At 70.5% G+C, this 56,756-nt stretch carries 50 protein-coding genes and 1 pseudogene (1 of these 51 running past the window's edge); 29 read left to right on the forward strand and 22 right to left on the reverse strand.

Translation table 11 applies throughout. The annotated features are described in order from the left end of the window. Together ABTZ99_RS08110 and ABTZ99_RS08115 are read right to left on the reverse strand one after the other, a co-directional pair. On the reverse strand, positions 1-695 hold a 695-nt coding region (locus tag ABTZ99_RS08110; protein WP_499609385.1), incomplete at its 3' end, for a glycoside hydrolase family 27 protein. A 619-nt stretch (positions 696-1,314) separates the two neighbouring features. After that, entirely contained in the window at positions 1,315-1,494 is a 180-nt protein-coding gene (locus ABTZ99_RS08115; protein WP_499609388.1) for a hypothetical protein, read from the reverse strand. A 307-nt stretch (positions 1,495-1,801) separates the two neighbouring features. Here ABTZ99_RS08115 and ABTZ99_RS08120 point away from each other — a divergent pair, with 307 nt between their 5' ends. The 5 genes from ABTZ99_RS08120 (at position 1,802) to ABTZ99_RS08140 (ending at position 8,761) form a co-directional block, all read left to right on the forward strand. Beyond that, positions 1,802-2,473, forward strand: coding sequence for a MerR family transcriptional regulator (locus ABTZ99_RS08120; protein WP_498783151.1), 672 nt, complete (start codon positions 1,802-1,804; stop codon positions 2,471-2,473). Next, positions 2,470-4,866: a VIT domain-containing protein gene (locus ABTZ99_RS08125; RefSeq protein WP_499609391.1), complete on the forward strand. Its 2,397-nt coding sequence runs from the start codon at positions 2,470-2,472 to the stop codon at positions 4,864-4,866. The genes ABTZ99_RS08120 and ABTZ99_RS08125 overlap by 4 nt, the downstream gene beginning before the upstream one ends. Before the next feature lie 342 nt (positions 4,867-5,208). Next, positions 5,209-5,355 carry a hypothetical protein gene (locus ABTZ99_RS08130; RefSeq protein WP_499609394.1) on the forward strand — a complete coding sequence of 49 codons (147 nt, stop codon included), beginning with the start codon at positions 5,209-5,211 and terminating at the stop codon, positions 5,353-5,355. A gap of 5 nt (positions 5,356-5,360) precedes the next feature. Next, on the forward strand, positions 5,361-7,148 hold the full coding sequence (locus ABTZ99_RS08135; RefSeq protein ID WP_499609396.1) for a condensation domain-containing protein: 1,788 nt from the start codon (positions 5,361-5,363) through the stop codon (positions 7,146-7,148). Between the two features lie 602 nt (positions 7,149-7,750). Then, positions 7,751-8,761 (forward strand): NAD(P)/FAD-dependent oxidoreductase, encoded by a 1,011-nt coding sequence (locus ABTZ99_RS08140; RefSeq protein ID WP_499609398.1) that lies wholly within the window; start codon positions 7,751-7,753, stop codon positions 8,759-8,761. 321 nt (positions 8,762-9,082) lie between these two features. Here the strand turns inward: ABTZ99_RS08140 and ABTZ99_RS08145 are convergent, their stop codons facing one another. Continuing rightward, on the reverse strand, positions 9,083-9,292 hold the full coding sequence (locus ABTZ99_RS08145; RefSeq protein ID WP_499609401.1) for a 4-oxalocrotonate tautomerase family protein: 210 nt from the start codon (positions 9,290-9,292) through the stop codon (positions 9,083-9,085). A gap of 32 nt (positions 9,293-9,324) precedes the next feature. After that, positions 9,325-10,074: an SDR family oxidoreductase gene (locus ABTZ99_RS08150; protein WP_499609404.1), complete on the reverse strand. Its 750-nt coding sequence runs from the start codon at positions 10,072-10,074 to the stop codon at positions 9,325-9,327. Between the two features lie 95 nt (positions 10,075-10,169). On the opposite strand from ABTZ99_RS08150, the gene ABTZ99_RS08155 reads away from it, so the two are divergent. The 3 genes from ABTZ99_RS08155 to ABTZ99_RS08165 all read left to right on the forward strand — a co-directional run bounded on the left by ABTZ99_RS08155 (position 10,170) and on the right by ABTZ99_RS08165 (position 14,369). Then, a complete protein-coding gene (locus ABTZ99_RS08155; RefSeq protein ID WP_499609701.1) occupies positions 10,170-11,018 on the forward strand; it encodes a helix-turn-helix transcriptional regulator in 849 nt (282 codons plus the stop codon). A 574-nt stretch (positions 11,019-11,592) separates the two neighbouring features. Continuing rightward, the gene (locus tag ABTZ99_RS08160) at positions 11,593-13,140 is read left to right on the forward strand and encodes an MFS transporter (protein ID WP_499609407.1); all 1,548 of its coding nucleotides are present in this window, start codon (positions 11,593-11,595) and stop codon (positions 13,138-13,140) included. Then, entirely contained in the window at positions 13,137-14,369 is a 1,233-nt protein-coding gene (locus ABTZ99_RS08165; protein ID WP_499609410.1) for an FAD-dependent monooxygenase, read from the forward strand. Before ABTZ99_RS08160 ends, ABTZ99_RS08165 begins: the two co-directional genes overlap by 4 nt. Before the next feature lie 171 nt (positions 14,370-14,540). On the opposite strand, the gene ABTZ99_RS08170 is transcribed toward ABTZ99_RS08165, so the two are convergent. Then, positions 14,541-15,362 (reverse strand): helix-turn-helix transcriptional regulator, encoded by an 822-nt coding sequence (locus ABTZ99_RS08170; protein WP_499609413.1) that lies wholly within the window; start codon positions 15,360-15,362, stop codon positions 14,541-14,543. A 128-nt stretch (positions 15,363-15,490) separates the two neighbouring features. On the opposite strand from ABTZ99_RS08170, the gene ABTZ99_RS08175 reads away from it, so the two are divergent. Together ABTZ99_RS08175 and ABTZ99_RS08180 are read left to right on the forward strand one after the other, a co-directional pair. Beyond that, positions 15,491-15,934: a nuclear transport factor 2 family protein gene (locus ABTZ99_RS08175; RefSeq protein WP_499609415.1), complete on the forward strand. Its 444-nt coding sequence runs from the start codon at positions 15,491-15,493 to the stop codon at positions 15,932-15,934. Continuing rightward, entirely contained in the window at positions 15,931-16,779 is an 849-nt protein-coding gene (locus tag ABTZ99_RS08180) for an NAD(P)H-binding protein (RefSeq protein ID WP_498783128.1), read from the forward strand. The genes ABTZ99_RS08175 and ABTZ99_RS08180 overlap by 4 nt, the downstream gene beginning before the upstream one ends. 144 nt (positions 16,780-16,923) lie before the next feature. Here the strand turns inward: ABTZ99_RS08180 and ABTZ99_RS08185 are convergent, their stop codons facing one another. From ABTZ99_RS08185 to ABTZ99_RS08195, 3 genes are read right to left on the reverse strand one after another with little or no spacing between them, the layout of a single operon-like run. Then, positions 16,924-18,102, reverse strand: a complete 1,179-nt coding sequence (locus tag ABTZ99_RS08185; protein WP_499609418.1) for an FAD-dependent monooxygenase — start codon at positions 18,100-18,102, stop codon at positions 16,924-16,926. Between the two features lie 5 nt (positions 18,103-18,107). Then, on the reverse strand, positions 18,108-19,319 hold the full coding sequence (locus tag ABTZ99_RS08190) for an FAD-dependent monooxygenase (protein WP_499609420.1): 1,212 nt from the start codon (positions 19,317-19,319) through the stop codon (positions 18,108-18,110). A 35-nt stretch (positions 19,320-19,354) separates the two neighbouring features. Next, complete coding sequence (locus ABTZ99_RS08195; RefSeq protein WP_499609423.1) at positions 19,355-20,314, reverse strand: zinc-binding dehydrogenase; 960 nt, start codon at positions 20,312-20,314, stop codon at positions 19,355-19,357. A 66-nt stretch (positions 20,315-20,380) separates the two neighbouring features. On the opposite strand from ABTZ99_RS08195, the gene ABTZ99_RS08200 reads away from it, so the two are divergent. After that, entirely contained in the window at positions 20,381-21,019 is a 639-nt protein-coding gene (locus tag ABTZ99_RS08200; RefSeq protein WP_498783120.1) for a TetR/AcrR family transcriptional regulator C-terminal domain-containing protein, read from the forward strand. 1 nt (position 21,020) lies between these two features. Here the strand turns inward: ABTZ99_RS08200 and ABTZ99_RS08205 are convergent, their stop codons facing one another. Both ABTZ99_RS08205 and ABTZ99_RS08210 read right to left on the reverse strand, forming a co-directional pair. Further along, positions 21,021-22,370, reverse strand: a complete 1,350-nt coding sequence (locus ABTZ99_RS08205; RefSeq protein ID WP_498783118.1) for an MFS transporter — start codon at positions 22,368-22,370, stop codon at positions 21,021-21,023. 482 nt (positions 22,371-22,852) lie between these two features. Continuing rightward, complete coding sequence (locus ABTZ99_RS08210; RefSeq protein WP_498783116.1) at positions 22,853-23,527, reverse strand: TetR/AcrR family transcriptional regulator; 675 nt, start codon at positions 23,525-23,527, stop codon at positions 22,853-22,855. A 114-nt stretch (positions 23,528-23,641) separates the two neighbouring features. On the opposite strand from ABTZ99_RS08210, the gene ABTZ99_RS08215 reads away from it, so the two are divergent. Beyond that, the gene (locus ABTZ99_RS08215) at positions 23,642-24,376 is read left to right on the forward strand and encodes an SDR family oxidoreductase (RefSeq protein ID WP_498783114.1); all 735 of its coding nucleotides are present in this window, start codon (positions 23,642-23,644) and stop codon (positions 24,374-24,376) included. 314 nt (positions 24,377-24,690) lie between these two features. On the opposite strand, the gene ABTZ99_RS08220 is transcribed toward ABTZ99_RS08215, so the two are convergent. Then, the gene (locus ABTZ99_RS08220) at positions 24,691-26,943 is read right to left on the reverse strand and encodes an ABC transporter permease (protein ID WP_499609428.1); all 2,253 of its coding nucleotides are present in this window, start codon (positions 26,941-26,943) and stop codon (positions 24,691-24,693) included. Continuing rightward, complete coding sequence (locus tag ABTZ99_RS08225; protein ID WP_499609430.1) at positions 26,943-27,740, reverse strand: ABC transporter ATP-binding protein; 798 nt, start codon at positions 27,738-27,740, stop codon at positions 26,943-26,945. The genes ABTZ99_RS08220 and ABTZ99_RS08225 overlap by 1 nt, the downstream gene beginning before the upstream one ends. Positions 27,741-27,944: 204 nt before the next feature. On the opposite strand from ABTZ99_RS08225, the gene ABTZ99_RS08230 reads away from it, so the two are divergent. Together ABTZ99_RS08230 and ABTZ99_RS08235 are read left to right on the forward strand one after the other, a co-directional pair. Next, complete coding sequence (locus ABTZ99_RS08230; protein WP_499609432.1) at positions 27,945-29,150, forward strand: sensor histidine kinase; 1,206 nt, start codon at positions 27,945-27,947, stop codon at positions 29,148-29,150. Next, positions 29,147-29,887 carry a response regulator transcription factor gene (locus tag ABTZ99_RS08235; RefSeq protein WP_499609434.1) on the forward strand — a complete coding sequence of 247 codons (741 nt, stop codon included), beginning with the start codon at positions 29,147-29,149 and terminating at the stop codon, positions 29,885-29,887. Before ABTZ99_RS08230 ends, ABTZ99_RS08235 begins: the two co-directional genes overlap by 4 nt. Positions 29,888-30,414: 527 nt before the next feature. Here the strand turns inward: ABTZ99_RS08235 and ABTZ99_RS08240 are convergent. Further along, the gene (locus ABTZ99_RS08240) at positions 30,415-30,975 is read right to left on the reverse strand and encodes a hypothetical protein (RefSeq protein ID WP_498783104.1); all 561 of its coding nucleotides are present in this window, start codon (positions 30,973-30,975) and stop codon (positions 30,415-30,417) included. Positions 30,976-31,997: 1,022 nt separating this feature from the next. On the opposite strand from ABTZ99_RS08240, the gene ABTZ99_RS08245 reads away from it, so the two are divergent. Then, a complete protein-coding gene (locus ABTZ99_RS08245; protein ID WP_499609438.1) occupies positions 31,998-32,732 on the forward strand; it encodes an SDR family NAD(P)-dependent oxidoreductase in 735 nt (244 codons plus the stop codon). 21 nt (positions 32,733-32,753) lie between these two features. Here the strand turns inward: ABTZ99_RS08245 and ABTZ99_RS08250 are convergent, their stop codons facing one another. Beyond that, positions 32,754-33,668 carry an IS982 family transposase gene (locus ABTZ99_RS08250; RefSeq protein WP_499609441.1) on the reverse strand — a complete coding sequence of 305 codons (915 nt, stop codon included), beginning with the start codon at positions 33,666-33,668 and terminating at the stop codon, positions 32,754-32,756. An 83-nt stretch (positions 33,669-33,751) separates the two neighbouring features. Between ABTZ99_RS08250 and ABTZ99_RS08255 the strand changes: the two are divergent. Beyond that, positions 33,752-33,861 (forward strand): annotated as a pseudogene (locus tag ABTZ99_RS08255) (transposase); the annotation flags it as partial. 128 nt (positions 33,862-33,989) lie between these two features. Here the strand turns inward: ABTZ99_RS08255 and ABTZ99_RS08260 are convergent. Continuing rightward, entirely contained in the window at positions 33,990-34,406 is a 417-nt protein-coding gene (locus ABTZ99_RS08260) for a DUF6892 domain-containing protein (protein WP_499609443.1), read from the reverse strand. Positions 34,407-34,681: 275 nt separating this feature from the next. Between ABTZ99_RS08260 and ABTZ99_RS08265 the strand changes: the two genes are divergently transcribed. The 3 genes from ABTZ99_RS08265 (at position 34,682) to ABTZ99_RS08275 (ending at position 37,446) form a co-directional block, all read left to right on the forward strand. After that, entirely contained in the window at positions 34,682-35,344 is a 663-nt protein-coding gene (locus ABTZ99_RS08265) for a hypothetical protein (RefSeq protein ID WP_499609446.1), read from the forward strand. A gap of 304 nt (positions 35,345-35,648) precedes the next feature. Beyond that, positions 35,649-36,197, forward strand: a complete 549-nt coding sequence (locus tag ABTZ99_RS08270) for a hypothetical protein (RefSeq protein WP_498783095.1) — start codon at positions 35,649-35,651, stop codon at positions 36,195-36,197. 13 nt (positions 36,198-36,210) lie between these two features. Then, positions 36,211-37,446, forward strand: a complete 1,236-nt coding sequence (locus ABTZ99_RS08275; protein ID WP_499609450.1) for a sensor histidine kinase — start codon at positions 36,211-36,213, stop codon at positions 37,444-37,446. Between the two features lie 78 nt (positions 37,447-37,524). Here the strand turns inward: ABTZ99_RS08275 and ABTZ99_RS08280 are convergent, their stop codons facing one another. Then, a complete protein-coding gene (locus ABTZ99_RS08280; RefSeq protein ID WP_499609453.1) occupies positions 37,525-38,229 on the reverse strand; it encodes a hypothetical protein in 705 nt (234 codons plus the stop codon). A gap of 495 nt (positions 38,230-38,724) precedes the next feature. Between ABTZ99_RS08280 and ABTZ99_RS08285 the strand changes: the two genes are divergently transcribed. Beyond that, positions 38,725-39,069: a hypothetical protein gene (locus ABTZ99_RS08285; RefSeq protein WP_499609456.1), complete on the forward strand. Its 345-nt coding sequence runs from the start codon at positions 38,725-38,727 to the stop codon at positions 39,067-39,069. Between the two features lie 490 nt (positions 39,070-39,559). Here ABTZ99_RS08285 and ABTZ99_RS08290 read toward each other — a convergent pair whose 3' ends face one another. Continuing rightward, complete coding sequence (locus ABTZ99_RS08290; RefSeq protein WP_499609458.1) at positions 39,560-39,901, reverse strand: HIT family protein; 342 nt, start codon at positions 39,899-39,901, stop codon at positions 39,560-39,562. A gap of 732 nt (positions 39,902-40,633) precedes the next feature. Between ABTZ99_RS08290 and ABTZ99_RS08295 the strand changes: the two genes are divergently transcribed. The 4 genes from ABTZ99_RS08295 to ABTZ99_RS08310 all read left to right on the forward strand — a co-directional run bounded on the left by ABTZ99_RS08295 (position 40,634) and on the right by ABTZ99_RS08310 (position 44,428). After that, complete coding sequence (locus ABTZ99_RS08295; protein ID WP_498783091.1) at positions 40,634-40,924, forward strand: DUF4342 domain-containing protein; 291 nt, start codon at positions 40,634-40,636, stop codon at positions 40,922-40,924. A gap of 1,052 nt (positions 40,925-41,976) precedes the next feature. Beyond that, on the forward strand, positions 41,977-43,104 hold the full coding sequence (locus tag ABTZ99_RS08300) for an ABC transporter permease (RefSeq protein ID WP_499609461.1): 1,128 nt from the start codon (positions 41,977-41,979) through the stop codon (positions 43,102-43,104). Further along, a complete protein-coding gene (locus ABTZ99_RS08305; protein WP_499609464.1) occupies positions 43,101-43,781 on the forward strand; it encodes an ABC transporter ATP-binding protein in 681 nt (226 codons plus the stop codon). The genes ABTZ99_RS08300 and ABTZ99_RS08305 overlap by 4 nt, the downstream gene beginning before the upstream one ends. Before the next feature lie 29 nt (positions 43,782-43,810). Then, entirely contained in the window at positions 43,811-44,428 is a 618-nt protein-coding gene (locus tag ABTZ99_RS08310; RefSeq protein WP_499609466.1) for a TetR/AcrR family transcriptional regulator, read from the forward strand. A 137-nt stretch (positions 44,429-44,565) separates the two neighbouring features. Here the strand turns inward: ABTZ99_RS08310 and ABTZ99_RS08315 are convergent, their stop codons facing one another. After that, the gene (locus tag ABTZ99_RS08315; protein WP_499609468.1) at positions 44,566-47,760 is read right to left on the reverse strand and encodes a S8 family peptidase; all 3,195 of its coding nucleotides are present in this window, start codon (positions 47,758-47,760) and stop codon (positions 44,566-44,568) included. Between the two features lie 243 nt (positions 47,761-48,003). Further along, positions 48,004-49,203 (reverse strand): MFS transporter, encoded by a 1,200-nt coding sequence (locus ABTZ99_RS08320; RefSeq protein ID WP_499609703.1) that lies wholly within the window; start codon positions 49,201-49,203, stop codon positions 48,004-48,006. 82 nt (positions 49,204-49,285) lie between these two features. Here ABTZ99_RS08320 and ABTZ99_RS08325 point away from each other — a divergent pair, with 82 nt between their 5' ends. Together ABTZ99_RS08325 and ABTZ99_RS08330 are read left to right on the forward strand one after the other, a co-directional pair. Next, positions 49,286-49,744: a winged helix-turn-helix transcriptional regulator gene (locus ABTZ99_RS08325; protein WP_498783081.1), complete on the forward strand. Its 459-nt coding sequence runs from the start codon at positions 49,286-49,288 to the stop codon at positions 49,742-49,744. 212 nt (positions 49,745-49,956) lie between these two features. Then, complete coding sequence (locus ABTZ99_RS08330; RefSeq protein WP_499609471.1) at positions 49,957-51,225, forward strand: lysyl oxidase family protein; 1,269 nt, start codon at positions 49,957-49,959, stop codon at positions 51,223-51,225. 99 nt (positions 51,226-51,324) lie between these two features. On the opposite strand, the gene ABTZ99_RS08335 is transcribed toward ABTZ99_RS08330, so the two are convergent. Further along, positions 51,325-51,681, reverse strand: a complete 357-nt coding sequence (locus ABTZ99_RS08335; RefSeq protein ID WP_498783078.1) for a MerR family transcriptional regulator — start codon at positions 51,679-51,681, stop codon at positions 51,325-51,327. A 340-nt stretch (positions 51,682-52,021) separates the two neighbouring features. Between ABTZ99_RS08335 and ABTZ99_RS08340 the strand changes: the two genes are divergently transcribed. From ABTZ99_RS08340 to ABTZ99_RS08350, 3 genes are all read left to right on the forward strand, one after another. Next, entirely contained in the window at positions 52,022-52,342 is a 321-nt protein-coding gene (locus ABTZ99_RS08340; protein ID WP_498783076.1) for a DMT family transporter, read from the forward strand. Beyond that, a complete protein-coding gene (locus tag ABTZ99_RS08345; protein WP_499609474.1) occupies positions 52,342-52,794 on the forward strand; it encodes a DMT family transporter in 453 nt (150 codons plus the stop codon). The genes ABTZ99_RS08340 and ABTZ99_RS08345 overlap by 1 nt, the downstream gene beginning before the upstream one ends. Before the next feature lie 220 nt (positions 52,795-53,014). After that, on the forward strand, positions 53,015-54,832 hold the full coding sequence (locus tag ABTZ99_RS08350) for a hypothetical protein (RefSeq protein ID WP_499609477.1): 1,818 nt from the start codon (positions 53,015-53,017) through the stop codon (positions 54,830-54,832). A gap of 47 nt (positions 54,833-54,879) precedes the next feature. On the opposite strand, the gene ABTZ99_RS08355 is transcribed toward ABTZ99_RS08350, so the two are convergent. Together ABTZ99_RS08355 and ABTZ99_RS08360 are read right to left on the reverse strand one after the other, a co-directional pair. Then, a complete protein-coding gene (locus ABTZ99_RS08355; protein ID WP_499609479.1) occupies positions 54,880-56,712 on the reverse strand; it encodes a RiPP maturation radical SAM C-methyltransferase in 1,833 nt (610 codons plus the stop codon). After that, a protein-coding gene (locus ABTZ99_RS08360; RefSeq protein ID WP_498783068.1) for a hypothetical protein crosses the window boundary here: on the reverse strand, positions 56,709-56,756 show its 3' portion. Its footprint extends 285 nt past the window's final position; 48 of the gene's 333 nt are visible here — the last part of the coding sequence; its start codon lies off the right edge, out of view; its stop codon occupies positions 56,709-56,711. Before ABTZ99_RS08360 ends, ABTZ99_RS08355 begins: the two co-directional genes overlap by 4 nt.

Consider the following 56,756-nt stretch of genomic DNA (forward strand, 5'->3'; position numbering starts at 1 on the left):
TGGATGCCCATCGGGTAGCCGTTGGTCTGCCCGGTGTCCCACTTGTTGGTGATGTCCTCGGTGGTGCGCCACATGTTCGCCACGTCGCCCCAGTTGCGCCGGGGCCCGGTCTTGTCGTGGATGCTGTTGGAGTTGATGCTGTAGACGATCGGGCGGCCGGTGGCGCGCAGCGCGTCGCGCATCTTCGCGAACGTGCGCACCTGGTCGTCGATCGTGCCGCTGGGCGAGCACCAGTCGTACTTGAGGAAGTCCACGCCCCACGCGGCGAACTGGCGGGCGTCCTGCTCCTCGTGGCCCAGCGCCCCGGTCGAACCGGGGTAGGAGTTGAAGTACTGGGCGCACGTCTCGGCCAGCGGCGCCTGGTAGATGCCGAACTTCAACCCTCGGGCGTGGATGTAGTCGCCGAGCGCCTTCATGCCGCTGGGGAACCGGCCCGGGTCGCCCTGGAGGTTGCCCGACGAGTCCCGGTTGGGGTTCATCCAGCAGTCGTCCACCACCACGTACTCGTAGCCCGCGTCACGCATGCCGGAGCTGACCATCGCATCGGTCATCTGCCGGATCAACGTCTCGCTGATGTTGCAGCCGAACGTGTTCCACGAGTTCCACCCCATCGGCGGCGTCCGTGCCACGCCGTTCTCCAGCGCCTGCGCGGACGACGTGTGCAGTACCGCCGTCAACGCGGACAGCAGCAGCACGCCTGCCGCTAACAGCGTTGCCGCCCTGCGAGAACGGGGAAGTCGTGTTGCGGTCACCTTGATCTCACTCCTCGGTGCGTACGACGTTCCGGCTGCCATCCGTGCTGCCGCACGGCCGGGCACTGTGCTGCCCGTTGCTCCGGAATTCCGGGTTCGACAATCCGCCGGCGGGCTTGACGTGGCGGCTTCCGTCAGCGGCGCAGGCTTCGACGGAGACAGTGTGGCACTCATTGTTCACGCTCACAAGACGGTCTCTGCGGAGGAGGTGTACGGCAATGCGGGTGATTCGCCGTTCGGATGGAGGTCTCATGAAGGTCGGCGACAGCGCTGTCAGGTGAACCTTGGTTAGCGCTAACATTTAGCAACGACGCTGGTGTCAGCCGGACGTGGAGCGCCCGTCGACCGGCAACGGTCGGTGCATCCACCGCCTGGATGTCACCGGGGGCTGGCCGTGCGGTTGCCGAGCAGGCGGAAGGCGGGGATGCACCCGGTTCCCCGGCACGCGCGCGTTCTGGGCAGCGGCGATGGTCGAAGAATCTCCGCCAAGGGCCCCGACTGTAAAGATCAGTGCGCGGATCAAGATTGATTCCTTGGAGCTTTTGCGCGGCCGACGGCCGGATTACGAGCACCAGCCCATCCGCTCGTCGCCACCGCTGCTCCGGTCCAGCCCGCGTACTTGAGTGCAGTACGGCGCGTACCCGCGGACCACGGCGTAGTACTTGTAGCCGCCCGACTTGTGCAGCAGGTGGACACCGCCGTAGGCCTTGCCGTTCCAAGTGGCCGGTCGGGAGTCGATCACCCGGTACCCGGTGCCGCACACCTCTTCGGGCGTGTACGGGTTGGCCGGGATGCCGTTCGAGTCGTCTATCGCCGTCGTCGCCCAAGGCCGACACCTCCATGCGCACCGCGCTGGAGATGGCGTTGTGGACCCGCGGGCACACAGGCCACCCGATCACGGCGGGGTTGATCCACCACTCGGACGCGGGTCTCTCGCCGAGAGAAGCAGGAGCCCGGCACTCGCCGACAACAGGGACGTCGTCGCGGCCAACCGAACGGGGAGGTGAAGCTGACACTGTCATATTGACAGTGTCAGTTATAGTCGTGTCGTGAGCGACGAGGAGCTGTGGACGATCGGGCAGCTGCCGGACCGGGTCGCCGCGCTGCTCGCCGACGATTACGGCGGCCAGCGGAGCGGCCGGGTGCGGGAGTTGCCGAACGGGCGCGCCATCCGGTGGTACACGACCATCGGGTTGGTGGATCGGCCGGTGGCGTACCGGGGACGCGCCGCGCTGTACGGGCGGCGGCACCTGCTCCAGGTGGTCGCGGTCAAGAAGTTGCAGGCGGCGGGGCACACGCTGGCGGAGATCCAGGCGGTGGTGGTGGGCGCGGACGACGGCAGGCTCGCCGAGCTGGCCGGGGTGACGCGGCAGGTCGAGCCGACTGGACGAGCCGAACCTGCGGGACGGTCGGACGACGGTGCCGCGGCGTCCCGCAGCGGGGCCTTCTGGCGCGACCGGCCCGCGTCGTCGCCACCCGCGCCACCCGCAGTGATGCCGCCGGCCGCTCCTGCACCGGTGGCCTCCGCGCCCCCGGCCGCCGGCGTCACCCGGGTCGTGCCCGGTCTGCGCCTGGGACCCGGCGTCACCCTCGTGCTCCACGCTGCCGACCGCGTCCCCGACGCGGCCGAACTCGCCGCCATCGAAACCGCCGCGGCACCCCTGCTCGACCTGCTCGCCCGCACGGGTCTGGCCCCGACCACTGGAGAGGACAACGGATGAGCACCCGCATCGCAGTCGTGGGAGACGTCGGGGCCACCCGGCCCACCGAGGACGACGGCCTGGGCTGCCTGCGCACCGAGCGTGGCAACCTCCCGCTGGAAGCCGTCGACGTCCACGCGACCATCACCGGGCTGGCCTCGCGCACCACCATCACGCAGACCTTCCACAACCCGCACCCCGACCCCCTCGAAGCGACCTACGTCTTCCCGCTGCCCGCCCGTGCCGCGGTGACCGCGCTGCGCGTGGAGGCCGACGGCCGCGTGGTGGAGGGCATGCTCAAGGAACGCGCGGCCGCGCGGGCCGACTACGACCAGGCCGTCTCCGACGGCAAGCGCGCCGCCATCGCCGAGGAGGAGCGGCCGGGCGTGTTCACCACGCGCGTCGGCAACATCGTGCCCGGCGAGCGGATCACCGTGCGCCTCACGATCGTGGGCGTGCTCGCCTACGAGGACGACACCGCCGAGTACCGCCTGCCGCTGGTCGTCGCACCCCGCTACGTCCCCGGCACCCCGCTGCCCGGCGACCAGGTCGGCGACGGCGTGGCCCACGACACCGACGCGGTGCCCGACGCCTCCCGCATCAGCCCTCCGGTGCTGCTGCCCGGTTTCCCGAACCCGGTCCGCCTGTCCCTGGTGGTGGACGTCGACCTGGCCGGTCTGCCACCCGCCGAACCCTCGGCCAGCCTGCACGCCACCGTCACCGAGGAGACCGCCGGCGGGTTCCGCGTGCGGGTCGAGCCGGGCGCGCGCGTGGACCGCGACTTCCTGCTGCGCCTGCGCTTCGCCGACGCCGACGTCGTCCGCACCTCGCTGGCCGTGCGCCCGGACGAGGACGGCGAGGGCGGCACGTTCGCGCTGACCGTGCTGCCCCCTGCGGCCGGCGGACGGCTGCCGAGCCGGGACGTGGTGCTGGTGCTGGACCGGTCGGGCTCGATGCACGGCTGGAAGGTGGTCGCGGCGCGCCGGGCCGCGAGCCGCGTGGTCGACTCGCTGCGCGCGGACGACCGGTTCGCCGTGCTGGCGTTCGACGACCGGCTGGACAGCCCGGACGAGCTGCCCGCCGGCCTGGTCGCGGCCACCGACCGCAACCGCTACCGCGCGGTGGAGTTCCTGGCCGGCCTGGAGGCCCGGGGCGGCACCGAGATGCTGAACCCCCTCCAGCGCGCGGCCGGGCTGCTCGGCGCGGAGGGCGATCGGGAACGCGTGCTGGTGCTGGTGACCGACGGCCAGGTGGGCGACGAGGACCGGTTGCTGCGCGAGGTCGCCACGAGCCTGGCGGGCGTGCGGGTGCACACCGTCGGCATCGACCGCGCGGTCAACGCGGCGTTCCTGCAACGACTCGCGGGCTCGACCGGCCGGTGCGAGCTGGTCGAGTCGGAGGACCGGCTGGACGAGGCCATGCGTGCCATCCACCACCGCATCGGCGCGCCCGTGCTGACCGGCCTGGCGGTGCGGGCCGACGGCCTGGCCGTGGAGGAGGGGTCGCTGGCCCCCGCGCCGCTGCCCGACCTGTTCCCCGGCGTCCCGGTCGTGGTCACCGGCAGGTACGCGGGCGAGCCGTCGGGCGCGGTGGAGGTCACCGGCTCGGGTGGGTGGCGGCAGCGGGTGGTGGCGGTGGCGAGCGACAACGCCGGGCTGGCCGCGCTGTGGGCCAGGGCTCGGGTGCGCGACCTGGAGGACCGCTACGTCGTGGGCGCGGGCGACCTCGACGCCCTGGAGCGGCAGGTCGTGAGGACATCGCTGGAGCACGGCGTGCTGTCCCGGTTCACCGCGTTCGTCGCGGTGGACGAACGGGTCGTCAACGAGGGCGGTCGGGTGCGGCGGGTGACGCAGCCGGTCGAACTGCCCGACGGCTGGTCGTCCGTCCCCGCGTTCGCCCGCGGAGGTGGCTACGGCGCGGCTCCGGCCGGGATGCCGGTGGCCGGGGCGCCGATGGCGGCCATGCCGTTCGTCCCCGCCGCGGCCCCGGCGGCACCCCGCGCGCGGAAGACGCGGGCCCGTGCCGGTCTCGAAGCGGCCGTGGCGAGCAGCGCGGACCTGGCAGCACCCAAGCCCGTCGCACCCGCGCCGCCCGTCCCCGCGCCGGCGGAGTTCGCCGCGGAGGCGTTGACCGGGCTGCGCGAAGCGCGAGAACCGGCTGCTGCCCTGCTCGAGCGCCTGCACCAGGCCATCGGCCGCCACCTCGCGTCGTGGCGGGCCGCGGGCGCGCCCGCCGAGGCGCTGCGGACGCTGTCGGACCTGGCCGCGGAACTCGCCGTGCCCACCACCGATCCCACCGAGGTCGACCGCCGCCTGCGGCACGCGATCGCGACGCTGGAGACCCTGGCCGAACCCCCGTCAGGCCAATCCCGGCCGGCCGAGCCCCACCGGCGCAAGCCGTTCTGGAAGCGGTGACCTCCCGTTCCCGGGGCGGAGCCCGCCTCCCCGCCCCGGGAACGGTCCGCCGCAGACGACGCTGCCTGTTGTCGCGGCGCGGAACCGACCCGTCATCGCGGTCAGGCACTTGAGGGCAACGGCCCCGAAGTCGCGCCGTAGGTCGGGGACACCGGCCGATCACCCGAACCGGCGAGCGCCCCTCGTCCAAGTGCGGCAGTACAGCTACCGGGCCTTCACCGACGCCTGTCAGAACGCCAAGGTGACCGTACCCATGGGCGCGGTCGGAGTTGCTCCCGTCCGGCGCGCTCCTTCGCCACGCCCTATGGACTGCGGCCCATGGCGGCACGGAGGATGGGGCGCATGCCACCGCCGACGCCCGACCTCGTGGTGCACGACGAAGCGTCGTGGCACCACCTCGCCGTCCACTGGGGTGATCACGTCCTCCCGTCCTCCCAGGTCGGATCGGTCACGCGCCTCGCCGCCGCCTTCCGCGACCGGGTGGGGTGAGCACCGTGACCGTCGTGGCGGACCCGGGGCAGCACCGCCGGCAGCGGGTGCGGCTGACACCGCAGCGCACGATCCAGGTACCCGTCACCGGCTCGCGGGAGGCCGAGGGGCCGCTCACCCTCGGTCAGCTCAACATCGCGCAGTGGCTGAGCCAGGTCTCCGACCACTTCTACTCGGTGCTCTGCGTCGAGCTCCCGGTGCCGGCCGTCGCCTCGGTGGACGACGTGGTCGAGACCATCGCCGTGCTGGGCGCGCGGCACGAGGCCCTGCGCACCTCCTACGACCTCGGCGAGGAGAAGCGGCAGCTGGTCGCGGCGTCCGGCACGCTCCCGCTCGAGGTCTGGGTGCTCGGTCAGGGCCGGTGGGGTCCGCGCGACCGCACGTCGGTGGCGGGGACGCTCCTCCGCCTGCTGCGCGACAACCCCGACCCGGATCGGCCGGCGATGCGGGTCGTGGTCGCGGTCTCTCCCGACGAGGACAGCAGGGTCATCGCGTGCGCGGGCGCGTTCTCGCACATGGCGGTCGACCACGGCGCGATCGAGGTCCTGCGGCGCGAGTTCGCCGAACTGGTCGGCGACACCTCCCGCCGGCACGTCGGCACACCCCGCCACCAGCCACTGGACCAGGCGCGACTGGAGGCGACCCCCGCCGAGCGGCGCCGGGCGCGGGCGGCGCAGGTCTACCTCCAGCGCCAGACCTCGAAGATCCCCCGCCTGCTCTACCACATGCCCGACACCAGCCCCGGCGGCGATCCGCTGGCCGTGGAGCTGTCCTCACCGGCCGCCGCCACGGCGGTGCGCCGGGTGGCGGCCCGCACCCGCGCCAGCCGGCAGAGCGTCGTGCTGGCCGCGATCTGCGCTGTGCTGGCCCACCGCACCGGCGACGAGGAGATCGTGCTGCCCCTGATGTCGGGCAACCGCTTCGACCGCCACCTGCTCGACTACGTCGGCTCGCTGGCCCAGGGCACGATCGCCTCCGTCGGCGTCGCCGGGCGCGACTTCGACGCGCTGGTCGCGCACACGTGGACCGCGGTCCTGGAGGCCAGCAGGCACGCCCGGTACGACGCGGCCGAACGAGCCCGGCTGGACGAGCGGATAGCCCACGAACGCGGCCTGCTGTTCCGCTACGAACCGCTGTTCAACAACCTCGCCCCCGAGCCCGGTCCCGGTACCTCGCCCGGCGCCTTGCCCGGCACCGACGAACTCCGGGCCGCACTCGCCCACACCGAGCTGCGCTGGCGTCCGGTGCAGCGCAACGCGAAACCGGTCCGCTTCAACCTCAACCAACTCGACGAGCGGCTGGTGCTCGACCTGTGGGTCGAGGACGACGGCGTGGTCCCGCGTCAGGAAGCGGAGTCACTGCTGCTGGCGTTCGAGCGCGTCCTGGTGGCCGCAGCACACGAAGACCTGACCACCGCGCGGATGCACGACCTCATCGGGTTGCCGACGGCCGAGCGCTCGGCGAACTGGCTGCTGCTCGACTCGTGCCGGGTCGACCTGCGCCAGGTCCAGTCCCTCTTGGACGACGCCCTGGCCCCGGCCGTCACCCGGGTCTTCGCCGAAGCCAACGGTCACCCCTTGGTGGCCTACGTGACCATCACGGACCAAGTCAGCACCCCTGAACAGGCCCACGCCCGCTGCATGGCCGCACTTCCCGACCACCCGGCGGTCCTCACCCCACGCCACTACGTCCTGTGCCCCACCGCCCCGACCGACCCGGCGGACCTCGCCTCCTGGCCCGCCCCCCGCCACACCGGCACGGGACGCGCACCCGCACCGCCGGTCGAGCTCTGAACGCTGGGCTCGGGTGGCCGCAGGCGATCGCGGCGGTCGACTGCCCGGGTCCGCCGGTCCCGCTCGTTGTCACCTGCGGGTCGGCCGTGTGCCGGGAGCTGGAGGCGGCTGCGATCGGGCTGACGCGCGCCATCGGAGCCCATCTGCTGCCGCTTGACCGAGACGACGTCCTTCGGACGCGACCGGGTCACCGGACCTCGCGTGGTGGCCCCTGGACCGCTCCGTGCCGCAATCGCACCTGCCTGCCGGGTGGCCGGCGGCGCCGACATGGCCCTGTGGGGTGTCAAGAGTTCTACGCCTCGATGAAGCCCGACGCACGGGACCGCTGGGTCGACAACCGGTTCGTCCCGTCGGAGTTGGCGCCACGGGTCCTGGCCCGGCCGGCCGGGTTGAAGGCGACGTGACGATTCCGCGGCACCGCTTCACCTCGCCTCGGCATGTCGCATCAACCGAATGTGTACGGAGGTTCCGGTGGCCCGCCAGAGCCTGGCCCGGGTGACCACACTCACATCCGCATGCGAAGGTTTTCGGGTCATGGCTACCGGGCACTACCGCGGGCACGCGGTCCGCGCAGGTTCCACAGCCCTTGCCCGTGCAGAGCGGTGCTCGCGTTGCTGGAGGATGCGGTGCGCGCGAACGGCGTCGACATCATCCCCGCCACCGTGCACGAGTTGGACGCGGCCGGCGGTCGTGTACGCGGTGTGCGCCTCGCCGGCGGGGAGTCGATCGCCGCACCTAACGTGGTGCCGGCCGCAGGCAGCCTCACCCAGGAGTTCATCGAGCGACTGCCCGCAGGCTCCGTCCCGCCGCTGCTGCACAGCACCGGACTCGCGGTGCAGACCCGCCGCCGGGCCTTCCCCGGCTTCGCCCACGTGGTGCGCACCCCCAACGCGGTCGGTGGGTGCGGGATACACCTGGTCCCGTTGGCCGAGCGCGGCCACGAGTACATCGGGGCGACGAACATCCTCCACTTCCACCCTGCCGCCGGCCCTGGTGTGGGAGTCACCTTCAGCTTGTTGAAGGACGCCTGCGAGCAGTTCGATCACCGGCTTGGCACTTCCCAGATCACGCGGTGGTCAACCGGGCGGCGTCCCATCGCCCTCGACGGGTTTCCCCTGATCGGCACGGTCGCCTCGCACGCGGGGTTGGTGCTTGCCACCGGCACTTACCGCGATGGCTTCCACAGCTCGCCGGTGATCGCCCGCCACGTCACCGACGTGCTCCTGCGCGGAGCCGCCGGGGACCCGCATTTCGGCTGTTTCGCCGTGGAACGCCTCCCGATTCAGCGAACGACCGTCGAGGAGTCCGTCGAGGTGTTCATCAGGCATGAAGTCGACGCCTCGGTCGACGCCGGCCTCCGCGTGCCGTACTTCCTCGACCCCGGAATCATGGCCCGCCGCCACCGGGAGGCCGCCGAACAGATCTACGACCGACTGACCGATCCGGTCGCCCTGATCCCCGAAGTGCTCGACGCCCTCACCTACCGCCCCGACGACGGCCTGTGCCAGCTCGACCACTACCTGCAGGCCGCGCGCCGGCACCACGGCACCGCACCGTCGGCGGACGGACATGCCGAGCTGCCGATGCCCGTCTCGCTGGGCGGCAACCGGTGAACCTCGCGCGGGTACGGGCAGGTGGTCGGACGCGGCCGGCGTGGGTTTCGAGCCCGCTTCGCCCACGACCTTCGAGTGGTCGGCGCCGCAGGCGTTTCACTCGCTCCTCGGCGTGCCACAAGGCGGTTGCCCAGCCGGCGCTCACCTCGCCGCGCTCGACGGCGGTCCGCACCTCCACCACGGAGCCGAACACCTGGACCGGAGGTCGGGTTGCGCACGCAGTTGCGGATCTCTGGTGTCCGTCGAACGGGGGCGAGCCGTCGGCGGACGGCCCGGCGTCCGGTGGGACGTCAGGCCGTCCGCCGACGTACGCGGGGCGTGTCAGGCGTTGCTGTTGAGCATCGCGGCGGTCAGGACGTGGCCCCCGACGCCCCAGCCGCCGTCCTCGACCTCGTCGACGAGCACGACCGTGGTCGGCCGGGCGCGTTCTCCGTAGATCTCGACGTACAGCTCGGTGGTTCGCTCGACGAGCTTCTTCTTGTCCTCGGCGCTGATGGTGCCCGCGGGGACCTTGAAGTTGGCGAATGGCACAGGTGTTCTCCTCGTTGTTGTTCAGTGCGGTGTCAGACCAGGCCGCCGTTGGCGCGCAGGACCTGGCCGTTGACCCAGCGGCCCTCGGGGCCGGTCAGGAAGGCGACGACGCCCGCGATGTCCTCCGGGGTGCCCAGTCGCTCCAGTGGTGGCGCCTTGGCCAGCGCCGCCACCTGTTCCTCGGTTTTGCCGTCCAGGAACATTTCGGTGGCCGTCGGGCCGGGCGCGACCGTGTTGACGGTGATCCCGCGTCCGCGCAGCTCGCGGGCGAGGATCAGGGTGATCGCCTCGACCGCGGCCTTGCTCGCGACGTACGCGCCGTAGCCGGGGAACTGCGTGCCCACCACGGAGGTCGAGAAGCTGACGAAGGCGCCGCCCGTGCGCAGCCGTTGAGCGGCTTGCCGCGCGACGACGAAGGCGCCGCGGATGTTGACGCGGTGCAACCGGTCCAGCACGTCCAGATCAAGCTCGGCGATGGGGGACAGGGCGAGGCGGCCCGCGGAGTTGACCACGACGTCAACGCCCCCGTACTCGCTCTCGGTGCGGTCGAACAGCTCCTCCACCGCGGTCTCGTCGGCCACGTCGGCGCGGACCGCGGTCGCGTTCCCGCCCGCGGCGGTGATCGCGTGCACGGTCTCCGCCGCGGCGTTGTCCTCCCCGGCGTAGTTGACGACGACGGCCAGTCCGTCCGCGGCGAGCCTGCGGGCGACCGCCCGACCGATGCCGCGCGAACCCCCGGTGACGATGGCGACTCGTCCGACAGTGGGGTCGGTGTTTGTCATGCCTCCACCGTGCAGGACCGTGCGGACCGGTGACAGGGGACGCCGTCCCCTGTGTCCGTGGCCCGCTCCACTGCAGACTGGAGGACGTGAACTCGATGAAGTACGCCGAGCTGGGCGCGTTCCTCCGCTCGCGGCGTGAGCGCATCCGCCCCGAGGAGGTCGGACTGGTCTCCGGGCCGCGGCGGCGCGTGCCGGGACTGCGCCGAGAGGAGGTCGCCCACCTTGCCGGGGCGTCGGTGGACTACTACAACGAGCTGGAACGCGGAGCCGGGTCGCAGCCGTCGGAACAGATGCTGGCGGCGCTGGCGCGTGCGTTGCGCCTGACCGCCGACGAGCGCGACCACCTCTACCACCTGGCCAACCGGCCGGTGCCGCCTGGCGGCGCGGGCTCGCACGTGCACCCCGGAATGCTCGACCTGCTCACCCGGTTGACCTCCACCCCCGCGCAGGTGATCACCGACCTGCACGTGACGCTCGTGCAGAACCCGCTCGCCATCGCGCTGCTCGGGGACCAGTCCCACTTCCGGGGCGAGGAAGCCAGTTTCGTCTACCGCTGGTTCACCGACCCCGAGGCGCGGCGGCTCTACCCCGAGGAGGACCACCCGGCCCAATCCAAGGCGTTCGCCGCCGACCTGCGGGCCGCCGCCGCTCGCCGCGACGCCAAGGACACCGGGGCGAGCGCGCTCGTCGCCGGACTCCTCGACCGCTCCGCCGAGTTCGCCGGGCTGTGGGCCGAGCACGACGTGGCGTTCCGCCGCGACGACCGCAAGCGCATCGCCCATCCCGCGCTCGGCCTGGTCGAGGTCAACTGCCTCACCCTGTTCAGCGAGGACGGTCGTCAGCGCCTGCTGTGGTTCACCCCCGCGCTGGGCACCGACAGCGTCGACAAGTTGGAGTTGCTCGCCGTCATCGGCACCCAGGAGTTCACGCCGCACCCCGACTAGTTGTACTGCCCTGCGTGGTGCGAAAGGTCCGACACTGAGTCGGATTATCTTGGAATGAGGGGCGGCCTCCGGGTCCGGTGTGGATAGGGACATCTGCGCCGGCAGGCCACGGCGGCTGTTCGTCCACGGCAACTCCTCGTCAGCTCGCACGTCTGGCGAACTGGCGCATGGATCTGGCCGCCGTGCGGTTGCGCGACAGTCATGACTCCCTCGTCCAGGCGGGACTCCCCGTTCCGGTCACCAGAGCGGTCTGGTGGGCGATGACGACGAGTTGCGCGCGGTCGCGTGCCTCCAGGTTGGTCATGGCGCGCTGTACGTGGGCGCGAACGGTGAAGGGTTCATCGGCCGTGAGCGGCCGTCGGTGTACATCACTCGACCGTTCAGCTTGAGGATGCGAAGAACCGCGTCTCGCCACGAACCGGAATCACGGCCGACGCTGTCGGCGTCAGGGGACAACCCCACGTCCAGGGACGGCCGCCCGTACGCGTGTAGTGCGTCCGCACCAGGAGCGGGCCGGGCTGGTCCGTGCGCACCAGGCGAAGACGATCCGGGCGAACGATGTGCGGGACCGCGGTTGGCGACAGGGTTGGTGGCGGAATCGTCCGGCGGCGGGCCGGACGGCGAAGCGGCGGGAAGAAACGTTGCACGACAGCGGAAACAGGACCGACGCGGTTCGGCTGACGGCCGTCCGCAAGGTCACTTTCCCGTCACGGAAAGGATTCCCATGACCACCACCCTGGCTGCTCCGGTGCGGGCCGGGAGGGCCGCGGTCGGGGCTCTCGGCATGCTGGCCCTCGCCAGTGGCGCCCTGGAGTCGGTGGTGCAGCCGACGGTGCCGCTCTTGCAACGCGAACTGGGCATGGGGCCCACCGGAGGGGCACTGCTCAGCATCCTGCTCCCGATCACCGGCGCACTCGTCACACCGTTGGCGGGCAGGTTCGGCGACCGCTACGGCGGAAAACGTGTCCTGGTCCGGCTGATGATCGTGGTGTGCGTCGGCGGCGTGGTGTCCGCACTCGCGCCGAGTCTGCCCGTGCTGCTGGCCGGCCAGGTCCTGCAGGGCGCGATGGTCGGCGCGCTGCCCCTGTCGTTCATCGTCGTGCGCAAGCACCTGTCCGCAGGAGAGTCGAAGGCGGCCATCGGCGTGGTCAGTGGCCTGTTCGTGGGAGGCGGGATGGTGGGCATGCTGCTGGCCGGGCCCGTGGCGGAACAGCTGTCCCGGCACTGGATGTTCGCGCTGCCGACGATCGCCGTCATCGTGGCCACCCTTCTCGTGAACCGGTTGGTGCCGGCGGATTCGGCAGACGGGTCGGGCGACGCCGGGGTCGACTGGCCCGGGCTGGTCCTGTTGAGCGGGGTGCTGATCACGCTCATGCTCACGATCGACTTCGCGCTCGACCTCGCTTCGCAGCCGCTCGCGCTTTGCGGCCTCGTCGTGCTGCTGGTCGCACTGGTGGCCGGCTGGATCGCCGTCGAGCGTCGCGCGGCCTCGCCGCTGATCGATCTGCGCTTGCTGGCCCGGCCCATGATGTGGAAGTCGGGCGTGGCGACGTTCATGATCTGCGTCGGCACCTCGATGGCGATCTTCCTCGTCACGCAGCTGTGGAGCGCGCCCGGTGACGGGTATGGCTTCGGGGCCGGTGCCACCGAGATCGGCTTGTTCCTGTTGCCCGGCACCGTGGTCGCGACGTTGGCCGGACCGGTGGGCGGGAGCTGGGAGCGGCGTTCCGGCTCACGTGCCGTGGCCACCGCCGGGGTCGTCATCATGACCCTGGCCCTGGTCGGCATGGCGGTCGTGCACACCGAGGCGTGGCACCTCGTGGTCGGCAAGGCACTGGTCGCCCTGGCCAACGGCCTGGTCGTCACCGCGATGACGACGGGCATCGCGACCTCCGTCGCGCCGAACGAGACCGGCGTCGCCACCAGCCTGATCCTGGTGACCCGCGTGCTCGGGATGGCCTCGGGCGGGATGTTCGGTGGCGTGCTCCTCGCCGCCGGGACCCCGTCGGGGTCGGACGTGGCGGCCGAATCGTCGTACATGACCGGATTCGTCATCGCCGGCGCCGTCACGGCGCTGGCCCTGCTCGTCACCCGCACCATGCACAAGGGAGTCAAGGCATGATCTTCACCACTCACCTGAACGACGTTCGCAGCACCCCGAAGGGCAGGGTGCTGGTTTCCGGTGCCGGCATCGCCGGTCCCACGCTCGCGTACTGGCTGACCCGCTACGGATACGCGGTCACGGTGGTGGAGCGGGCGGCTGCGGTTCGCAGCGGTGGTTATCCCGTCGACGTCCGCGGCACCGCGCTGGAGGTCGTCCGGAGGATGGGGATTCTCCCACGATTGCGCGACGCGCACATCGAACTGCGCCGGCTGACCTTCCTCGACGGGAACGGCGGTGAGGTGGCCTCGGTCCACCCGCACGCGGTCACCGGAGGTGCGAGGGGAAGGGACCTGGAGGTGCGGCGCGGGGACCTGACCGACGCGCTTTACCTGGCGGTCCGCGACGACGTGGAGTTCCTGTTCAACGACTCGGTCGACACCCTCGTCCAGTCCGGCGACGGGGTCGACGTCACTTTCCGCGGCGGCGGCCAACGCACGTTCGACCTGGTGTTGGGTGCGGACGGTGCGCATTCCCGGACCCGGGAACTCGTGTTCGGCCCCGAAGAGCGGTTCCGCCGGTACCTCGGCTACTGCTTCGCCGTGTTCCGCATGCGCAACACCTTCGGGCTCTCCCACGAGACCGTCATGTGGAACACCCCGGGCCGGTCGGCGGCGCTCTACGCCGTGGGGGAGGACGACGAGGTGCACGCCTTCCTGAACTTCGCCCGGCCGGAACCGCCGTCCGACGTGTTCGCGAACCCGGAAGCACAACGGGATCTCGTCGCCGAGGTCTTCGCCGACGCGGGTTGGGAGGTCCCCGGAATGCTGGCCGCCATGCACGAGGCGGACGACGTGTTCTTCGACGGTGTCAGCCAGATCCGCATGCCCCGCTGGCACCGCGGCAGGGTCGCGCTGGCGGGCGACGCCGCGTACGCGCCTTCGTTCCTCACCGGACAGGGCTCCAGCCTCGCGCTCGTCGGCGCGTACATGCTCGCCGGTTCCCTGGCCGGGCGGGACCACACCACCGGGCTCGCCGCCTATGAAGACGGCACGCGTGAGTTCGTGGCCGCGAACCAGGGGCTGGTCGGCGAGGGCGGCGCCACGCTCTTCCCGACCACCGCTCAGGCCCTGGAACAGCGCAACGAGAGGCTGCGCAAGCTCGGCACCACGCCCTCCGCCGAGCCGCGACCGGCTCATTCGGCCCTCACGCTGCCCGAGTTCATGCCCCTGAAGCCCTCCACCAGCTGATCGACAACGGCCGGTCGAGGGCCGGCTCAGTACGCCGCGAGCGCAGTCGGCCGAGCTGCCGGTGCACGGTGGCGGGGTTCCGGTCCGTCACGCGAGCCGGCTCCGCCGCAGTGCCGCGTCCTTCGTCGGAGCCGGGGTTTCGATCCTGGCTGCGGGCTCTTTGCTCTTTCGTCAGCTGAGGCGATCGAGGGCGGCGGCGCTCGAGCTGCCCGGCTCGGCCGTGTACATCACCAGGGTGTGTCCGGCGCCCGGGAACAGCAGGGTGGTCCGATCCAGCTCCAGCTCTCCCAAAGCCGGGTGCTTCACCCGCTTGCGGACGGCGGGGATGGGGCGCACGTCGTGGTCACGCCAGCCGGCGGCGAAATCGGCGTCGTGGGCGGCGAACTCGTTGATCAGTTCAGCCAGCTCGCGGTCGGCGGGGTGCTTCAGGGCGGCCGTGCGCAATTGCGAGGCGGATTGCCGCGCGAACGTCGCTTCCGCCTCCGGTGCGGCGTCGCACAGGGTGCCGGCCAGCACCAGGGCAAGCCGGACGGCGTTGCGTTCGCCGGGTGCCAACTGGCCGAAGTCCGTGATCAAGGCCACCGCCGCGCGGTTCCAGGCGACGATGTCCTGCCTGCTGTTCACGATGTAGGCCGGAATGGCGCCGAGCCGGTCGAGGAGCGCACGCGCTCCATCGGGGATTCGCTCGGGCTCGCTGTGCGCGTCGGGCAGGATCTGGCCGGCCAGCCTGGCCAGGTGCTCGCGCTCCGCTCCGGTGAGCTGAAGGGCTGTCGCCAGCGCGTCGAGCACCTGCGGAGACGGGCGGGAGGCACGTGCCTGCTCCAGCCGCTCGTAGTAGCTGACCGACACCTGCGCCCAAGCCGCCACCTCCTCGCGGCGCAGACCAGGGGTGCGCCGGGCACGCTGCCCCGGTCCGTGCGCCCGCGCGGCGGCCTCCGGTCGCAGGTTCTCCCGGCGGCGGCGGAGGAAATCGGCGAGCTCTTGTCCGGACACACCGCCATCATCCCAGGCGGCGTCCGGCTTGACCTCCCCCTGGCAGTCCGGGGCTGAAGCGTGGGTTCCTCGGGTGCTTGCCTGCTGGGCACGCTGGTCCGGCAAGCAGAGTTCCCGAGGAGGATGACGTGCCCAGTGCACCGGAGGAAGTTTTCCGGCGTCTGCTCGACCTGATGCTGAAGAAGGAGATGGACGCTGTCGCGGATCTTTGGGCTGTGGATGGCACCGCGGAGTTCCCCTTCGCCGCCGGCGATGCGCCGCGGCGCCTGATGGGGCGCGAAGAAGTCCGCGGTTACCTGGCCGGATACCCGGAACTGCTCGATATGCGGGAAGTCGCCGCGCTCACCGTGCGTCCGACCGAGGACGCGGATACCGCGGTGATCGAGTGGACGGCCGAGGGCCGCACGGTTCGCACCGGCGAGCGTTACCGGCTGGATTACGTCGTCGTGCTGACGGTGCGCGATGACCGGATCACGGTGTATCGCGACTACTGGAGTCCGCTGGCGACGGCTCGCGCGGCCGGGCGGCTGCCCGAGCTGATCGCTTCGCTCGACCCGGACGGTGCCTCGTGACCGGGGTGCTCGTGACCGGAGGCACCGGGAAGACCGGTGCGGCACTCGTCGAACGGCTTCGCGGGGCGGGGGTACCGGTGCGGATCGCGAGCCGGCGCCCCTCCGCCGGCGATCCCGACGCGATCCGATTCGCTTGGGAGGACCCGAGCACGCACGAAGCCGCGCTGCGCGGCATGGATCGCGTCTTCCTGGTTCCCCCGGTGGAAAGCGTCGACCCCTTGCCCTTGGCCGGGCCTTTCCTGCGCCAGGCCCGGCGGTCCGGCGTGCGCCGGGTCGTGCTGCTCGGTTCCGCCATCGTCCTGCCGAACGCGCCCAGCGCGCTGGAACTGGCGGCACAGGTGCGGGCCGAGCCGGGCTGGGTGGTGCTGCGCCCGTCGGGGTTCATGCAGAACTTCCTGCGCCCGCACCCGCTGGGGGAAGGCATCCACCGGCTCGGCGAGATCCGCACCGCGGCCGGCGACGGCAAGGTGGGATGGATCGACGTCCGGGACGTCGCGGCTTCCGCAGCGGCCTTGCTGGGGGATCCCGAAGTCCGCGCCGCGGGCGACGATCTCCTGCTCACCGGGCCCGAGGGTCTGAGCTATGGCGACACCGCGGAAGCCATCACCGCCCAGACGGGCCGCCGGATCCGGGTGCGGCAAATCGAGCCGGACGAGCAGGCCGCGGCTTACCGGGCCGCCGGACTGCCCGCCGAGTTCGCCGCTGCCCTCGCGACCGTCGAGGACGGGATCCGGCGCGGGCGGGAAGACCGCGTCAGCACGACGGTACTCGACCTGACCGGCCGGCCGCCCCGCACCTTCGCGCGGTTCGTCTCGGAGCACGCGGACGAATGGCGCGGGAAGTGACCACGGGGCTGGGTGCCCGTTGCCTCAGGCCGGCAAGGGAAGCCGCTTGGTCGGCTTGGTGAGCTGGTTGCGCGGGTGCCCCAAGCCGTGGCGTCACGCCTTGTCATGGCGGATCCCCTCTCCTCCTCGACGCGGACGTCGTCCTCACCGCGACGTGCCGGACAGCGCCGCCTCAGCCGCCTGCCGTCGGCCGCGGATTCTGCGGGCCAGACCGAGGAGGACCGAGCGCAGCGCCTCGGCCCGACGACTGGAGGGGACGAACATCTGCTGCTTGAGGCGCGCGGTGCGCTGGTGCTTGGTGATGAACGGCCGCAGCCCGCCCTCCCAGGCGTCCAGAGCGGCGGCGAGGTCGTCGGGGTGCTCCCGCAGGGCCACGCCCAGCGCGGCCCCGCCGCGCAGCGACGACGTGGCACCCATGCCCGAGTAGAGGTTCAAGCACCACGCGGCGTCCCCCACCAGTACGACCCGGCCCTTGCTCCACCGGGGCATCCGCACCTGGTGCACCGAGTCGAACAGGTGGTCCGGGGCCTCTTCCAGGGAGTCCAGGACGTGCCGCACCACGGGATCGTCCATGCGCGAGAAGACCGAGCGCAGCCGATCGACCCGCGACCCGCCGAACTGGTCCTGGATGTCCGTCGTCCGGTAGGTCAGCAGTGCGGTGGGCGCGTGGTCGGCGAGCCCGAAGACCCACACCGCCCGCTTCGCGCGCGCAATGATGATGCTGTCACTCGCCGCGTAGGAGGGCACCTGCTCCTTCAGTTGGAAGGCGCAGATCATCGCGTTCCACTTGGTCAGGTAGTCCTCGTCCGGACCGAACACCATCCGGCGCACGCTCGAGCGCATCCCGTCCGCGCCGACCACGAGATCGAAGTCCTCGCGGTACCGCTGCCCGGTGCCGGCGTCCTCGAGCAGGACCTGCACTTCGGCAGGACCGTCGGTGATCGCGACCGGAGTGGTCCCGAACCGCACCTCGACGCCGGTGCTGCTCTGCCACAGCGCGGCCTCGATGTCCCCGCGCAGTACCGCTGCGGGTTCACCGGGCTGGTCCAGGAATCCCAGGGCCGGCCTGCGCCTGCCCCGGCGATCCAGCGACCACGTGTTCGCGCCCGCCTTCCGTTCCGGGTTGCGGGTGTGCAGGTGGTCGGCGATGCCCAGGTCGACCGCGGCCCGCCGGCCTTCCGGGAACAGCCCGACGAAGTAGCCCCCGGTACGCCGCTCGGGCGCCCGTTCGACGATCACCGGCGTCCACCCGGCCCGGCGCAGCCCGATCGCCGCGGACATCCCCGCGATCCCGAGCCCCACCACCAACACCCTCTTCCGCATGGCGGTCACCGCGCCGTGCCGGACAGGGCCGACGATGCGGTGTACTCCGCCGCCATCCGGCGGTGGACGACCCTGCGGATCAGCTCGAGAACACCCGAAACCAGCACCTCGACCGGGCGGCTGGACGGGACGAACCTCTGTTGCTTGATCCGTGCGGAGCGCTGCTGGCGGGTGATGTAGGGCCGCAGGCGGGTCTCCCAGGCGTCCAGAGCGGCGGCGAGGTCCTCGGGGTGCTCCCGCAGGGCCACGCCCAGCGCGGCCCCGCCGCGCAGCGAGGACGAGGAGCCCATGGCCGAGTAGGTGTTCATGCACCACGCCGCGTCGCCCACCAGCACGACCCGACCCTTGCTCCACCGGGGCATCCTCACCTGGTGGATCGAGTCGAACACGTGGTCAGGGGCCTGCTCCAGGGAGTGCAGGACGTGACGCACCACGGGGTTGTCGTACATCCCGGAGAAGGCCGCGCGCACCTGCTCGATCGACGGCCCGGCGAACCGGTCCGGGATGTCCTCGGTGCGGTAGGTCAGCCACGCGCAGGGCGCGTGGTCGGCGAGTCCGAACACCCACATCGCACGCTTGGGGCGCGAGACGATGATGCTGTCGCTCGCCTCGTAGGAGGGCACCTGCTCCTTCAGTTGGAACGCGCAGATCATCGCCTTCCAGTTCGCCAGGTAGTCCTCGTCCGGACCGAACACCATCCGGCGCACGCTCGAGCGCATCCCGTCCGCGCCGACCACGAGATCGAAGTCCTCGCGGTACTGCTGCCCGCTGCCGGCGTCCTCGAGCAGGACCTGCACCCCGCCTGCGCCCTCGGTGATCTCGACCGGAGTGGTCGCGAACCGCACCTCGACCGGGTCCTCGGTCCCGTCGCCGGTGATGCCCTGCCACAACGCGGCCTCGATGTCGCCGCGCAGCACCGCGGCCAGCCCGCCGGGCGCGTCCAGCAAGCCCAGAACCGGTCTCCGCCTGCCCCGACGATCCACTGACCACGAGTTCCCGCCCGGTCGCCAGTCCGGGTTGCGGGTGTGCAGGTGCTCGGCGATCCCCAGGTCGGCCACGGCCCGCACGCCCTCCGGGAACATGAAGATGTAGTAACCCTCCGTCCGACGCTCGGCTGCTCGTTCGACGATCACCGGCGTCCACCCCGCCCGGCGCAGCCCGATGGCCGCGGACATCCCCGCGATCCCGAGCCCCACCACCAGTGCCCTCTTCTGCATGGCTTCCTCCCTCCGATCACGTTCTGCGGGATGGCTCAGTCCGGGACGACGACGGCGCGGCTGCGGCCGGTGTGCGCCCACGCCTCACCGACCCGGCTCAGCGGGAAAGCGGTGTAGGGCAGGTGCAGGGACCCGTCGGCGAAGCGGGCCATGACCTCGGGCGCCTCGGCGAGCATCTCCTCGGCGGACCGCGATCCGACGCCGCTCCCGGTGATGCGGATCCGCCTGCTGCGCAGCAGGTCCGCCGGCAGCGACGCCTCCAGGCCCGCGAGCGAGCCGATCTGCACGTAGGCCGTGTCTGCCTCGGCGTCCTCGCCGCCGCGACCCAGCGCGGCGAAGGTGGCCTCGGCGACGGGTCCCCACAGGTAGTCCAGCACGAGACCGGGCGACGTCTCGGACACCGCATCAGCCAGCGCCTTCTCCAGGCCGTCGGGTCCGTCGTGGGCCAGCGACACGGTCGCCGCTCCCGCGCCGCGCAGTCGCTCCAGCGCCTCCGGATCGCGCCCGGCGGCGACGACCCGCTCCGCCCCGAGCGCCAAAGCCCCCTGCACCGCAAGACTGCCCGACATCCCCGTGGCGCCCAGCACCAGCACGGTGCCCAACGTCCCCACTTCCTTGCGCCGCGCGGTGAGGACCATCCAGCCCGACAGGCCGGGGTTCATGCCCGCGGCGATCGCGAGCGGATCCGCCCCCGCCGGCACCTCCGCCTGGAAGGGGGCGACCAGCCGCTCGGCCATCGTCCCGAACGGCGGACGCGCGTAGCCGGTGTAGACCAGGCGCCCGTCACCGGTGCGGGCGACCGCGTCGATGCCAGGCACCAGCGGATACGTCATCTGGCCGCGGCCGTAGTGCCGGCCGGTGGCCAGCCCGCGGACGATGTTGTGCAGGCCGGCCCCAACGAGGTGCAGCGGCTCGTGACCGGGCGGGATCACCGGGTCGGGGAAGTCACCGCAGACGGGTGACGCATCGGGGGCAGTGACGATCGCAGCACGCATTTCCCGGCTCCTTAACTTAGTTCAAGGATGTGTCCAGCGTGCCTGAACGCCGTTAAGGTGTCAACCATGACCAAGGGCATCACCCGGGAACGGATCGTCACGGCGGCGCTCGAACTCCTCGACGACCAGGGCATGGACGCCCTCACCGTCCGCGCGCTCGCCGCCCGGCTCGACGTCCGCGCCCCCGCCCTCTACTGGCACGTGCGCAACAAGCAGGAACTGCTCGACGAGATGGCCACCGAGGTCATGCGCCGCGTGGCCGGCGCCTTCGCCGCGATCCCGCCGGGAGACGGGTGGCGTGACGACCTCACCGCCTACGCCCGCGTGCTGCGCTCGGAGTACCTGCTCCACCGCGACGGGGCCCGCATCTTCAGCGGCACCCGGATCACCGACCCGGACGTGGTCCGCATGAAGGAGCCGTTGTTCGAGCGCTGGACCGCAGCCGGCTGGAAGCCCGACCACGCCGACGACGCCGTCGACCTGGTCACCGCGTTCGTCGTCGGCTTCGTCATCGAGGAACAGGAACGACGCCAATCCGCCGAGACCGATCCGACGCGCTACTCGGTCACCGCGCGCGAGGCCTGGCTCGGCGAAGGCGCGTCACTCGTCAAGCGGGCCGGGCACCTCCAGGACGAGGGCGACCAGCGGTTCGAACGGCACCTCGGCATGGTCCTCGACGGGATCGCCGCCCGGCCGATCGCCTGACTCACCCGCGCCTGCGCACCAGCACCGTCGCGAGCACCGCGGCCGCGACGAGCGCCGCGCCACCCATCAGGATGTAGAGCCGCACCCCGGTCAGGGAGTTCGCGGCGACCTCCGCGACGAGCGTGTCGGTGGCTGTCGCGTTGAGCACCATCACGCCGACGACGTTGAGCACGACCGACCCGACGCAGAGCACGACCGCCACCAGGCTGCCGATCGCACCGTGGTTTTCGGGCGGCGTCAAGACGGTCGCCAGGTTGAAGCTGGAGGCGATGCCCGCGCCGGCGGCCACACCGAGCAGGGTGGCGCAGACCAGCCCGACCGGGAGCACCGAGACGCCCACGAGCATCCCGAACGTGGCCAGCAGGCCTACCGCGATACCGGCGAGCAGCGTGCGCGCCGGACCGATCCGGGACGCGAGGACACCCGACACCGGACCGCCGATCATGATCCCGACCGCGGACAGCACGAACAACGCGAGCACCACGTCGCCACCGCCGAGGCCGTAGCCGAGGCCGAGCTCGGGCGGCACTTCCGCGACGAGGCTCTTCAGCTGCAGCATGCTCTGCACCGCGCCGGCCGTGAGCGCCACCGCTCCCAGCGTCAACGCCAGCGACCCGCTGTGCCCACGCAGGTCGACGATCGGCTCGGGGACCCGCAGCACGTGCCGCACCCCGGCGACCAGCGCGATGACGCCGCCGACCAGCGCGGCCAGCAGACCCGGGTTCGCCCAGCCCACGTCCGGGCCCATGCTGACGCCACCGAGCACCGCGACCAGACCGGAACCGAGCAGCAGCGCCCCGGCGACGTCGACCGACCCGCCGGAGCGGATCGGCGGTTCCGGGACGAACAGCCGCACGGTGACCGCGCAGACCATCGCGAGAGCGGTGGCGACGACGAAGACGCTCCGGTAGCCGAACGCGTCGATCGCCGGGTTCAGCAGGAACATCGCGGGAATCCCCAGTGCCGACGCGCCTGTGGTCACGACGCCGACGGCGGCCATCCCGACCCGTGGGGTGCAGACCTGGCGGGTGATCGCCACCGTGAGCAGCACCGCTCCCATGGCCGCCCCCTGCAGGAACCGCCCGAGCACGAAGACGACGACGTTCGGCGCGACCAGGCAGACCAGCGATCCCGCAAGCGTGACGAGCATGGTGACGACGAGGATCCGGCGCTTGCCGTGGATGTCGGCGGTGCGACCGAGCAACGGCGCCCACATCGCACCCGCCAGCATCGCGCTCGAGTTGAGCCACGCGGCCTGGTCGGTCTGGAAGTGCCGCATCATGTCCGGCAACGCCAGCAGCGGGGCGACGATGACCACGTCGGCCAACAGGTTCGCCCCGACGAGGATCATCAACCAGCCGACCAGTCGACCGCTCCACCTGTCTTCCGCGACACCCGACGAGCGCGCTACCGACGTGCCTTGCACCATGAGTTCTCCAGGTAGGCGCAGCCGGGAACACCCGACCCGCATCGAGGGCTTCTTTCTCCGGTTCCGGGGAGCGCTAGGTCTGCGGCGCGTCCGGGTTGCTGACCACTGCTGCGCGCACCAGAGACTCCTTAACTTTGTTCACCTCGTCTGGCGTCGACCGTGCCTGAACATTGTTAAGGTGTCAAGCGCGGTGAAGGACGCTCGCGGGCGAGCCCGCTTCCGCGGCGAACGCCGACAACGGCAGGGCCGCCCGCGAGCAGCCTGGCCAACCCGGCGAACCAAGTGGTCAACGCACCAGTGAAGTCGGCAACCAGGCAGAAGTCGTGCGGTGGCGATGGTGAAGCCGATTGTCGCTCCGCCTCCGGCACGGTCCCTGGCGAAGGTGGTTCCTTCGCCGCCGAGGGCTACTTCGCCGTGGAAGTCCTGACCGCCTGTTCTCCGGGCACGGCCATCGCCCGGTAGAGCTGGTCTGCGTCCCAGGCGGGCTCCCGCAGGTCGAGCCGGTTCGAGGCCCGGAACCCGTCCATCGCCAGGTACACGTGCCGCCGCCACATCGACGGGGCAACGTGCCGCGTGGCCTCGGCGACTCGACCGCTCGCCCAGAACAACACGAAGAGGTCGGCGCCGGTGACGTCCGAGCGCACGGCGCCGGCTTCCTGTGCCCGCTCCAGAACGCGTTGTGCGAGTGCGCAGATCTCGCTGTGCACAGCCTCGGAGCGGTCGTCGGCGGGAAACCGCTTCGCCAGGAAGTCGCCGAACGCCCGATCCCCGGCCTGGGCCGAACACAGGACTTCCAACAGGCTGCGAAACGCCTCCCACGGGTGCTCCAGGTCGGGCAAGGCCCGTACCTCGTCGAGCAGGAGGCGCAGCTTCGGTTCGAGAACGGCCCACAGCAGGTCCGTACGTGTCGGGAAGTGCCGGTAGAGGGTGCCGGTCACCAGACCCGCCTCCCGTGCGATGCCGTCGAGGGCGGCCCCGGCGCCTCGTTCGGCGAACGCGCGCCGGGCGCACTCGAGAAGCCGCTCGCGGTTGCGGTGGGCGTCCCGACGAGTGGGCGGCGGGTTCTTGCTGGAGGGCATGCGGCCAGCCTAACAAAATGTGACATGTCTCAACTTTGAGAGTTCCCTCATCTTTCATAGGCTCGGCAAGCACTGAAAATGAGAGCACCATCATTTTGAGACAGGGGGAGTGACATGGCGAAGCTCGGTGGGAAGGTCGCGGTGATCACCGGGGCGACCTCCGGACTGGCACTGGCGACGGCGAAGTTGTTCGTCGCGGAGGGTGCACACGTGGTCATCACCGGCCGTCGTCAGGACCGGTTGGACGCGGCGGTGGCCGCGATCGGCCACGATGTGACCGGTGTGGTCGGTGACGTCGGTGAGATCGCCGACGTGGTCCGCCTGGTCGATGTCGTGGCGGCCGAACTGGGCCGGGTCGACGTTCTCGTCGCGAGCGCCGGGGCCTGGACGTGGAACGAGGCGATCGGGGATGTGACCGAGGAGTCGTTCGACGCCGTGTTCGGGGTGAACGTGCGGGGGACGTTCTTCACCGTGCAGAAGTTCTTGCCGTTGCTGTCCGACGGCGCCTCGATCGTGCTCATCGGCTCGGGCGCCGCGGAGAAGGGTGATCCGGGAACGACGGTGTACGCCGCGAGCAAAGCGGCGCTGCGGTCGTTCGCCCGGACCTGGACCACCGACCTGAAGGAGCGCGGGATCCGGGTCAACGTCCTCAGTCCTGCCGCGATCGACACCCCGGCGTTCGCGGACCTCCCGCCGGGGTTCAAGGAACAGATCGCCGCGCGGGTACCCGTGGGCCGCCTCGGCGCCGAGCACGAGATCGCCACCGCGGCGCTCTTCCTCGCTTCCGCGGACTCGAGCTTCGTCAGCGGGATCGACCTCCCCGTCGACGGCGGAATCGGCCAGATCTGACCACGGACGACGGTGTGTTCGCGCCCGTCCGCGGGAGCGTTCCCGTCGAGGGGATGGCGGCCCCGGCGTCGGCGAGGTCGCCATTCTTGCCGGGTGTGCGGCGTCGGAACTGGGATCTGGTTCGAGCCGCCGTCGACGTACAGGCTTGAACGGGTGATGAAGCTGCTCTGCTCGGAGGCGAGGAAGGCCATGGCGGCGGTGCTCCTCGTCGACGATCCTGGCCGCTGACCAGCGCCGACGATCATCAGGTCGTGGGCCTTGCGGGGCAGGTCGACCATCCCGTGGCCGCCGTCGGTTTCGCCCTCGGTGGCGGTCTATTCGATGGTGAGCGCCGCCTCGGCGGGCCGGTCGCGCGTCGCGCGCCACGCGGGCAGGAGCATGGCTCCGAGCGTCAGCAGCACGGTCAGTGCGGCCGTCGACGCGTAGACCCACGGAGACCCGGCCGGCAGTACCGAGTCGAGGCGCTTGAGGCTGACCGGCACCAGGATCCCGAGCACGGCGACGGTGCCGAGCGCGATGCCGCTCACGGCCAGGATCGCACCCTCCAGGCCGACCATCCGCAGCACCTGACCACGGGTCGAGCCCGCGAGCCGCTGCAGCCCGAACTCCCGCCGCCTCGCCGTCGTGCTCGACGCCAGCGTGTTGATCACCGTGATCGCCGCGTAGCCCGCGATCATGAGCACCATGATGTAGATCGCGAAGTTGGCGGTCGTCTTCTGGTCGTCGTACTCCCCGAGCAGGACGTCGCGGCCGGCCACGGTCAGTCCGCCCGCGGCGGAGGTCACCTCGGTCAGGTCGGCGATCAACCGCTCCGGGTCGGTGTGCTCGTCGGCTTTGACGAGGATGCGCTTCGCGTGTCCATCGGTGGTGTGCGCCGCCAGGGTGTCGGCCGGGAGCAACAGCGTGTCGTAGTCGTCCTGCGCGGCGAACAGCGCGGCCACCCGCACGTCGAGCGGGGTGTTGTCGCCCATCCGCAGCGTGATCGTGTCGCCGATGTCGACGCCCAGCCGGTCGGCGTGCCGGTGCTCGACAGCGACCGTGTCGTCGTGCAGGTCGGCGAGGTCGCCCGCGGTGACCTCGACCGGCGTGGTGGCGTCGGCGCCCTCGGCGGTGACGCCCTGGAGGGTCCAGCCCTCGTTGGCGGGTGAGCTGTCCTCCGGGTGCTCGATGAAGCCGACGCTGCTGACGTACGCCGAGGCGCCTGCGACGCCCGGCAGGTCGTCGATCCGTGCCACCAGGTCCGCGTCGACGCGGTCCTGAGCGGTCACCACGGCGTCGGCGACCAGGGTGTCGGCGAAGCTCCGCCGATCCGCCTCGTCGTTCGTCGTCTGCAGGTACAGCATGCCGGTCGACACCGCGGTCAGCAGGATGACCGGCCCCATCACCGCCGCCAGCCGGCCACTGTGGCCACGTGCGTTGAGCACGGCGAGCTGGCCGGTCACACCACCCAGCGCGCGCACGGGCCACTGCACGGCGAAGGTCGTGACCTTCGTCAGCACGGGTGCCAGCAAGGCGAACCCGATGGCGAGGAGGATCACGGCAGGTGCGCCGGTGGCCGGCGTCAGCGGTCCACTGATCACGGCGATGGTCACGATGGTCAGGGCGATCCCGGCGGCGAGGAAGAGCACCGCCAGGAGCAGGCGTCCGCCGCCGATCAGCTTGCCTTCGACGGAGACCTCCGTGAGCGCCTGGGCCGGCTTGATGCGCGACGCCCTTCTGCCGGCGCCCAGCGCACCGGCCAATGCCGCGAGGATCGCCACCGCCATGGCGGCCACGGCCGGGATCCAGCCCTGGTGGAAGACCACACCCTCCGCGGCGATCCCGCGCTCGGCCAGCCGGTCGAACACGAACTCGCCCAGGAACCTGCCCGGGAAGTAGGCCAGCGCGGTGGCGACCACGGACAGCAGCAGCGTCTCACGGGAGATCAGCTCGCGCAGTTGACGAGGCGTCGCGCCCACGGCCCGCAGCAACGCCAGGTCCTGCCGGCGCTGGGCGATCGAGAGCCCGAGCATGGCCGCCACCCCGAAGACGGACACCAGGATCGCGAAGGCGGTGAAGACCCCGGCCAGGGCCATCACCGTGACGCCGCTCGCCTTGGCCTCGCGCAGTTCGGCCTGCCCGCGTTCGTCACCGACCAGCGTGACGGTTCCGCTGTCCAGCTCGGCGTCGACGCGCGCCCGGAGCTCGCCGATGTCCACTCCGGACTCGGCCACCACACCGATCGCGTCGACCGTGCCGGCAGGTGCGTCACCTTCGAAGACGAAGCTCCCGGCCTCCCGCACGCCGGGCAGCGCCGCGATCCTGTCCGCCAGCCCCGCGTCGACCCGGACCCGCTCGGGCAGGATCGGCGGTTCGTCGGGGTCGCCGCCGGAGCCGTGGTACTCCTGGTCACCGGCGACGACGACATCGGCCGAGGCCAGCTGCTGCGGAGGGACGGCGGTGCGGACGCCGGTCTCGATGAGGCCGCCGCAGGCCATCATGATGGCCGCGGCGAAGAACATGGCGAGGAAAGCCGCCACGAACATGCCCGCGCGGAACCGCAGTGTGCGCAGTGCGAACCGCAGCATCAGCGCTGCCCTCCCCGGTTCGTCGCCAACCGGGGGAGAGGGCCCTCGTCGGCGAAGGCACCCAGGTGGGTCATCCGGTCGGCCACGGTTCGCGGGGTCGGCGAGCGCAGCTCACCGGCCAGCCGCCCGTCGGCGAGGAACAGGACGCGGTCGGCGTACGACGCCGCGACCGGATCGTGGGTCACCATGACGATCGTCTGACCGGCGGCCCGCGACGAGTGCCGCAGCAGCGTGAGGATGTCCCGCGCCGTCCTCGTGTCCAGTGCGCCGGTCGGCTCGTCGGCGAAGATGACGGCGGGGTCGCCGATCAACGCGCGGGCGATGGCGACCCGCTGCTGCTGCCCGCCGGACAGCTCGGCCGGCCGGTGGTTGCCCCGCTCGCCCAGGCCGACCTGGTCGAGGGCGTCCGAAACCCGGCCCCGGTCCGGATCGCGGCCGGCGAGCCGCAACGGCAACGTCACGTTCTGCCGCACGGTCAGGACCGGCAGCAGGTTGAACGCCTGGAAGACGAAGCCGATCCGATCCCGCCGCAGCTTCGTCAACTCGGTCTCGTTCATCTCGCTGAGCTCGTGCTCCTCGAGCAGCACCGAACCCGACGTCGGCTGGTCGAGCCCGGCCGCGCACTGCAGCAGGGTGCTCTTGCCGGAGCCCGACGGCCCCATGATCGCCGTGAACGTGCCCCGGCCGAACCGGGTCGTCACGTCGTCGAGCGCCACCACCTGGTGGTCGCGCCGCCCGTAGACCTTGCGGACGGCCGTCAGCCGAACCGCGTCGGTCCTGTTTCCGCTGTCGTGCAACGTTTCTTCCCGCCGCTTCGCCGTCCGGCCCGCCGCCGGACGATTCCGCCACCAACCCTGTCGCCAACCGCGGTCCCGCACATCGTTCGCCCGGATCGTCTTCGCCTGGTGCGCACGGACCAGCCCGGCCCGCTCCTGGTGCGGACGCACTACACGTGCCTGCTTGGCCCCGCGTGCGGAGTGTCCGTCCCGTACGCTGACCTTGTGTCGCCTCCGGGGAAGTGGTGGCGGGAGGGCACGGTCGTCGCGGTGGCGTTCGTGGTCTGCCTGCTCGGCGGCTGGCTGCACGTCGACGACACGGTGGCACCGCCGCTGGTGGCGGCCTACCTCATCGCCGCGGTGTCGTCCGGGCTGCTCCTGGCGCGGCACCGCGCGCCCGTGGCCACCACGATGGCCACGACCGCGTGCGGCATGCTCGTCGCACCGACCGGCCTGCTGCTGACCCCGCTCATCGTGGCCCCGGCCGTCGTCAGCGCCTACTCGCTCGCCGTGCGGAGCGAACGGCGGGTGGCGGTCGCGGTCCTGCTCCCGTCGGCCGCGCTGCTGGTCGGCTTCGTCCCCTTCTTCGAAGCCGACTTCTCGTGGCAGGACATGAGCAGGCTGGTGACCGTGGCCGCGTCGCTGCTCGTGGCCGCGTCGCTGGGGCGCTCGACGCGGCACCGGCGCGCCTACCTGGCGGTCGTGGAGGAGCGGGCACGCCGGGCCGAGGAAAGCAGGGACCGCGAAGCGCGCCGGAAGGTGGCCGAGGAACGGGTCCGCATCGCCCGCGAGCTGCACGACCTGGTGGCCCACCAGATCACCCTCGCCAACGCGCAGGCCACCGTCGCCGCCCACCTCTTCGACACCCGCCCCGAGCAGACCCGCACGAGCCTGGACGAACTGGTCAGGACCACCCGCCACGCTCTCGACGAGCTGCGGGCCACCGTCGGTCTGCTGCGCCGGCCCGACGACACGTCCGCACCCACCGACCCGGCGCCCGGGCTGTCGCAGGTCCCCGCGCTGCTGGCGGCGCTGCGCCGCTCGGGCCTGGAGGTGTCGATGCACGACGACGGCACAGCCAGGCCGCTGCCGCCCGCGGTGGACCTCACCGCCTACCGCATCATCCAGGAGGCTCTGACCAACGTGACCAAGCACGCTGCCACCGATAGCGCCCGGGTGCGGCTCGCCTGGGCTCGTGACCACGTGAACGTCACGATCGCGGACGACGGCGAGGGCGCCCGCACGCGGCCGGAGCGGCCACCGGGCTACGGTCTGATCGGCATGCGCGAACGGGCCGCCGCGATCGGTGGCACCCTCACCGCGGGCGTGCGCCCCGAAGGGGGCTTCCTCGTCTCCGCCGACCTGCCCCTGCCCGCTGCCGGGAACGCGGCACGGCGAACCGACGCGGCGACCGACAGCGAGGGCCGATGACCGACGACGCGCGACCCGACGGGCAGGACACCGACGGTGCGGCCGAGGACACGCTCCGGGTTCTCCTCGCCGACGATCAGGCGCTGCTGCGCGGTGCCTTCCGCACTCTCCTCGACAGCGCGGACGACATCGCCGTGGTCGGGGAGGCGTGCGACGGCCGGGAGGCGGTGGCATTGACCCGCGAACTGCGCCCGGACGTGGTGATCATGGACATCCGGATGCCCGGCACCGACGGCCTCGCCGCCACCGCGGAGATCTGCGCCGATCCGGATCTGCGTGCCACCCGCGTACTGATCCTCACCACGTACGAGACCGACGAGTACATCGCACAGGCTCTGCGCGCGGGGGCCGGCGGCTTCATCGGCAAGGGGATCGAGGCGCAAGGCCTGCTCGACGCCGTGCGCACGATCGCCGCGGGCGACACCCTCCTGTCCCCGGCGGCGACCCGCTCCCTGGTGGCCCGTTTCCTCGCCACACCGGCCGACACCACACCACGCCATCCCGAACGACTCGCCGCCCTCACCCCGCGCGAACGCGAGATGGTCGCCCTGGTCGCGACCGGTCTGTCCAACCTGGAGATCGCCGACCGCCTGTACCTCAGCCCGTTCACCGTTCGCGCCCACGTGCAGCGCGCCATGACCAAGCTGGAGGCACGCGACCGCGCGCAACTCGTCGTCATCGCCTACCAAACCGGTCTGGCCCGCGCTTTTCCCGACGGCGGCACCGACCACCGATGACCGCCGCCGGGGGCGAGGACTTCGGCTGCTCGGTCATGCCGGCAGCGCTGCTGTGAGGTCCACTTCGACGAGTTGACCGGGGCGGCCGAGTCGCGTGCCGCCGAGCAGGGTGCTCCGTAGCGCCAGGATTTCTGTGTCCTTGTCCCGGTCGCTCATGGCAGCAGGCGCAGCAGTGCGAAGGCGTTGGTCACGCCGAGGTAGGTCAGTCGGAGCAGCACGGCCGGTCATGCCGTGCTGGAGGACATCACGCGGATGGTAACCGTGGCCCGTGAGAGCTTCGGGCACTTGGGCTACGTACGGACTGGTCGGCGGCGTATCCGAGGTGCGGCGCAGCTCTGCGGTCGGCTGGTCTGGCCGTGGCGGCGCGAGTTGCAGTGCTCGGTGCACCGGAAGGGTGCTTCTCGAACGACGTGAGTTCCGACCACGACGGTCAGGATTCTCCCAGGTCGTGAGGGTGCCTTCCCATTCGTGACACGAGTCAGCCACCATGCCCGCGCGAAAGCGTCGGGCTGGACCTGTCAGGGGTATCAGTGAAGGAGGTCCGGCCGGACTTTGGCTATCTCTTGGGTCAGCTGCCGGACTGTGGCGGTGTTGGGCAGTCTCAGTTCGGCTTCCGGATTGGCGATCGGCGAGGGTTTCACCAGCGCGTTGTGGCGAGTCGTGAAACGGCCGTCCGCGGGGGTGAACACCAGGGCCGACGGCATGGGCTTCGAGTTCGGGTCGCCCTTGACCGGCGGGCGTGGTTCCTGTCCGCGCACGGCGCGCAACTCCTCCCACGCGATCAGATCGGATTTGCGGCCGGCTTGCCACCACAGTCCGCGGTGATCGACGACGAAGCGGTGCATGCGGGGGACGGAGCCGATCATGACCAGCAGGCCGCCCAGTGCGAGCGCGCCGAAGAGGACCGCCGCGGCGGCCGGAGGAATATTCTTCGCCCTCGACGAAGCTGACGCCTGCCCGACGTCCGGGAAGACGGCGATCAACCCGAAGACGACGAACATGGCCAGCCCGCCGATGAACACCCACCTACCGGACCGGTATTCGATGACGGGCTTTGCAGGATCGGGGGACCATGTCTGTCCGTGCACGAGCGGCAGCGTAGCCGAAGGCGGCTCCAGCGGTGAAGGTTTCGTGATCTGCGCTCCGGAGCGCGCTGGCTATGAGCAGATCGCTGTGATCGACATCGGGCACAGTTCTCGCGACATGCAGAGGAGTTCCCGGTTGCGGCTGAGGTCCTTCGTCAGCAGTCCGACCTGTCACTCGACGAGCCGCCTCGGATTGTGGACCTGGTTCGTGCTCTTCATGAATACGCGAAGAACCAGCATGGCGGCGGCTACCCGTCAGCGGTTCATGAGATCGAGCGAAGCATTTTCGGCTCCCTCAATGTCTGGCCGAAGGCTCGTCTTCCGCTCGATTGGGTGAGCGGGCGCGTTGGCTGGATGGGATTTTCCCCAGGCCGGACTTGACGGCGACGTACTGTGGGGTGCGGTGCGAGAAGTCGACCACCGCTGCCTGACCTGCGGTTGGGCGGCGGTGGGTTCGTACTCGTCGATCAGGCCGCCGGGGACCGGTCGGCGACGTGTCGAGATGTGGCCCGTGCGGTGGTTGTAGTGGTTCGCGCAGCGGTTCAGCAACGCCCGCAGGTGGCGTTCGTTGAGGATGAGCAGGCGGACGGTGCCGACGAACCGTTCGCGTGGGCATTGGCTCTGGGACACCGTGGCGGGATCTTCACGACCTGGATGCCGGAGCCGGAGAAGACGTGTCGAACGAGGCGGTGAACTGGCCGGCCGGTCGCGGATGGGGAACCGGAAGTCGTCTGCCCTGTCGCCGAGGTCCATCAGCAGGTTGCGGGCTTGTCGAGCGGTCCAGGGCCCGTCGGGTGGTGCGGCGCAGTACGGCGACTGCGTGCCGCAGCACCAGCAGTTCCACGTTCTTGGCTCTACCCGCGACGATGACTTTCCGGGCGGCGCAGCGACCGGTCGAGCAGGCATCGAGGTTTGTCCGACGGTGTCAGGTCGGTCGGCGCGCTGATCCGTCGCGAGGGCTTGCGAAAGGGGCTCGGTGCGGCATACGTTCTTCGCCTTTTGTCGAACTGCGAGGGAGCACACCCGTGGAACTGCGCAACCAGGTCGCGCTCGTCACCGGCGCCACCGCCGGGATCGGTCACGAGACCGCGAAGTTGTTCGCCCGTGAGGGCGCGAGCGTGATCGTCCACGGCCGGGACGCCGCGCGCGGCGTGGACGTCGTCGCCGAGATCGAGGCGGACGGCGGGACCGCGCGGTTCGTCCGTGCTGACCTGTCCACCGCGGAGGGCGTGCGGGAGCTCGCCTCGGCGGCGGGCGAGGTGGACGTGCTGGTGAACAACGCGGGCATCTACCCGTTCGCGTCGACCGCCGACCAGACCCGCGAGGGCTTCGAGGAGTTATTCGCGGTCAACGTCCTCGCGCCGTTCCACCTCACTGCGGCGCTGGCGCCCGCCATGGTCGCCAAGGGCGCGGGCGCGATCGTCAACGTCTCGACCGTGGCCGCCGTGACACCGGTCTACAACGCCGCCGCCTACGGCGCGACGAAAGCCGCGTTGGAGTCGCTGACCCGCAACTGGGCCGTCGAATTCGGCATGAGCGGCGTGCGGGTCAACTCCGTCGCGCCGGGCGGGGTGACGACCGAGACCGTGATGAACCTGTTCGGGGACGCGGTCCACACCAACGCCGCCACCACCACGGCACTGCGGCGCATGAGCGAGCCGAGGGAGATCGCCGAGGCGATCCTCTTCCTCGCCTCGCCGCGGTCCAGCTACGTCACGGGTGCGCTCCTGCTGGCCGACGGCGGGTACACCATCGTCTAGATGAGTAAGTCCAAGGGCTCGTTAGTGGTCGTAGGCGGTCAGTGATCGCTTGACGGGCTGGTCAGTGTGGTCGTTGTGCCAGATGGCGGCGGTCAGGGCCAGGACACGTTGCAGGACGCGGACGATCACACCGGGCTTGGTGCGGCCGCCGTGTCGTTCCAGGTCGAGTTGGGCCTTGAAGGTCTGGTTGATCGACTCGATGACCTGGCGCAGCGGCTTGAACAGCCGCGCGCCGGGTCGTTCGGCCTCGCCCTTGCGGGCCGGGCGCAGCAGTTCGACACCCGCCGTCGCCAGGGCGTGCTCGAACTCGCGGCCGTAGTAGTGGCGGTCGGCGACCAGCGTCTGACCGGGCCGGTCGGCGATCAACGCGGGGTCGGTGTCGAGGATGTCGAGCAGGGTGGTGCGCTCGTCGGCCTTGGCGCCGGCCAACGCAAAGGCCACCGGCAGGCCGCCCGGGGTGCAGACCAGGTGCAGCCGCAGACCCCAGAAGAAGCGGGAGTGGCTGGCGCAGTAGCCGTACTGGGCCCATCCGGCCAGGTCCGAGCGTTTCGCTGTCTCCCGCGAACGCCCGCATTCCACCGGAGTGGAATCGACAAGCCACACGTCGTCGGTCCACACCGTCGTGTCGACCGCCAGGAGACGGATCACCGCCTTGACCAGGCCGGCGGCGTTGCGCAGCCGCTTGTTGTAGCCGGACTGGCCAGGCAGGTAGCGGAACAAGTGCCCCAGATGCGCGCGGGCGTGGCGTAACCAGCGGGCTTCGGAGGTGAACCCAAGCAGGGCCTGGATCACCGCGAGGGTGACCAGCTCCGCGTCGGTCAGTACGGGTTGCAGTCCGACCTTCGGACGCCACGGCGCGAGGTGCGGCGCGTCCTTCAACAGGTCGTCGGTTCTGACATAGAGTGCGGTCGCGAGGGTGTCAATGTCGGTCGTCACAACCCGTACATCGACACCCTCGCCCCATATCTCCAGGTGCCTACCCCTTGGAATCGGTCATCTAGCAGGACTTCGCCGCGGACATGTTCGGCGGGTTCGCCCGGCGTGACCAGAGGGCCAGGGCGAGCTGTACCTGCGTGGCCTGTTGTCGGACGGCAAGCGCAAGTCGATGCAGCTGATGGGCGAACGTCTCAGGGTGGATCGTCATTAGTTGCAGCAGTTCGCCACCACCTCGACGCGGGATTACGTCGAGGTGGTGGCGGTCGGCGGTGTGAACGCGGGACTTCATCGCCGGTGGCGGCAGGTCGAAGTCAGAGCGGTTCAGAGCCAGTCTGCTTCGATTCCACGGGCGCGCAGCGTCTCCAGCGCCTCCTCGTTGCCCGTGTAGAACAGCGTCATCGACTTCAGGTTGGGAAAGTGCCGCAGGTCGGCGAACTCGTCGACGTCGAACAGCCCGTCCTCGCCGTCCCAGTTCGGCGCGATCTCGAGGTAGATCTCGTTGCCGCCGTCCATCTCGATCTCGGTGATCTTCTCCGCGAGCTCGACCGGGACCTCGAGCGCCTCGAAGTAGGCCAGAGCCTCAGGCACCGCTTCGACGCTCCCGTCGTCGTAGGTGAAGCCCTGCTCGGCGGCGTGCTCGCGCAGGTCGAACCTCGGCAAGAGGCCCTGGTTGTACATCAGCTCCTGCACGACGGCGAGCTTGAAGTTGACGTCGGAGAACGGAATCGGCTGGCTCATACCCGAACCATATAGGCCGCGATAACACCGCCGTCCGGAAGACATCTAGTTCTCGTACCAGTAGCGGGGGAGCCACGAAGGGTGGCGGCAGGGAGCTGGTGCAGCGGTCCGCGAGCAACGCCCGGTCGCCGGGGAGCTATGGGTCGCCGGCGGGTGCCCGTTTCACAGGAATCGGCCTCATCACCGCCACCTCCTCGACTTGCTCGGCGGCAGCGTTTGATGCGTTGCCGGATCGGGGATCCGTGTCCTCGTGGGATGAGCGGTGGGAGGAGTCGGTGGACGAGCGGGTTCGGCGGGCGCGTGACGAGGTGGTCAACATGGTGGCGCTGCGCCCGGTGGCGACGTCGGCCGGCCGCAGGGCACTGCCGCGCGGACTCCTTCGGCGGGATCTGGGGCTGTCGGTCGCCTCGGGCGTGCTGGATCTCCTGGCCGCGGCGGTGGTGGTGGCCGTAGGGCCGGACGCGTGGTTCACCAGTGCCGTCGGTATCGGGTTGGGTGTGGCCGGCGCGAACGCGATCGTCGAGGCTTTGCAGGAGTCGCGGCGGCGTACGGAAGAGGCGGCGCGCATCCGTGAGTACGGCGCGGACGAGGTCGACACCCTGACGGATTTGCGCGCTGACGTCCCGACGCCTTTGTGGCGCACGGTGGCCTGGGTGCTGTACGAAATGCTCTTGCTCGCCATGGTTGCGGTGGTCTTGATTTGGTCGGAAGGGGCGGTTGCGCGGGTGACCGTGCTGGTCGCCCTGGCCTGCCGCATCATCGCCGCCGTGCTGGCACACCGGTACGCCCGCCGTCGGGAGCGGTGGAGGAGGGACTTCATCCGCGGGGAGGACGTCGCCCTGCCTCCGCTGCCGGACGGCTGGCGTGTTCTCGTGCCGGGCCGGCCGGACGAGCCCGGCGCTGTCGCGGGTACGGGAAAGACTCCTGAGAACGCCTGATCGCGCCGCGCTCAAGCGCGCCCACCACCGCGACGTTCGCGGAGCGCGTGCCCGCCGTGATCGGACTTCGATTGCTGCTACCCAGGGTGAGGGTTTCAGCGGCGTCCAGGCGACCAACGAAAGCCGGTCGAGTGAGCCCAAACGATCCTCAAGGGCACTGGACAACCACTCGTTCGAACTGAGCCACCCGTTAGTGGTAAACCCCTGAGGGGACGCTTGACATCCGTTCTGCGGTGGACGATGTAGCGGCCGAAGAGGGCTTCCCTTGGCGGTGTCAGAAACCAACCGACAACGGAGAAATCCGATGCCCACTTCACCTACCGGCCTCGCCGTGTCGATCCAGGCCGCAGGCTTTCGCGAGGAGCCGCAGCACGGCCACCTGACGCCAGGGTTGCTGATGGCCCCGAGCTACGTCGTGGTCCCGGAGCCGCCGGCGGGCCTCGTCGAGGGGACCACGCGGGTCGAGGTCCTGGTGCTCCCGCTGCCGCTCGGCCACAACAGGATCGAGCGCATCTCGCCCACCCGGGTGACCGTCGTGAAGCTGCACGACACCACGATGGTCGCGCTCGACCTGGAGTTCCCGTCGAGGCACGCCCCGAGCTACCAGCGCAACGGCCTCGCCGGCGGCGCGGTGCGGAACGCGGTCGCCGCGCACGGGGGACGCGCATGGGCGGCGCTGGAGGCGCTGGGCGTGACCGGGTCGAGCGCGCACGTCGACATCACGCCCGAGCTGCTCGACGAGTCGGCCCAGTGGATCGACCAGCAGAGCAACCCCCGCTACGAGCACGACGACGCGGAAGAGAGGATCTTCCGGTCGAAGGTGTGCCCGCCTGGTGTGCCGGTCTGCAAATGATGAGCCGAAGGCGATGAGCGCGACGTCCGGTGCGCGGTCGATCCCGCCGGTGGTGTCCGATGTCGCCCTGGCGGCGTCGGCCTGCGCGCTGGACGTGCTCTTGTACTCGGACGCGGTCTCCGGGGACCGCGCGCCGGAGCAGATGCGGTTCTCGATCGCGTACGTGGCGATCGAGTTCGTGGTGCTCCTGCTGCGGCGGCGGGCCCCGGCGACCGTGTTCGCGGTGGCCTTCGCGCACTCCGTCCTGGCCAAGTTCCTGAGCGGCTTCGACTTCTGGCCGATGGTGGGGCTGTACCTGGCGCTGTTCACCGTCGCCGTGCACCGCTCGACCAGGGTCGCGGTCGTGGTGCTGGTCGCCGCACAGGCCCACGCGGCCTGGATAGCCGTGCTCGACCTCGCTTCCGCCACCCCGCGGCCCGTGCTGGTGGTGGTGGCCGTGTTCACGTACATGGCGGTGCAGTCGTTCGCGGTGTGGGCGGCCGGTCGGTGGATCCGCACCAGCCGCGAGCACGCGGGGATGCTGGAGGCCCGACGTGAGTGGGAGGCGCGGCAGGCCGTGGCGGAGGAGCGCGCGCGGATCGCCCGCGAGCTGCACGACGTGGTGTCGCACTCGGTCACCGTGATGGTGCTGCAGGCGGCGGGCGGGCGGCGGGTGTTCGGGCACGACCCGGTGCGGGCCGAGCGGGCGTTCGGCACCATCGAGGAGGTCGGCGAGCAGGCGATGAGCGAGCTGCGCCGGATGCTCGACGTGCTGCGCACCGACAACGCCGACCAGGCGTTCGAGCGCCTGCCGGGCGTGGACAGCGTGCCGCACCTGGTCGAGTCGGTGGGCGCGACGGGACCTGCGGTGCGGCTGCACGTGGTCGGCGAACCGCGGCCGGTGGCGCCGAGCGTGGGCCTCGCGGTGTACCGGGTGGTGCAGGAGGCACTGACCAACGTCGCCAAGCACTCCGGCCCCCGCGCGACCGCGGACGTCCGCCTCACCTGGACCGCCGACCGGATCGAGATCGTGGTCACGGACGACGGTCGTGACGCCTCCCCGCCCCGCCGCGACCTGTCGACCGGCCACGGGCTCACCGGCTTGCGCGAACGCCTCGCCGTCCTGGGCGGGCAGCTCACCGCCGGCCCCCTGCCCGGAGGCGGCTTCTGCCTGCACGCGGTCCTCCCGGTCCACGACCCGCTCCCCGCGGCGGCCGACCGATACGACGCCGGGCCGTCCGACGCCACGACGGGGCCCGGCACGCGCTGATCGACTTCCTCGGGTTCTGTCGTGCCAGTTGCAGCACCTGTGGGGTACCAGAAGTCGGCTGCATGGCGTGACCTGCGGTTATGTTGCTGTGGGTTCGTACTCGTTGATCAGGCCGCCGAGGACTGGCGGCGTTAGAGGTCCAGCCCGGCTCTGCAGTCGGGTGGTCCGGCCGTGGTGGTGTGAGTTGTAGGGCTTGGTGCGGTCGGCGGTGGCTGTAGTGGGTCGCGTAGCGGTCCAGCGTTGTTGGTTGATGATGAGCAGTCGGTCAGTGAGTTCACGCCTCACGGTTCCGACGAAGCGTTCGGTGTGGGCATTGGCTCGCGGACACCGTGGTGGGATCTTCACGACCTGGATGCCTGCGCCGGAGAAGACCGCGTCGAACAAGGTGGTGAACTGGCCGGCCCGGTCTCGGATGAGGAACCGGAAGCCGTCTGTCCGGTCGCTGAGGTCTATCAATGGGTTGAGGGCTTGTTGGGCGGTCCAGGGGCCATCGGGGTCGGTGGTGAGGCCGAGGATGTGGGCGTAGCGGGTGGCGATCTCCATCACGAAGAACGCATAGACCGAGCTTGAGCAGGTCGCCCTGGATCCGGCGGTAGCCCCAGCCGGTGTTTCCCGCGCCATGCGCTCGTTCAACGCTACGACGGTGTCGTCGACCGGCGGTCGGCCGGTGCGATCGGGATAGGTCCACTTCCTCGCGACCAGGCGCCGGCGCCATCGCAGGATGGTTCCCGGTGTCACCAGTCGGTGCTCGCGCAGCAGCCCGGGGGAGTCGGCGATCTCCACGTCCTCCGTCAGCCGGCGCTTCTCCCGCCGAAGCCTGGCCAACTCCTCGCGCTCGTCCGTGGTCAGCCCGTTGGTGCGGCGTGCCCGCGTCGCGCTCGGCCTGCACGGCCCATTGCCGCACCGCGGTCTCGGTCAGGTCAAAGTCCTTCGCGACCTGACCGAGACCGGTCGCCCCGAAGGCGGAGCTCGACGATCTCGGCCTTGAACTCTGCGGGGAACGACCGGCGGAGCCGCCGCTTCTTCCTGCCCATGGCCTCCATGATGGGACATCCTTCCGGGGGCCTGCGTCCCGTGATCTCTGATCTTCGTCAAAGCGGGACAAACCCACTACCTGACTTGCGGAGCCTTGAGGGAGTCGAGGAACTCGACGTCGCGTTGCAGCGCCGTGTCTTGCCGTTCCAGGGCAACAGGTCGGCGATCCGAACTCGTCCACGCAGCTCACCCGGCTGCCCTCCCCACCTGCGCGTATGGTGAAAGCAAGGCAATGCAGGACCTTTGCGCAAGAAGATGATCAGTGATGGATTCCTGGACAGGGCCAAGGAGCAGAGTGCTCTTGACCAGGCGAAGCACGCGATCGAAGCGGGAAGGCACATTTTTGTATTCAAGTTCATCGAGGCACATACAAATAGCTCCGCAACCGGTGCCATGACCGGGATAAACGACCAGATGGAGGCCATTGAATCGCTCGGCTGGCGACTGGACAAGATGTCCGCCTGTGGAGGTAACGTCATCGGCGCGCTGGGCAATAGCGAACGTATCGCCATTGTGTGCCTCTATCGACGGATGCCAGGCCCGCCCCAACAGCGCGACGAGACAATCTCGGTCACCAAGCCCAACTAGCTCGAGTTCAACCTATTCGGCGGGGTCGATGAGTGGTCGGCTTCGTCTTCCTGCGCTGCTTTGGTTTCTGGCCGTTCGCGCCGGTGAAGGGATGGGACGCCGTCCTCGATCACCCAGGTCTTGTGGGTGTGACGCAGGTCTTGGACCGCCGGTGCAGCCCACCGTCTGACCGGCTGTGCAGCGCGCCGTCGCGAGCGTCGACGTGGATCTCCTGGTTGTCTAGGTCGACCCGAGACCAGCCTGGCCAGCTCACCCAACGCATGCCGGTGTACGCCGCTGTGACGATCAGGACGGCGTTGCGGGCCGACGTCCGTTCGGCCAGCGGTCACTTCGTCGGGTCGGCGGTCGGCCGTTCGGGTTGGTCGCCGGAGTTGAGTAGCAGCCTGCGGCACCGGTTCGATCCGATCAGCCCGTCGTCGCCTCGCAGAGGACTATCGACAGCAGCCTGACCACCCCGGCGACGCTGCGCTCGCTCAACGACCGGCCGATGTCAGGCAGGTGGGACGAACCGGGCGACTCCCTCGCCGACCGCGACGTGCCAGTGCACGTGCTTGTTGTGCTGTTCGTTGCCCAACGTGGTGAGCACCTGGCAGCCACCGTGCTGATCAACGGCCCATGCGGCGACCTTCTTGACGGTGGTCATCAACTCGGTGGCCAAGTGGTCGTCCAGGTCGAGCAACGACGAGACGTGTCGTGTGGGGATCACGATGATGTGATCGGTTCCGAAGCCTGGCAGAGGTGGACGGAACGCGAGCGTGTTCTCGGTCCGGACGAGCACCTCCACCTTCACCGCGCCTGGAATGACCTCGTCGCAGTACCAGTCCTGCCGCATTCTCCGACCATAGCCACCACGCGTCGTGTCAGGTGTCCTTGCGCCCTCGGGTGCGGGCCTGGGCGAGGCGGTAGAAGTCGGTGCCGGTCTCGATGGCCGAAGGTAAGCCGGCTAGCGATGCCCACCCGGTTGGGGCAACAGCGGCAAAAAGTCCCTGCGCGACGGGGATCTGGAGTGCGGCGGCGATGGTGCGGGCGACACGGGCGCGGCGGGCCCACCGCGTTTACCGTGCCCATCGGACGGGGGTCGTCGTTGCGGTGGATCTCGTTCCGCTTCACCACGGCACGGCGTGGTCGAGGTGGTGTAGCACCTCGCGTAGGGCGTGGGGCAGGTGCTGTTGGTGCCGGATCAGCGTGCAGTCGAGGAGTTCGCGGCGGCGGCTGCGGGCTCAGCGTTCCGTGATCGAGTTCATTCGTGGTATCCGGATGCTGCTGAGGACGACCTGGATACTGGCGTCGGCGAGGACGACGTCGGACAAGGCTGGGAGCTCCCGTTTCGGTCACGAATCAGGAACCGCAGGGAGCTGTCGGCGTCTTCGAGGTCCATGACGAAATCCCTGGTGGCTTGGATGACCACGCAATCAGCGGCAGAACCGCTCGTTGGACAGGTCCTGCGGTGAGCGGTGGTTCTGGGGGATGAATCAGGCGGGGATCGGGGGAAACCCTGATGGCAGGGCGCCGGACCGTGGGCACGCTTGAGGGGTCAGCAGGCATCCGCAGTTCGAGGAGAGTCATGAGCGAATTCAGGCCCGAGCATCCCCGTGTCGCCGTCGACGCTGTGGTCGACGCTGTTCGCGGGCTGGTCAGCGAGGGCTTCAACCGCCGTGTGGTCGTGCGTGACAGCAAGGAGGACGTGGTGTTGGAGGTGCCGGTGGCTCTCGGGTTGGTCGCGGCGCTGGCCGCTCCGGTGGCCACGGCGATCGGTACCGGTGTCGCGCTGGCCGGCAAGTGCGGGATCACGCTCGAGGACCGCCGACAGCCTGGCGGTCAGTCCGTGACAACGGTCGAAAGCGAGCAGGTGTAGTCGGCAGTCGCAGGTTGTCGCGGTAGCGAGGAGGCACGGGCGGGACGCAGGGGGTTGGTGCCGTCGTCAGTGGTTGGTGGCGGCGCCGCGCTTGATGCTGTGGCTGGAACGACTGTGAAGGCTGGTGATCTTCGGAATCGCCCGGCTTGCATAGGGCTCCATCGCTTGTTGAGGACGGAGTCATGGCAGGAACGTCACGGCAGTCGGCTGAGGTGCGGGCGCGGGCGGGTGCGGCTGGTCTGGGAGCGACTGGGCGAGTACCCGTCGTGGTGGGCGGTGGTGTGGTCGATCGCGGTGAAGTCTCGGGGTGGCCTTGCAGCAGATGCTGCGCAAGTAGATCCGGTCGGCCGAAGCCGATTGCTGGTGTCACCGTTCCCGAGCTCATCGCCCACCCTTCCCATTCGGGAGCGGGTGATCTTGACCGCCTCTGCATTTGCGAAGGTGGTCATGGGTTCGCGCTCACCGTTTGCTCCCGGGTTTGCTCCCAGCGGTGGTGGAGAGCGGCGAGCATGGTGTCGATCATCGGTTGGGTGACGTGGGAGTGGACGCCCATGACGCCGCTACCGGGTCACCATCCACATTGCCGCTACGGCACATCTGAGACACGACCCAGGCCGTCCAGGGGCGGTCTCGGGCTTGGTGTCCTCGGTGTTCCTCCGCCGGACCCGTCTGGGTCATCAGGTGCACATCCTTGATCAGGAGTTGCACCGCTCGGTTCACGGTCCCCAGTACCGCTCTGCCGGCGACAATGACTTTCTCGAGCGGCACGGGACCGGGCCATGCTGATCGACTGGGACGAGGCACGCGTCGATAGGCCCGACCTGGTCTCGTGCTGCCCGGAAACGCCGGGGCCTCCTGGACGATGCGCTCGCGGTCCACGCCGCGCAGGCGTCGCCCCTCGGCGACCGCCGCGTGTCCGTGCACGGCGGACGGAAGGTGAAGATGGTTCATGTCTGGGGTGGGAGGCGTTAAGAGACCCCGAGCCCACATGCCGACATCGTGTCGGTAAAGTTGCCGACATGATGTCGACAACTCAGGTGGGTCGGTAGCCGATGTTCTTGACGATCCGTGAGCTGGTTTTCGCCAGGAGCCGCTTCGCGCTGATGGGCACCGTGGTCGCGTTGATCGCGATCCTCATGGTGCTGCTGTCCGGGCTGTCGGTGGGCTTGGTCGACGACGGCGTTTCCGGGCTGAAGAAGCTGCCCGTCACGTCGTTGGCCTTCGAGCGGGACGTGGCGGCCGACGCGGCGTTCTCGCGCAGCGTGGTGGACCTCGGCGCGGTCGACGAGTGGGCGGAGCGCGACGGCGTCACCGACGCCGCGCCGTACGGGAACACCTTGGTCAACGCCAAGACCAATGGTGACGTCGACATCGACCTGGCGCTGTTCGGCGTCCAGCCCGGTTCGTTCATCGACCCGGAACCGACACAGGGCACGCGCCTGGGGTCCAACCCGAACGAGATCGTGGTGAGCGCCACGGCACTGGACGCGGGCGTCCGGCTCGGTGATGTCGTCACGGTCGACAGGGTCGGCACCGAGTTGACCGTCGTCGGCGTGCTGGACGGCCAGCACACTTACGGCCACGTCGACATCGGCTACATCCCGCTGCGCACGTGGCAGGAGATCCGGACCGGGACCGCGCCGGGCGCTCAGGCACCGGCACACGCCTACGAGGAGATCACCGCGGTCGCGGTGCGATCCGCGTCCGAGGCCGACCTCGCCGCGGGTGACCACGACGCCGGCACGATGTCGATGACGCTGGAGGAGTCCTTCGGCGCATCCCCCGGCTACACCGCCGAGACGTCGACCCTCCAGATGATCCAGGTGTTCCTCTACGCGATCTCGGCCCTGGTGGTCGGGGCCTTCTTCACCGTGCTGACCATCCAGCGCAAACCGGAGATCGCGGTGCTGCGCGCGATGGGCGCGAGCACGCGGTACGTGTTGCGGGACAGCCTGGCCCAGTCGCTGGTGCTGTTGACGACCTCGACCGTCCTCGGGGTCGGCGTCGGGGTGGCGGCGGGCGCCGCGATCTCGTCCACGCCGATGCCGTTCTCACTCGACCCGGGGTCGATCGCCGTCGCGGGGCTGCTGCTGGTGGTGCTCGGCATGGCAGGTGCGGCCATCGCGGTGCTGCGCATCGTCAAGGTCGACCCCCTCACCGCGCTGGGAGGCAACCGATGAGCGCCGGGCTGTTGTTGGACGAGGTCACCCTCCGTCACGGCGACGGGGAGGACATCACCACCGCGCTCGACGAGGTGACCCTGCGCGTCGAAGAAGGCGAGATCGTCGCGGTGGTGGGGCCGTCGGGGGCGGGCAAGTCGAGCCTGCTCGCGGTGGCGGGCGGGCTCACCGTGCCCGATTCGGGTCGAGTGCTCGTCGGTGACGTCGACCTGTCGGGCACCGAGCGGGACCGGGCGCGGATCCGTCGGGAGCGGATCGGCTACGTGTTCCAGAGCAACAACCTGATCCCCTCGCTGACCGCCGTCGACCAGGTGCGGTTGCCGCTGACGTTCGGTCGGCACGACGCGAGCCGCGACCCCCTCGAACTGCTCGCCGAGGTGGGCATGGAGCACAAGGCCGGTCGTCGGCCTCACGAGCTCTCCGGTGGTGAACGCCAACGGGTCGGCATCGCCCGTGCGCTGGTCACCCGGCCGCGCCTGCTGCTCGTCGACGAGCCGACCGCCGCGCTGGACCGCCAGCGCAGTCACGAGGTGGTCGAACTGCTGGCCAAGGAGACCCACCACCTCCGGATGGCTACAGTCGTGGTCACGCACGACCACGACGTGCTGCGCCACTGCGACCGGGTTTACGAGATGGTCGACGGCAGGCTGAACCCGGCCCAGCCCGCCCTGGCGTAGCGAAAGGCGACACCCGCCAGGAGGAGAGCATGCCCCGCATCCAGGCGCCCACCGTGGCCGAGCACCGCGCACGGCAACGGCGGGCGATCCTGGTCGCGGCGCACGAGTTGCTCGCCGAGACGGGTCAAGCCCCGTCGCTGGCCGCCGCGGGCGCGCGCGCCGGTCTCGCTCGGTCCAGCGTCTACCAGTACTTCTCCTCGCGAGACGCACTCCTGCAGGCCGTGGTCGAGGACACCTTCCCGGCCTGGGCCGCCCAGGTGCGCGCCCACGTCGCTGCGGCACCCACCCCGGCCGATCAGGTGTGGGCGTACGTGGAAGCCAACGTCGCGCTGTTCTCCGGGCCCGAGCAGGCGGTCGCCAAGGCCTTGCGGACCGCCATGGACCCCTCAGTGCTGCACGAGCACAGCGCGCGGCTGCACGCCCAACTCCGGGAGCCGCTCGTCAACGCCCTGCGCCTGCTCGGCGAGGCGGATCCCGACCAGATGGCCGAGTTGGTCAACGCGACCGTCCTGCGTGCGTCACAGGACATCGAGCGCGACGGTCGAACGGCCGTGTTGGCCCTGCTCGACCGGCTCCTCCGCCCCTATCTGGACGTGAACCGGACCGGGCGGCCCCATGGTGCGCCAGAAGTCGGGCATACCTCCTGACGTGCAGATACGTCTCCGCAGGTTCGTGGTGGGCAACTCGGTGTAAGGCAACTCTATAGTTTCAGTGTTGATTGAACCTGTCCGTGGCCGCCGGGTGCTTTGATCCGGCGGAGGTCCTTGGGCGGTAGGGCACAGCCCTACTTCAGGGCGTATGCCCTGATGATCGTCTGCCGTTGCGAGGAGCCGGCCGAGTCGGACACGCTCGACCGCAGCGAGACGAAGTCCGCGCCGGCCGGGTGGTGGACCGTGGCCTGCCACTGGTCGCGGTCACGTTTCACGGTCGCCGGCCGCCAGGTCGTGCCGTCGTCGTAGGAGACCTCGATCGCCGGCGGGCTCACGCCGACGAGGTCCGCGCTTCCGTTGCGCTGCACGTACACCGGGAACGTGAACGGCCGTCCCGCCGACGCGGCGTTGTGGTTGTCGAGGTTCGGCGCGTACCGCACCGCCAGCAACGGCAGGGGGACGGGCTCGGCGCTGTACTCCGACGTGAACGTCCACTCGGCGCTGATCCGGGTGGAGAGCCGGCTGTGCGGCCGGTCGGACTTCGAGCGGACGGTGTACTCCGCGCGTTCCGGCTCGACGACGAAGAAGAGGTTGCCGGGTTCCGGGTTCTCGCCGATGACCTCGCCGTTGCGCAGGAGAGTCAAAGTGCCGGATCCCGTGTAGCCGATGCGCCCACCGTCCTGGTCGCTGCCAAGAGGTAGGGAGAGGCGCAGGATGTTGGTGCCGTCGCCGTCGGAGTCCCGCACCGCGTTGTTGATCGGCGACCAGTACTCCGACGATGCGAAGCCCGGGCCGAACACGCCGACGCCCCACCGCATCGTGGTGGTCCGGCCGCGCTGGAAGGTCAGCGGCGCGACCTGCCGGTTGCTGGTCGCCGCGAAGTCCGGTTGGCCCTCGGGAACCTCGACGAACTCGAGCTCCCACTGCCAGTCGACCTCCGGGGTGAAGTACTCGGTCAACGCGCCCGGCAGCGGCAGGTGCATGATCCAGTCGCGACGTCCGACCGTGCCGGGCGTGGTCCGGGCGTGGGTGGAGCGCACCTTCGCGAGGTCGCGGTCGTGGAAGGTCCACCGCGGTGACGGTGGCACGACGTCGGGCACGACGTGCCGCACGTGGTAGAGGTACGGGCTGCCGTCGAACGACGTCCCGTTCCACTGCGCCAAGTGCGCCTCCACCCCGAACCTGAACGTGCCTTCCCCGGTGGTCGACGGCCGGATGGTCATGGTGTCGAAGGCGGTCTTCTGCCCTCTGACGATGACGCCCTGTCGACCCCACGTCGTCTCCCGCGAGAAGGAGACCCATCCCTTGCCCGGCTTCGCGTTCGGCTCGTCCGTCCGGACACCGACCGGTTCGGCCTCGCGTGCGTCGAGGACGATCTCGGCGTCACCGGTGACCGTGAACGCCGGCTCGACGATCTCGGCGTTGAGGTAGTCCTCGCCGCTGCGCTTGAGGATGGTGCCGAAGAGGATGTACTCACCCTTCGGCAGCCGGACCGTGGTGGTGCCCGACTCGTCGTACGGCCGGTACACCCTGGGGTAGTGCGCCTCCGGGGCGACGTTCCCCAGGCGAACGCTGTACTCGGCGGTCGGCGCGCCGTCGTGGTCGACGACCTTGAACGTCACGTCGTGGTGCTCGATCTCCCGGTGCACGGTGATCGGGGTGCGCATCTCCTGGCCGCCACCGGTCGCGGTGAAGGCTCCGCTGTAGACGCCGTCCGCCCCGTGGGTCCTGGTGTCGGTGGTGATGGTCGTGGTCGCCTGTTCCCCCGCCCGGACGGTCAGCGTCACCGGGTCGAACGTGAACATCCCGGCCGGCGCGGGGGATCCGCCGGAATCCGAGACCTTCGCGGCGAAGTCCAACGTCACCGGCTCGGCGCCGGTGTTGGTGTAGGTGACGGACTTCGCGATCGGCTCGTCATCGTCGTGCGGCCACTGCTGAACGCCGAGGCTCAAACTCCCCACCGACGCGAACACCGTGGACATCGAGGACTTCTCGACATCCACCCGACCGGCGCCCTGCTCGAACACCGTCAGCCCGTCGTTCGGCTTGGCGTTGCCCATGAGCGCCGCCTTCAGCTGACCGGCGGCCCAACCCGGGTGCTGAGCGGCCAGGATCGCCGCCGCGCCGGCCACGTGCGGTGCGGCCATCGACGTGCCGGACTGCGCGACATGACCACCGCCCGCCTTCGCCGCCACGATCTCCGAGCCGGGTGCGGTGATGTCCGGCTTGATCACGCCGTTGACGTGGCCGCGGTTGGAGAAGTTGGCGAGCCGCTCGTCCCGGTGCACCGCCCCGACGGTCAGCGCGGCCGCCGCGGCGCCGGGACCCGGGACCTGCTCACCGAAGTTGCCGGCCGCGACCACGAAGAGCACACCGGTCTCCGCGGTGATCCGGTCGACGGCCTGCGACAGCGGATCGGTGCCGTCACTGGGACGCAGGCCGCCGAAACTCATATTGACCACGTCGGCGCCGTTGGCCGCGGCCCACTCCATGCCGGCGATGATCCCCGAGGTCGAGCCCCAACCGTCGTCGTCGAGAACCTTGCCGTTGAGCAACTTGGCACCCGGTGCGACACCGGGATACCTCTCGTTGTCCCCGGTGATGGTCGAGGCCACATGCGTGCCGTGACCGTACCGGTCGGAAACGGTGTCGCTGTCGGTGAAGTTCTGCTCACCCGAGATCGCGCCGGCCAGGTCGGGGTGCTCGGCGTCGATCCCGCTGTCCAGCACCGCGACCGTCGAACCGGCTCCGGTGTGCCCGGCCGCCCACGCCCGCGGCGCCCCGATCTGCGCGGTCGACCGGTCCAGGCTCGCCCGCACCGGCTCGTCGAGCCAGACGCGCTCGGCGGATCTCGCGACCGGCCAGTACGCGCCGGACCGTTCCACCGAGACCGCGGTGGCACCCATGGCCGGCAGCTCACGGCTGACCACAGCGGCCGCGCTGCGTGGCGTCGGGCCGGCGTGGTCGACGATCAGCGGCAGCCGGTCGCCGGGGAGTTCGGCCAGTGCGCTCGCGTTGAACAGGTCGGGGTCCAGCGTGCCGCGGGACAGCAGGGGAACGGCGTCCTCGGGGACGACGTGCGTGTCCCCGTGCTCGTCCCTGCTGATGTAGAAGGTGACGTGCTCGCGGCCCTCGGCCGCCCGCACCTGCGCTCCCTGCGGTCCGCCGAGGGCCACCGCGTCGCCCGTCAGCAACGTGATCTCCGGCCCGGTCGGCGTCAGCTCCGGCGTGGACGCCGCGGCGGCCGGGTATCCCGCTCCCGCCGCCGCTGTTCCCGCTGCGACCACTAAGGACGTCACCAGGCCGAACCGCACCCGTTTGTGCCTCATCGAGTCCTTCTCCCGTCTGTGCGTCCACTGCTCCAGTCGGAGGTCAAGACGCCGGGCGAGGACTGTCGGGTTGCTCGCCGATCGACAATCGCCACTGCGTGACGTCGTACGGGCGATCGTTGTCCAGGATCTCCACGTCCCTGTCCTGCTCGCTCAGGGGTGGCCGGTGCAGCAAGGCGAAGGCGTTGGCACGCTCGCGGACGTTGCGACTGCGTGGCGGAGGGGATGCGACAAGTCGGAGTCTCAGGTCTTCGCGTGCCTGCTTTCTCGGGATCGGGGGTGCGCGTCATCGATCGGCAGCTGCCTGCCGGTGGCCCAGACGACGAGCGCGCCAACCGCGAAGCCGGCCCCGGCGAGACTGGAGCCCACCCAGCCGTGGGCGGTGTAGAGGGCGGTGGTCGTGGCCGCGCCGAGGGCGGAGCCGAGCGAGTAGAAGACCATGTAGCCGCCGATGGCGCTGCTGGTGCGATCCGGGTACGCGGCGGTGAGCAGGTGCTGGTTGCTCACGTGCACGGCCTGCACGGCGAAGTCGAGGACCACGATTCCGATGATGAGGAGCGACAACGACCAGGGCAGCTGCGCGATCACAGCCCACGAGAGGATGAGCAGGCCGAGGGCGAGACCGGTGACCGGCGCCGCTCGTCCCGCATCCGCCCAGCGCCCAGCGCGTGCCGCGCCGAGCGCGCCGGCGAGCCCGGCGACGCCGAGCAGCCCGATGTGGCTCTCGCTCAGCTGCCACGGCGTGTCTGCCAGCGGCAGGGACAGCCCGCTCCACAGGGTTCCGAACGACGCGAACAAGAAGAACGCGATGAGCCCGCGCGTCAGGAGGACGCGCTGCCCGAACAGTCCGCCGAGTGAGGCGACGGCCCTCCGGTACCCCGAGGGTCGGTGGGGGCGCTCCTCTGCCGGCAGCACGGCGAGGACCAGGGCCGCGAGCCCGAGTGACAGCATCGCGAGCACGGCGTAGACGCTCCGCCAGCCCCACACGTCGGCGAGCGCGCCGGCGACGACCCGCGCGCTCAGGATGCCGACCACAACGCCCGAAGTCACGACGCCGATGTTCCGTCCGCGTTCGGCGGGCGGCGAGACCGACGCGGTGTAGGCCACCGCGGTCTGCACCACGACTGCGAACACCCCGGCCGCCGCGAGCCCCGCGAGCGCCATCCACGCGGCTGCCGCCGAGGCCGTGAGGATCAGGCCCACCGCGGTGAGCGCCAGGTGGACGGCGATGAGTCGGCGCCTGTCGACCACATCACCAAGCGGCACCAACAGCACCAGCCCTGCCAGGTAGCCGACCTGGCCGATCGCGACGATCCACCCCGTGGACTCCGCCGACACACCGAGATCTCGTCCCATCGGCGTCAGAACCGGTTGCGCGGCGTAGATGCTCGCCACCGCGACACCACACGCCACCGCGAGCAACAACCGTCGCCACACGTTCATGAGACTCCCAATTAGTAGCAGTTTGCAACCAATCGGACCGTACGGCACAATGGTTTCAATTCGCAACTCAATGGGAGGTGTCATGTCCCGCACCGCCATGAGCGCTCCGACCCCTGGCTGGACCGACCCCGAATGCCCCGTCGCCCGCACGCTCGACCTCGTCGGCGACAGGTGGAGCCTTCTGGTCATCCGCGACGCGATGGACGGGGTGCGGTCGTTCACCGAGTTCCAGCGACGCACCGGCATCGCCCGCAACATCCTCGCCGACCGCCTCCGCAAGCTCACCGCTCACGGGCTCCTCGCCCAGTGCGCCGCACCGTCGGGCCGCCGCCGGGAGTACGTGCTCACCGACTCCGGTCGAGACCTCTTCGCGGTCATCCTCACCCTGCGGCAGTGGGGGCAACGCCACGCCTTCGCCCCTGGTGAGGCCCACTCCGTCCTGCTCGACGAGCACGGCGCCCCGGTGCCGGAGATCGCGCCGACCAGTGCCGACGGGACCCTCCTCGGCACCGGCAACACCCACGTCCGGAAGGTCCGCTAGAACGTGGCCCTCCGGCTCCGGCCGACGCGGACTCCAGCCGAGCCGCGGCGGGCGCACCGGGAGTCGGAGTCGACGAAACGTGGGGGCCGCGAGTCGGTGCAGCGGTGCCGCGAGGAATGCCCGGTCGCCGGGTCGGGTGTCACCGTTCGGCGGCACACCCGATCGGGGCCCAAGGGCTGACAGCCGGGCCGCCGCGGCGGACGCTGATCAGCATGAGGAGTGCGGGCGTGGTCGTGTCGGTGGTGGTCCTGCTGCTGGCCTTCGTGGTTCCCGCCGCCGCGCGCGGTCAGGGGGTGGTGGTCGACTCGGATCGGTCGGCGACCTGGCGCGGCCGGCTGGTTCGGGACGACCCGCGGGTGCGGGACGTGCCTGAGTGCCGGCCCGTGGGGTGCGACCGGGTCGAGGTGGCGGTTCGGCTGCCCGTGCGGCTGCGGGACCGGCCCGGTGGGGTCGAGGTGGCGATCCGCACGGTCGGCGCGACGCCCGACGACAGCCTGGGCTTCGCCGTCTACCGGAACGGTCGTCGGGTCGGTCTTGCCGACGCCCAGATCGGCACCTCCCGGTCGGTGTGGCTGCCGAAGCTCACCGCCCACTACACCGTCTACGTCTTCCAGAACCCGTTCGTGCCGGAGCTGGCGTCGTCCACCGTCCGGTACGAGGGCGCGGTGGAGAACGAGGACTCGCGGCTCGAACCGGCGCCACGCGACCTGCTGCCCGACCTGGAGGCGCTGCCGCAGCGGTTCGCGACCTTCGACACGCCGCCCCCGTTCTTCGGTGACTCGGCCGAGCCGGGCTCGTCGTGCTTCCGCAGCGAGGTCGACGAGCGGGACGCGCGGCTGTGCCTGCGGTTCGGCCAGGCGATGGTCAACACCGGCGACGGCCCGGTGGACGTCCGCTACCGCACGCCCGCCGGCGAGCGGCCGGACGAGGTGCCCGGGGCCCAGCGCATCCACCGCTCCGACGGGACGTTCACCGACGTCCCGTCCGTGGGCGCGATGCACTACCACCCGATCCACTCCCACTACCACTTCGAGGACTTCTCCGTCTCCGAGCTGTGGGCGGTGGACGCGGCCGGGCGGCCGACGGGGACCGCACCCGTCGCCACCGGCAAGAAGAACGGCTTCTGCATGGCCGACACCGAGCTGGCGTGGTGGGACCGGAAGGGCAACGCGCCGCAGAGCTACCCGGCACCACGCTGCTTCGACCCCGAACCGGACTCGCCGCCGGGGGTCGACGCGTTCAAGAACGGCATCGCCAGGGGCTGGGCGGACGAGTACTGGTGGGCGCTGCCCGACCAGATGATCGAGGTCAGCGGGCTGGGGGACGGCACGTACGCACTCGTCACGCGGGTCGACCCCGGGAACAGGCTGCACGAGTCGGAGGAGAACGACAACTGCGTGCGGGTACCGATCACGCTGACCGGTCTCGCCACCGGCACCCCGACGGCGGCACTGGGCAGCCCGGCCGAGCCCTGCACCTGACCCGCGTCGACGGAACATCCGGCGACGTTGCCCCGTCTGTTCGGCGCCGTCTCGCGGACGTCGGGGACAGGTTCAGCGGCCCGAACTCGTCCGGGCAGGTCACGCGTCCGCGGGCACGGCCGTTTCGCGGCGGAGCGCCTGCAGGGTCTCGAGCTCGCGATCGATGTCGCGCCGCTTGGCCTCGAGGCGTTCGACCTCCTGGGCGAGCAACTGCTCCATGACGCCGGTGCGCTCTTCGGGCGTGGCCTCCAGGCAGGGGAGCAGCTCCTTCACGGTGGCGCTGGCCAGGCCGGCGGCGAACAGGTGCTGGATCAGGACGACCCGCTCGACCGTGGAGTCGTCGAAGTCGCGCCACCCACCGGGGGTGCGCTCGGAGCGGATCAGCCCGTGCTCCTCGTAGTACCGCAGGGACCGGGTGCTGACGCCGCTCGCATCCGCTAGCTCACCGATGCGCATGAGACCTCCTGACGCTGTCCGCCGCCTCCCATTCTTGCAGTTGACACCGGTGTGAAGTTTCACGATTGCGGGGCCGCGCCCGGCAGGGGCGCCCGGGGAGCCGGAGGTCACCGTGAATGCCCGGATCCACGCGTGGTCGGACTCCGTCCGGCGCCCGGCACGCCCTGGACCAGGGCCCGGCCGGGGAGCCCGGACTCGACCCGGTTCGGGGCCCTGACTGCCGACCTCGTGGAGATCGGCGTCCGCCATGTCGAGCCTGAGGGCTTCCGTTCGGCGGGCAGCTGCACCGCTCCGACGTCACCACCTGCTCGTGACTCACCTCGATGAAAGGTCACCCGCCATGCACTGGTTCTACCTCGGCATCGCCGTCGTCTTCGAGATCGCCGTCGCCGTCGCCGCAGGCAAGGCCCGAGGCTTCACCCGACCTGCCTGGACCGTCGCCACGCTGGTCAGCGGCGGCATCGCCACGTACCTCCTCAGCCTGGCGCTGCTGACCTTCGACGTCGGCGTCGGCTACGCGATCTGGACCTCCGTCGCAGGCGTCGGGATCGTCGTCCTCGGCGCCCTCTTCTTCGGACAACGTCTCGACTGGCGCAAGCTCCTCGGCATCGCCGCCGTCATCGCCGGGGTCGTCGGCCTCCAACTCAGCGGAGCAGCCTGATGACCGACACCAGCCCCGCACCACGCCACCTCGAAATCGATCGTCAGGAAGGACCTCACATGACCCACGAAACCGCCACCGCGCGCCGTGACCGGGCACGGGCATGGCTGGTGCTCCTCCTCGCCGGGGCCTTCGAGGTCGGATACGCCCTCTCCGTCGGAGGCAGCCACGGCTTCACCGTGCTGTCCTGGTCGCTCGTCGCGGTCGTCTTCTTCCTGCTGACGCTCTTCGCCCTCAGCCTCGCCCTGCGCACCATCGACGTAGGCATCGGCTACGCCGTCTGGGCCGGCATCGGCGCCGTCGGAGCCGCACTGCTCGGCCCCGTCTTCTTCGGGGAGACCCTGACCCCGGTCAAGGCCTTCTGGCTCACCGTGATCATCGCGGGCGTCGTCTGGCTCAAGCTCTCCGACAGCCCCGAGCGAACGCGGACCGAGCGGCCTGCCCGGCTTTGACGACCGCGGCACGCCCGGCTGTCGCCGTGCGCCGATCGCCGTAACCCCCTTGGAGCGAAAGGGACAACCGCGACCGAACCTCGGACGGGCGGGTCGTGCGCGGGGCAGCATTGGCGTTCGGCCTTGCCGCGAGGAAGCTCGCAGGCCGATCGAGGGGGGAACCTTGTTACCACGAAGAGCCCTGGCCGCGCTGTTGGGTACCGCGATAGTGGCATCGGGCATGGTTGCCACGACCGCGGAGGCGGCGCCTCACTCCACGCGGTCGTACCCGGTGCTGGCTTCCTACACCGACTCCGCGAAGCGTCACACCGCGTTCCCGTGGCAGGACCAGGACGCGCCGTTGGGCGCCTCGACGCGGGACGGTCGACTGCACGTCTCGCGGGTCTACCTGACGTTCGACGTCGCGCAGTTCGCCGGCGCCCGGATCCTCGGCGCGAAGCTCTACCTCCAGGAGAGCTCGACGGCCGACTGCGCCAAGCGCGCGATCGAGGTGTGGCAGACCGCGCCGGTCACCGGTGATCCCACGTGGGCGGACGCGCCGAGGCGCGAGCGGTGGTTGGACGACTTCACCGCGACCGGGGTGTGCCTGTCCTACCCGTCGTTCGACGTCGCGGCCGCGGTGCGGGACGCGTCGGCGCGCAACGAGTCCCGGATCACGGTGGAGGTCGCCGTGCCGGCGCCGCTCGAACGCGACACCACCTACGGTCGGACGTTGTACGGGTACTACAAAGCCGCGCTGAGCGTGCAGCACAACCAGGCTCCGTCCATTGTGGACCAGCACCGCTACAACTCCGGCAAGCCGTGCGCCACCACGCCTCCCTACCCGAAGCTGAGCACCTCGTTCGTGACGCTGGAGGCCCTGCCCGCCGACGGCGACCCGGGCGACCAGAGCCCGAGCTCCCTGACCGTCGACTTCGCCCTGTGGCCGCAGGACGACCCGGCCGCGCGGACCGAGAAGGCCTCGCAGTTCGCGAGCACCACCCGGGTGGGCAGCGCGGGCTTCCCGGGGCTCGCCGACGGGAGGACCTACTCCTGGCAGGCACGCGCCGGTGACGGCGCCGACCTGTCCGCCTGGTCGACACCCTGCCACTTCGTCGCCGACGGGGTGAAACCGCCCGCACCCGCGATCACCTCCCCGAACTACCCGCCGAACGACGGTTCGTCGACGGCGCCCGTGGGCGAGGACGGCGTGTTCGTCTTCGACGCCCGCGGTGACGCCGACACGATCGGGTTCGGCTACACGTGGGGCAGCACGATCCCGGTGCCCGGCTGCTTCAACGGGGAGCTGGGCCGGCTGATCTGCGCGGACCCGTTGGACGGCGACCAGGCGGTCCGGGCGGACCACCTCGGCGGCACGGCCACGACGACCCTCGTCCCGCCCAACGCCGGCCCGCAGAAGCTCACGGCGTGGTCGATCGACGCCGCGGGCAACCGCTCGGCGCCGAGCGAGTACTCCGTGTTCGTCCCGGCCAGCAGCCCGTCCATCACCCTGGTCGGCGACGAACCCCGGTGGAACCAGGACGTGACCCTGCGGTTCGTGCCGCTGCCCGCCCTGGCCGACCGCACCGTCGACTTCGTCTACCGGCTCGATTCGGGGGAGCAGCAGGTGATCGCGGCCGGCGCGGACGGCACGGCGACGATCACCTTCCGGGCCGATGACCCGAGGGGCCACACCGTCACCGCGAGCAGTCGCAGCGCCGACGGCTGGACGTCCGGCGCGGCGACCTGGACCCATTACTTCTTCCCGGGGCCGGGTGTGCACTCCGACGTGTACACCGACAGCGGCGAACCGACCGGGGGCGTGGGCGTGGCGGGCACCTTCACCTTCAGCCCGCCGCCGGGCTGGACCCAGGTCTCGACCTACCGCTACTCCCTCGACTGGGGCGAGTACGTCGACGTCCCGGCCGGCCCGGACGGCACCGCGACGATCACGCTGACACCGACCACCAGCGGCTACCACGATCTCGACGTCTACGCGATCGACGCCGACGGACGGTACAGCGACTACAGCAACCTCTTCACGTTCAACGTCGCGTGACCGACCGCCGCTGACCGGTCGACCGGAGTTCCGGCTCTGACGACCGGTCAGCGGCCCGGTGTCGCCGGCAGCGCGAGGGACAGCGCGAAGCGGCCGTCCAGGAACATGAGCCCGCGCTCCGCGAACTGGGCGAACGCGGCCTCGACGTCCGCCACCGGCCGGTCGAGGCCCAACGCCGAGCGGACGGCCGGAGCGGTGGTCGGACGGTCGCTGCACGCGAGGTAGATGTCGGCGAGCGCGTCGTGGAAGGTGTAGGTGCCGTCACGCCCCTGCTGCCGCCTGTCGTCGATCTGGAGGAACCCGCGGGTGGACCGGAACGTGAGCGACGGGCGGCTGCCCGACCACGCCGCCGACCACTCCGCCACCGCCTTCGCCAACGGCTCGTAAGCGGACGGCGGCAGGGCGTCGGCGAACTCGTGGTCGAAGAAGTAGGCGACCCGGGCGAGGTCCACGGTCTCCGGGTACACGTGTCGGTAGCTGGGCTCGACCGCGTGGCGCGCCGGCCCGAACCGGTCGGGTCGGGCGTAGAGCGGGCTGAAGCGCTCGAGCCAGATCCCGGCCGCGCTCGCCGGCGGTTGCAGGTGGGCCAAGTGCGGCACGACGGCCGCCTGGGCCAGGTAGTCCTCCTCGGTCTCGCCGGGGAAGCCCCACAGGATGTTCCAGCCCACCTCGATGCCGTAGTACCGGGCCCACCGCAGCAGGTTGACGTTCTGCGCCGCCCGGACGCCCTTGTCCATCAGCCGCAGCACGTCCGAGCTGAGCGACTCCAGCCCCGGCTGCAGGTGCGTGACGCCGCCGCGCGCCAGGACCTTGAGCTGCTCCTTGGTGAGGTTGGCCTTGACCTCGTAGAAGATCTGGAAGTCGTGGCGCCCGTCGGCCAGCGCGGGGAACAGCTCCTTCAGGTAAGCCGGGTCGAGGATGTTGTCGACCGCCTCGAAGCGGAACGCGCGGTAACGCCGCGACTGCCCGACCAGCTCGTCCAGCACCCGTTGCGGCGACTTGGCGCGGAACCGCATCGTCGTGCCGTTGAGGCCGCAGAACGTGCAGTGGTGCTTCGCTCCCCACCAGCAGCCCCGCGCCGACTCGAACGGGAGCCACACCTGCGTGGTCGGCAGGCCCAGCGCGGCCGACCGCTCGAAGAACTCGCCGTAGTCCGGCGCGGGCAGGTCGTCCAGGCGGTCGAGTGGTGGCGACGGGGTGGCGGCCGCCACCCGGTCGCCGTCACGGCGGGCGACGCCGGGAATTCCGGCCACGTCGGTTCCCGCCGCCAACGCGGCCAGCAGCAGGGGGAAAGCCCGGTCCCCCTCACCGATGACCGCGTAGTCGACGCAGTCCACCGAGCGCACGAGTTCGAGGCCCATCTCACCGTCGAAGTTCGCGCCGCCGAACACCGTGACGAGGTCGGGGTAGCGCTCCTTCAGCCGCCGGGCCAACGCGAACGACGCGGTGTTCTGCTGGAACGTCGAGCTGAAGCCGACGACTCCCGTGCGGTGCCAGTCGAACCCGTCGACCAACGCGTCGAGGTACGCGGGCACGTCGTGCTCGCGCGTGCGCAACAGCCGGTCGCGCACCGACTCGGACCCTTCCGCCAGGTAGGTCAGCTCGTCGGCGAACTCCTCGGGCAGCTCGCCGTCGGCGTCCGGCGCCGAGGAGCCGAACGCCGCCACGGAGAACAGCCAGTCGCCGACCTGCCTGCCCCGGTGATCGGCGAGCAACCGGTAGTAGTCCGGTCCGATCCGCGCCGCGAAGTCGAGGTTCGCGTGCAGGGTGCGCACCGGGAAGCCGGCCGCCTCCCCGATGGCCTTCAGCAGTCCTAACTGGATCGACGGTCGATCGGCCTGCATGAACGGCATCGACACCAGGACCGTCGGCGCGGTCACGGCTGCGAGCTGCCCGGCGTGGTGCTCCTGCTGATCAGGGCCGG

Origin of the sequence: Actinosynnema sp. NPDC002837, from assembly GCF_040295345.1 — a bacterium.
In the GTDB taxonomy this organism is placed as follows: Bacteria; Actinomycetota; Actinomycetes; order Mycobacteriales; family Pseudonocardiaceae; genus Actinosynnema.

Coding starts and splice junctions, on each gene's coding strand:
- ABTZ99_RS08155 (WP_499609701.1), top strand. CDS start 10,170: ATGAAGTACGCCGAGCTGGGCGCGTTCCTCCGCTCGCGGCGTGAGCGC.
- ABTZ99_RS08190 (WP_499609420.1), bottom strand. CDS start 19,319: ATGCAGAAGAGGGCACTGGTGGTGGGGCTCGGGATCGCGGGGATGTCC.
- ABTZ99_RS08325 (WP_498783081.1), top strand. CDS start 49,286: ATGTCCCGCACCGCCATGAGCGCTCCGACCCCTGGCTGGACCGACCCC.
- ABTZ99_RS08315 (WP_499609468.1), bottom strand. CDS start 47,760: ATGAGGCACAAACGGGTGCGGTTCGGCCTGGTGACGTCCTTAGTGGTC.
- ABTZ99_RS08200 (WP_498783120.1), top strand. CDS start 20,381: ATGACCAAGGGCATCACCCGGGAACGGATCGTCACGGCGGCGCTCGAA.
- ABTZ99_RS08300 (WP_499609461.1), top strand. CDS start 41,977: ATGTTCTTGACGATCCGTGAGCTGGTTTTCGCCAGGAGCCGCTTCGCG.
- ABTZ99_RS08195 (WP_499609423.1), bottom strand. CDS start 20,314: ATGCGTGCTGCGATCGTCACTGCCCCCGATGCGTCACCCGTCTGCGGT.
- ABTZ99_RS08275 (WP_499609450.1), top strand. CDS start 36,211: ATGAGCGCGACGTCCGGTGCGCGGTCGATCCCGCCGGTGGTGTCCGAT.
- ABTZ99_RS08345 (WP_499609474.1), top strand. CDS start 52,342: ATGACCGACACCAGCCCCGCACCACGCCACCTCGAAATCGATCGTCAG.
- ABTZ99_RS08125 (WP_499609391.1), top strand. CDS start 2,470: ATGAGCACCCGCATCGCAGTCGTGGGAGACGTCGGGGCCACCCGGCCC.
- ABTZ99_RS08260 (WP_499609443.1), bottom strand. CDS start 34,406: ATGAGCCAGCCGATTCCGTTCTCCGACGTCAACTTCAAGCTCGCCGTC.
- ABTZ99_RS08335 (WP_498783078.1), bottom strand. CDS start 51,681: ATGCGCATCGGTGAGCTAGCGGATGCGAGCGGCGTCAGCACCCGGTCC.
- ABTZ99_RS08220 (WP_499609428.1), bottom strand. CDS start 26,943: ATGCTGCGGTTCGCACTGCGCACACTGCGGTTCCGCGCGGGCATGTTC.
- ABTZ99_RS08290 (WP_499609458.1), bottom strand. CDS start 39,901: ATGCGGCAGGACTGGTACTGCGACGAGGTCATTCCAGGCGCGGTGAAG.
- ABTZ99_RS08205 (WP_498783118.1), bottom strand. CDS start 22,370: ATGATCCTCGTCGGGGCGAACCTGTTGGCCGACGTGGTCATCGTCGCC.
- ABTZ99_RS08150 (WP_499609404.1), bottom strand. CDS start 10,074: ATGACAAACACCGACCCCACTGTCGGACGAGTCGCCATCGTCACCGGG.
- ABTZ99_RS08310 (WP_499609466.1), top strand. CDS start 43,811: ATGCCCCGCATCCAGGCGCCCACCGTGGCCGAGCACCGCGCACGGCAA.
- ABTZ99_RS08330 (WP_499609471.1), top strand. CDS start 49,957: ATGAGGAGTGCGGGCGTGGTCGTGTCGGTGGTGGTCCTGCTGCTGGCC.
- ABTZ99_RS08295 (WP_498783091.1), top strand. CDS start 40,634: ATGAGCGAATTCAGGCCCGAGCATCCCCGTGTCGCCGTCGACGCTGTG.
- ABTZ99_RS08320 (WP_499609703.1), bottom strand. CDS start 49,203: ATGAACGTGTGGCGACGGTTGTTGCTCGCGGTGGCGTGTGGTGTCGCG.
- ABTZ99_RS08340 (WP_498783076.1), top strand. CDS start 52,022: ATGCACTGGTTCTACCTCGGCATCGCCGTCGTCTTCGAGATCGCCGTC.
- ABTZ99_RS08130 (WP_499609394.1), top strand. CDS start 5,209: ATGCCACCGCCGACGCCCGACCTCGTGGTGCACGACGAAGCGTCGTGG.
- ABTZ99_RS08305 (WP_499609464.1), top strand. CDS start 43,101: ATGAGCGCCGGGCTGTTGTTGGACGAGGTCACCCTCCGTCACGGCGAC.
- ABTZ99_RS08350 (WP_499609477.1), top strand. CDS start 53,015: ATGGTTGCCACGACCGCGGAGGCGGCGCCTCACTCCACGCGGTCGTAC.
- ABTZ99_RS08165 (WP_499609410.1), top strand. CDS start 13,137: ATGATCTTCACCACTCACCTGAACGACGTTCGCAGCACCCCGAAGGGC.
- ABTZ99_RS08185 (WP_499609418.1), bottom strand. CDS start 18,102: ATGCGGAAGAGGGTGTTGGTGGTGGGGCTCGGGATCGCGGGGATGTCC.
- ABTZ99_RS08215 (WP_498783114.1), top strand. CDS start 23,642: ATGGCGAAGCTCGGTGGGAAGGTCGCGGTGATCACCGGGGCGACCTCC.
- ABTZ99_RS08210 (WP_498783116.1), bottom strand. CDS start 23,527: ATGCCCTCCAGCAAGAACCCGCCGCCCACTCGTCGGGACGCCCACCGC.
- ABTZ99_RS08235 (WP_499609434.1), top strand. CDS start 29,147: ATGACCGACGACGCGCGACCCGACGGGCAGGACACCGACGGTGCGGCC.
- ABTZ99_RS08270 (WP_498783095.1), top strand. CDS start 35,649: ATGCCCACTTCACCTACCGGCCTCGCCGTGTCGATCCAGGCCGCAGGC.